The sequence below is a fragment of the Pseudothioclava alba genome, assembly GCF_033100795.1.
In the GTDB taxonomy this organism is placed as follows: domain Bacteria; phylum Pseudomonadota; class Alphaproteobacteria; order Rhodobacterales; family Rhodobacteraceae; genus Pseudothioclava.
Map to the genome: position 1 here is coordinate 1 of NZ_JAWLVI010000003.1, position 53,906 is coordinate 53,906.

General features: G+C 61.7%; 64 protein-coding genes, 1 tRNA gene, 1 other RNA gene and 4 pseudogenes (1 of these 70 running past the window's edge). 20 read left to right on the plus strand and 50 right to left on the minus strand.

Going from position 1 to position 53,906, the window contains the following annotated elements; all coding sequences use genetic code 11:
• The 3 genes and pseudogenes from RYZ20_RS15860 to RYZ20_RS07965 form a co-directional block, all read right to left on the minus strand.
• A pseudogene (locus RYZ20_RS15860) lies at positions 1-119 on the minus strand (ATP-binding protein); the annotation flags it as partial.
• Positions 120-182: 63 nt separating this feature from the next.
• Positions 183-623: pseudogene (locus RYZ20_RS07960) on the minus strand (phage portal protein); the annotation flags it as partial.
• A gap of 5 nt (positions 624-628) precedes the next feature.
• Positions 629-844 (minus strand): phage head-tail joining protein, encoded by a 216-nt coding sequence (locus RYZ20_RS07965; RefSeq protein WP_317672226.1) that lies wholly within the window; start codon positions 842-844, stop codon positions 629-631.
• Positions 845-897: 53 nt separating this feature from the next.
• On the opposite strand from RYZ20_RS07965, the gene RYZ20_RS07970 reads away from it, so the two are divergent.
• The gene (locus tag RYZ20_RS07970) at positions 898-1,512 is read left to right on the plus strand and encodes a plasmid pRiA4b ORF-3 family protein (protein WP_317672228.1); all 615 of its coding nucleotides are present in this window, start codon (positions 898-900) and stop codon (positions 1,510-1,512) included.
• Complete coding sequence (locus tag RYZ20_RS07975; protein WP_317672231.1) at positions 1,509-1,778, plus strand: GIY-YIG nuclease family protein; 270 nt, start codon at positions 1,509-1,511, stop codon at positions 1,776-1,778. Before RYZ20_RS07970 ends, RYZ20_RS07975 begins: the two co-directional genes overlap by 4 nt.
• Here RYZ20_RS07975 and RYZ20_RS07980 read toward each other — a convergent pair.
• Positions 1,766-3,784 (minus strand): phage terminase large subunit family protein, encoded by a 2,019-nt coding sequence (locus RYZ20_RS07980; RefSeq protein WP_317672233.1) that lies wholly within the window; start codon positions 3,782-3,784, stop codon positions 1,766-1,768. The genes RYZ20_RS07975 and RYZ20_RS07980 overlap by 13 nt on opposite strands.
• Positions 3,732-4,292 (minus strand): hypothetical protein, encoded by a 561-nt coding sequence (locus RYZ20_RS07985; RefSeq protein ID WP_317672235.1) that lies wholly within the window; start codon positions 4,290-4,292, stop codon positions 3,732-3,734. Before RYZ20_RS07985 ends, RYZ20_RS07980 begins: the two co-directional genes overlap by 53 nt.
• 113 nt (positions 4,293-4,405) lie before the next feature.
• Between RYZ20_RS07985 and RYZ20_RS07990 the strand changes: the two genes are divergently transcribed.
• From RYZ20_RS07990 to RYZ20_RS08000, 3 genes are all read left to right on the plus strand, one after another.
• Positions 4,406-4,648, plus strand: a complete 243-nt coding sequence (locus RYZ20_RS07990) for a hypothetical protein (protein WP_317672237.1) — start codon at positions 4,406-4,408, stop codon at positions 4,646-4,648.
• Positions 4,649-4,653: 5 nt separating this feature from the next.
• A complete protein-coding gene (locus tag RYZ20_RS07995) occupies positions 4,654-4,872 on the plus strand; it encodes a hypothetical protein (RefSeq protein ID WP_317672239.1) in 219 nt (72 codons plus the stop codon).
• 193 nt (positions 4,873-5,065) lie between these two features.
• Complete coding sequence (locus RYZ20_RS08000) at positions 5,066-5,311, plus strand: hypothetical protein (protein ID WP_317672241.1); 246 nt, start codon at positions 5,066-5,068, stop codon at positions 5,309-5,311.
• A gap of 33 nt (positions 5,312-5,344) precedes the next feature.
• On the opposite strand, the gene RYZ20_RS08005 is transcribed toward RYZ20_RS08000, so the two are convergent.
• The 20 genes from RYZ20_RS08005 to RYZ20_RS08100 all read right to left on the minus strand — a co-directional run bounded on the left by RYZ20_RS08005 (position 5,345) and on the right by RYZ20_RS08100 (position 20,903).
• On the minus strand, positions 5,345-5,518 hold the full coding sequence (locus RYZ20_RS08005) for a DUF7220 family protein (protein WP_317672243.1): 174 nt from the start codon (positions 5,516-5,518) through the stop codon (positions 5,345-5,347).
• 52 nt (positions 5,519-5,570) lie between these two features.
• Positions 5,571-6,347: a hypothetical protein gene (locus RYZ20_RS08010; protein WP_317672245.1), complete on the minus strand. Its 777-nt coding sequence runs from the start codon at positions 6,345-6,347 to the stop codon at positions 5,571-5,573.
• A 103-nt stretch (positions 6,348-6,450) separates the two neighbouring features.
• The gene (locus RYZ20_RS08015) at positions 6,451-6,702 is read right to left on the minus strand and encodes a DUF7220 family protein (RefSeq protein ID WP_317672247.1); all 252 of its coding nucleotides are present in this window, start codon (positions 6,700-6,702) and stop codon (positions 6,451-6,453) included.
• On the minus strand, positions 6,699-7,931 hold the full coding sequence (locus RYZ20_RS08020; protein ID WP_317672249.1) for a DNA modification methylase: 1,233 nt from the start codon (positions 7,929-7,931) through the stop codon (positions 6,699-6,701). Before RYZ20_RS08020 ends, RYZ20_RS08015 begins: the two co-directional genes overlap by 4 nt.
• A 366-nt stretch (positions 7,932-8,297) precedes the next feature.
• Positions 8,298-8,684, minus strand: a complete 387-nt coding sequence (locus RYZ20_RS08025) for a DUF6362 family protein (protein ID WP_317672251.1) — start codon at positions 8,682-8,684, stop codon at positions 8,298-8,300.
• Complete coding sequence (locus tag RYZ20_RS08030) at positions 8,677-8,877, minus strand: hypothetical protein (protein ID WP_317672253.1); 201 nt, start codon at positions 8,875-8,877, stop codon at positions 8,677-8,679. The genes RYZ20_RS08025 and RYZ20_RS08030 overlap by 8 nt, the downstream gene beginning before the upstream one ends.
• A complete protein-coding gene (locus tag RYZ20_RS08035) occupies positions 8,874-9,362 on the minus strand; it encodes a crossover junction endodeoxyribonuclease RuvC (protein WP_317672255.1) in 489 nt (162 codons plus the stop codon). Before RYZ20_RS08035 ends, RYZ20_RS08030 begins: the two co-directional genes overlap by 4 nt.
• Positions 9,363-9,754: 392 nt before the next feature.
• Positions 9,755-12,025 (minus strand): PriCT-2 domain-containing protein, encoded by a 2,271-nt coding sequence (locus RYZ20_RS08040; protein ID WP_317672257.1) that lies wholly within the window; start codon positions 12,023-12,025, stop codon positions 9,755-9,757.
• Positions 12,022-12,249 (minus strand): DUF6511 domain-containing protein, encoded by a 228-nt coding sequence (locus RYZ20_RS08045; protein WP_317672259.1) that lies wholly within the window; start codon positions 12,247-12,249, stop codon positions 12,022-12,024. Before RYZ20_RS08045 ends, RYZ20_RS08040 begins: the two co-directional genes overlap by 4 nt.
• Positions 12,246-13,982 (minus strand): DEAD/DEAH box helicase, encoded by a 1,737-nt coding sequence (locus RYZ20_RS08050; protein WP_317672261.1) that lies wholly within the window; start codon positions 13,980-13,982, stop codon positions 12,246-12,248. Before RYZ20_RS08050 ends, RYZ20_RS08045 begins: the two co-directional genes overlap by 4 nt.
• Positions 13,976-14,920 carry a PDDEXK family nuclease gene (locus RYZ20_RS08055; protein ID WP_317672263.1) on the minus strand — a complete coding sequence of 315 codons (945 nt, stop codon included), beginning with the start codon at positions 14,918-14,920 and terminating at the stop codon, positions 13,976-13,978. Before RYZ20_RS08055 ends, RYZ20_RS08050 begins: the two co-directional genes overlap by 7 nt.
• Positions 14,920-15,282, minus strand: a complete 363-nt coding sequence (locus tag RYZ20_RS08060; protein WP_317672265.1) for a hypothetical protein — start codon at positions 15,280-15,282, stop codon at positions 14,920-14,922. The genes RYZ20_RS08055 and RYZ20_RS08060 overlap by 1 nt, the downstream gene beginning before the upstream one ends.
• Before the next feature lie 64 nt (positions 15,283-15,346).
• The gene (locus tag RYZ20_RS08065) at positions 15,347-15,847 is read right to left on the minus strand and encodes a DUF669 domain-containing protein (RefSeq protein WP_317672267.1); all 501 of its coding nucleotides are present in this window, start codon (positions 15,845-15,847) and stop codon (positions 15,347-15,349) included.
• Positions 15,848-15,868: 21 nt separating this feature from the next.
• On the minus strand, positions 15,869-16,615 hold the full coding sequence (locus RYZ20_RS08070; protein WP_317672269.1) for an ATP-binding protein: 747 nt from the start codon (positions 16,613-16,615) through the stop codon (positions 15,869-15,871).
• Complete coding sequence (locus RYZ20_RS08075) at positions 16,615-17,112, minus strand: hypothetical protein (RefSeq protein ID WP_317672271.1); 498 nt, start codon at positions 17,110-17,112, stop codon at positions 16,615-16,617. Before RYZ20_RS08075 ends, RYZ20_RS08070 begins: the two co-directional genes overlap by 1 nt.
• Entirely contained in the window at positions 17,105-17,881 is a 777-nt protein-coding gene (locus RYZ20_RS08080; RefSeq protein ID WP_317672273.1) for a hypothetical protein, read from the minus strand. The genes RYZ20_RS08075 and RYZ20_RS08080 overlap by 8 nt, the downstream gene beginning before the upstream one ends.
• Entirely contained in the window at positions 17,878-18,363 is a 486-nt protein-coding gene (locus tag RYZ20_RS08085; protein ID WP_317672275.1) for a hypothetical protein, read from the minus strand. Before RYZ20_RS08085 ends, RYZ20_RS08080 begins: the two co-directional genes overlap by 4 nt.
• Positions 18,364-18,374: 11 nt before the next feature.
• Positions 18,375-18,584 carry a helix-turn-helix transcriptional regulator gene (locus tag RYZ20_RS08090; protein ID WP_173507329.1) on the minus strand — a complete coding sequence of 70 codons (210 nt, stop codon included), beginning with the start codon at positions 18,582-18,584 and terminating at the stop codon, positions 18,375-18,377.
• Between the two features lie 173 nt (positions 18,585-18,757).
• Positions 18,758-19,666, minus strand: coding sequence for a hypothetical protein (locus RYZ20_RS08095; protein ID WP_317672280.1), 909 nt, complete (start codon positions 19,664-19,666; stop codon positions 18,758-18,760).
• A 13-nt stretch (positions 19,667-19,679) separates the two neighbouring features.
• Complete coding sequence (locus RYZ20_RS08100) at positions 19,680-20,903, minus strand: hypothetical protein (protein ID WP_317672282.1); 1,224 nt, start codon at positions 20,901-20,903, stop codon at positions 19,680-19,682.
• 159 nt (positions 20,904-21,062) lie between these two features.
• On the opposite strand from RYZ20_RS08100, the gene RYZ20_RS08105 reads away from it, so the two are divergent.
• From RYZ20_RS08105 to RYZ20_RS08135, 7 genes are all read left to right on the plus strand, one after another.
• On the plus strand, positions 21,063-21,383 hold the full coding sequence (locus tag RYZ20_RS08105) for a helix-turn-helix domain-containing protein (RefSeq protein ID WP_317672284.1): 321 nt from the start codon (positions 21,063-21,065) through the stop codon (positions 21,381-21,383).
• A complete protein-coding gene (locus RYZ20_RS08110; protein WP_317672286.1) occupies positions 21,365-22,297 on the plus strand; it encodes an ImmA/IrrE family metallo-endopeptidase in 933 nt (310 codons plus the stop codon). The genes RYZ20_RS08105 and RYZ20_RS08110 overlap by 19 nt, the downstream gene beginning before the upstream one ends.
• Before the next feature lie 222 nt (positions 22,298-22,519).
• Entirely contained in the window at positions 22,520-22,711 is a 192-nt protein-coding gene (locus RYZ20_RS08115) for a hypothetical protein (protein ID WP_317672288.1), read from the plus strand.
• Complete coding sequence (locus RYZ20_RS08120) at positions 22,695-23,195, plus strand: DUF2924 domain-containing protein (protein WP_317672290.1); 501 nt, start codon at positions 22,695-22,697, stop codon at positions 23,193-23,195. Before RYZ20_RS08115 ends, RYZ20_RS08120 begins: the two co-directional genes overlap by 17 nt.
• The gene (locus tag RYZ20_RS08125; protein WP_317672292.1) at positions 23,195-24,520 is read left to right on the plus strand and encodes a recombinase family protein; all 1,326 of its coding nucleotides are present in this window, start codon (positions 23,195-23,197) and stop codon (positions 24,518-24,520) included. The genes RYZ20_RS08120 and RYZ20_RS08125 overlap by 1 nt, the downstream gene beginning before the upstream one ends.
• Complete coding sequence (locus tag RYZ20_RS08130; RefSeq protein WP_317672294.1) at positions 24,517-24,900, plus strand: hypothetical protein; 384 nt, start codon at positions 24,517-24,519, stop codon at positions 24,898-24,900. Before RYZ20_RS08125 ends, RYZ20_RS08130 begins: the two co-directional genes overlap by 4 nt.
• Positions 24,901-24,945: 45 nt before the next feature.
• Entirely contained in the window at positions 24,946-25,668 is a 723-nt protein-coding gene (locus RYZ20_RS08135) for a hypothetical protein (protein ID WP_317672296.1), read from the plus strand.
• A gap of 72 nt (positions 25,669-25,740) precedes the next feature.
• Here RYZ20_RS08135 and RYZ20_RS08140 read toward each other — a convergent pair.
• Positions 25,741-26,705, minus strand: a pseudogene (locus tag RYZ20_RS08140) (IS481 family transposase); the annotation flags it as partial.
• A gap of 235 nt (positions 26,706-26,940) precedes the next feature.
• On the opposite strand from RYZ20_RS08140, the gene RYZ20_RS08145 reads away from it, so the two are divergent.
• From RYZ20_RS08145 to RYZ20_RS08160, 4 genes are all read left to right on the plus strand, one after another.
• A complete protein-coding gene (locus tag RYZ20_RS08145; RefSeq protein ID WP_317672298.1) occupies positions 26,941-27,153 on the plus strand; it encodes a hypothetical protein in 213 nt (70 codons plus the stop codon).
• A gap of 97 nt (positions 27,154-27,250) precedes the next feature.
• A complete protein-coding gene (gene ssb / locus RYZ20_RS08150; RefSeq protein ID WP_317672300.1) occupies positions 27,251-27,682 on the plus strand; it encodes a single-stranded DNA-binding protein in 432 nt (143 codons plus the stop codon).
• 107 nt (positions 27,683-27,789) lie between these two features.
• Positions 27,790-29,889, plus strand: a complete 2,100-nt coding sequence (locus RYZ20_RS08155) for a RecQ family ATP-dependent DNA helicase (protein WP_317672302.1) — start codon at positions 27,790-27,792, stop codon at positions 29,887-29,889.
• Position 29,890: 1 nt separating this feature from the next.
• A complete protein-coding gene (locus tag RYZ20_RS08160; protein WP_317672304.1) occupies positions 29,891-31,216 on the plus strand; it encodes a DNA-processing protein DprA in 1,326 nt (441 codons plus the stop codon).
• Between the two features lie 431 nt (positions 31,217-31,647).
• Here RYZ20_RS08160 and RYZ20_RS08165 read toward each other — a convergent pair.
• Positions 31,648-31,737: transfer RNA gene (locus RYZ20_RS08165), tRNA-Ser, on the minus strand.
• A gap of 151 nt (positions 31,738-31,888) precedes the next feature.
• On the opposite strand from RYZ20_RS08165, the gene RYZ20_RS08170 reads away from it, so the two are divergent.
• On the plus strand, positions 31,889-33,010 hold the full coding sequence (locus tag RYZ20_RS08170) for an AI-2E family transporter (protein ID WP_317672306.1): 1,122 nt from the start codon (positions 31,889-31,891) through the stop codon (positions 33,008-33,010).
• A gap of 43 nt (positions 33,011-33,053) precedes the next feature.
• Positions 33,054-33,407: a transfer-messenger RNA gene (ssrA, locus tag RYZ20_RS08175) on the plus strand.
• A 77-nt stretch (positions 33,408-33,484) separates the two neighbouring features.
• On the opposite strand, the gene RYZ20_RS08180 is transcribed toward ssrA, so the two are convergent.
• Both RYZ20_RS08180 and hpbA read right to left on the minus strand, forming a co-directional pair.
• Positions 33,485-34,156 (minus strand): Na/Pi symporter, encoded by a 672-nt coding sequence (locus RYZ20_RS08180; RefSeq protein WP_317672308.1) that lies wholly within the window; start codon positions 34,154-34,156, stop codon positions 33,485-33,487.
• Between the two features lie 246 nt (positions 34,157-34,402).
• Positions 34,403-36,439, minus strand: a complete 2,037-nt coding sequence (gene hpbA, locus RYZ20_RS08185) for an N-methyl-L-proline N-demethylase HpbA (protein ID WP_317672310.1) — start codon at positions 36,437-36,439, stop codon at positions 34,403-34,405.
• Between the two features lie 116 nt (positions 36,440-36,555).
• Here hpbA and RYZ20_RS08190 point away from each other — a divergent pair, with 116 nt between their 5' ends.
• Entirely contained in the window at positions 36,556-37,173 is a 618-nt protein-coding gene (locus tag RYZ20_RS08190; RefSeq protein WP_317672312.1) for a TetR/AcrR family transcriptional regulator, read from the plus strand.
• Here the strand turns inward: RYZ20_RS08190 and RYZ20_RS08195 are convergent.
• Positions 37,170-38,201 carry a GlxA family transcriptional regulator gene (locus RYZ20_RS08195; protein ID WP_317672314.1) on the minus strand — a complete coding sequence of 344 codons (1,032 nt, stop codon included), beginning with the start codon at positions 38,199-38,201 and terminating at the stop codon, positions 37,170-37,172. The genes RYZ20_RS08190 and RYZ20_RS08195 overlap by 4 nt on opposite strands.
• 122 nt (positions 38,202-38,323) lie before the next feature.
• Between RYZ20_RS08195 and thiD the strand changes: the two genes are divergently transcribed.
• Positions 38,324-39,139, plus strand: coding sequence for a bifunctional hydroxymethylpyrimidine kinase/phosphomethylpyrimidine kinase (thiD, locus tag RYZ20_RS08200; protein WP_317672316.1), 816 nt, complete (start codon positions 38,324-38,326; stop codon positions 39,137-39,139).
• An 11-nt stretch (positions 39,140-39,150) separates the two neighbouring features.
• Here thiD and RYZ20_RS08205 read toward each other — a convergent pair whose 3' ends face one another.
• The 20 genes and pseudogenes from RYZ20_RS08205 to RYZ20_RS08295 form a co-directional block, all read right to left on the minus strand.
• Positions 39,151-39,678, minus strand: a complete 528-nt coding sequence (locus tag RYZ20_RS08205) for a DUF2478 domain-containing protein (protein ID WP_317672318.1) — start codon at positions 39,676-39,678, stop codon at positions 39,151-39,153.
• 56 nt (positions 39,679-39,734) lie between these two features.
• Positions 39,735-40,445: a NapC/NirT family cytochrome c gene (locus RYZ20_RS08210; protein WP_317672320.1), complete on the minus strand. Its 711-nt coding sequence runs from the start codon at positions 40,443-40,445 to the stop codon at positions 39,735-39,737.
• A 24-nt stretch (positions 40,446-40,469) separates the two neighbouring features.
• Positions 40,470-40,907 (minus strand): nitrate reductase cytochrome c-type subunit, encoded by a 438-nt coding sequence (locus RYZ20_RS08215; RefSeq protein ID WP_317672322.1) that lies wholly within the window; start codon positions 40,905-40,907, stop codon positions 40,470-40,472.
• A 20-nt stretch (positions 40,908-40,927) separates the two neighbouring features.
• Positions 40,928-41,845, minus strand: coding sequence for a quinol dehydrogenase ferredoxin subunit NapH (gene napH, locus RYZ20_RS08220; RefSeq protein ID WP_317672324.1), 918 nt, complete (start codon positions 41,843-41,845; stop codon positions 40,928-40,930).
• Positions 41,842-42,666: a ferredoxin-type protein NapG gene (gene napG, locus RYZ20_RS08225; protein ID WP_317672326.1), complete on the minus strand. Its 825-nt coding sequence runs from the start codon at positions 42,664-42,666 to the stop codon at positions 41,842-41,844. The genes napH and napG overlap by 4 nt, the downstream gene beginning before the upstream one ends.
• A 35-nt stretch (positions 42,667-42,701) precedes the next feature.
• Positions 42,702-45,191 carry a nitrate reductase catalytic subunit NapA gene (gene napA, locus RYZ20_RS08230; RefSeq protein WP_317672328.1) on the minus strand — a complete coding sequence of 830 codons (2,490 nt, stop codon included), beginning with the start codon at positions 45,189-45,191 and terminating at the stop codon, positions 42,702-42,704.
• Positions 45,192-45,206: 15 nt separating this feature from the next.
• The gene (locus tag RYZ20_RS08235) at positions 45,207-45,470 is read right to left on the minus strand and encodes a chaperone NapD (protein WP_317672330.1); all 264 of its coding nucleotides are present in this window, start codon (positions 45,468-45,470) and stop codon (positions 45,207-45,209) included.
• Complete coding sequence (locus RYZ20_RS08240; protein ID WP_411572346.1) at positions 45,464-45,706, minus strand: 4Fe-4S binding protein; 243 nt, start codon at positions 45,704-45,706, stop codon at positions 45,464-45,466. The genes RYZ20_RS08235 and RYZ20_RS08240 overlap by 7 nt, the downstream gene beginning before the upstream one ends.
• A 36-nt stretch (positions 45,707-45,742) precedes the next feature.
• Positions 45,743-45,787, minus strand: a pseudogene (locus RYZ20_RS15865) (4Fe-4S binding protein); the annotation flags it as partial.
• Complete coding sequence (locus tag RYZ20_RS08245; RefSeq protein ID WP_317672333.1) at positions 45,788-46,084, minus strand: 4Fe-4S binding protein; 297 nt, start codon at positions 46,082-46,084, stop codon at positions 45,788-45,790.
• Positions 46,085-46,192: 108 nt separating this feature from the next.
• The gene (locus tag RYZ20_RS08250) at positions 46,193-46,462 is read right to left on the minus strand and encodes a hypothetical protein (protein ID WP_317672335.1); all 270 of its coding nucleotides are present in this window, start codon (positions 46,460-46,462) and stop codon (positions 46,193-46,195) included.
• Entirely contained in the window at positions 46,446-48,014 is a 1,569-nt protein-coding gene (locus RYZ20_RS08255) for a cytochrome D1 domain-containing protein (RefSeq protein WP_317672337.1), read from the minus strand. Before RYZ20_RS08255 ends, RYZ20_RS08250 begins: the two co-directional genes overlap by 17 nt.
• On the minus strand, positions 47,989-49,200 hold the full coding sequence (gene nirJ / locus RYZ20_RS08260) for a heme d1 biosynthesis radical SAM protein NirJ (RefSeq protein WP_317672338.1): 1,212 nt from the start codon (positions 49,198-49,200) through the stop codon (positions 47,989-47,991). Before nirJ ends, RYZ20_RS08255 begins: the two co-directional genes overlap by 26 nt.
• A gap of 3 nt (positions 49,201-49,203) precedes the next feature.
• Positions 49,204-49,686, minus strand: a complete 483-nt coding sequence (gene ahbB / locus RYZ20_RS08265) for a siroheme decarboxylase subunit beta (protein WP_317672340.1) — start codon at positions 49,684-49,686, stop codon at positions 49,204-49,206.
• Positions 49,683-50,156 (minus strand): Lrp/AsnC family transcriptional regulator, encoded by a 474-nt coding sequence (locus tag RYZ20_RS08270; RefSeq protein WP_317672342.1) that lies wholly within the window; start codon positions 50,154-50,156, stop codon positions 49,683-49,685. Before RYZ20_RS08270 ends, ahbB (RYZ20_RS08265) begins: the two co-directional genes overlap by 4 nt.
• Positions 50,153-51,145 carry a siroheme decarboxylase subunit beta gene (ahbB, locus tag RYZ20_RS08275; protein WP_317672344.1) on the minus strand — a complete coding sequence of 331 codons (993 nt, stop codon included), beginning with the start codon at positions 51,143-51,145 and terminating at the stop codon, positions 50,153-50,155. Before ahbB (RYZ20_RS08275) ends, RYZ20_RS08270 begins: the two co-directional genes overlap by 4 nt.
• 2 nt (positions 51,146-51,147) lie before the next feature.
• On the minus strand, positions 51,148-52,299 hold the full coding sequence (locus RYZ20_RS08280) for a cytochrome D1 domain-containing protein (protein WP_317672346.1): 1,152 nt from the start codon (positions 52,297-52,299) through the stop codon (positions 51,148-51,150).
• Positions 52,296-52,619 (minus strand): c-type cytochrome, encoded by a 324-nt coding sequence (locus tag RYZ20_RS08285; protein ID WP_317672348.1) that lies wholly within the window; start codon positions 52,617-52,619, stop codon positions 52,296-52,298. Before RYZ20_RS08285 ends, RYZ20_RS08280 begins: the two co-directional genes overlap by 4 nt.
• A complete protein-coding gene (gene cobA / locus RYZ20_RS08290; RefSeq protein ID WP_317672350.1) occupies positions 52,612-53,409 on the minus strand; it encodes a uroporphyrinogen-III C-methyltransferase in 798 nt (265 codons plus the stop codon). The genes RYZ20_RS08285 and cobA overlap by 8 nt, the downstream gene beginning before the upstream one ends.
• A gap of 118 nt (positions 53,410-53,527) precedes the next feature.
• Positions 53,528-53,906 carry the 3' portion of a cupredoxin domain-containing protein gene (locus RYZ20_RS08295; RefSeq protein WP_317672352.1) on the minus strand. The gene runs 38 nt beyond the window's last position, so the window shows 379 of its 417 coding nt (coding positions 39-417); its start codon lies off the right edge, out of view — the gene reads right to left on this strand; its stop codon occupies positions 53,528-53,530.

The window sequence follows — 53,906 nt, forward strand, 5'->3', positions numbered from 1 at the left end:
GGCAAGTACCCCAGTTCGTCGAGGATCACGAGATCGACGCGGAGTAAGCTGTCCGCCAAACGTCCCACGCGGCCTTCTCTCTTTTCGGCCTCAAGTTTGTTGACGAGATCAACGGTGCTGTCGGTTTCGGTTTTCTCAAAGGGCAGCATCTCGGATTGCAGAAGCTGCAACTGCAGCGGCACCAGCAGCCCGTCTTCTGCCCGGCGCGGGCGCAGGCGCACTAAACACTCGCCTGCGACAAACATCTCGCGCGCGACCATGGCCTGCAGTCCGTAGAAATCGGTCAGACCATCGGCATCTGCTTCGTCCGTCCAGGCCAGCCAGAGCTTCTGGACCTGGTCACGCAGTGCCGCATCCGTAATGAGCGAAGACGGTTTGATTCCGTCGCCGACGAGATTGGCTGCGAAGGCCTCGCAGGCATTGGCTGCGTACCCATTCGTCACCACCAGCTCGCGGGAGCGGGCCAGCAGTCGCGGCCCACCCGAGGCAACCAGCGCATTGATGTTTTCCAAGGGCGGGTTCCAGCCCCGCAAGCGGCGCTTGGCCATCGCCCCCTCAAGCCGCGCACGCATGGCTTCAGGGCCGGCCGGCTTGGGGCGGCGGAACATGTCGAACAATGCCATGTTAGTTAGAGGCCCTTGGTCGCTGTCACGCGGACTTGGCGGATGAGTTTCCGCCCCTCGGCCGCGGCAATCTCGCGGTCCAGTACTTCAATGGCACGGTCGATTTCCGCGACGGAGCGATAGTCCACCGTCTTGCCGTCGTAGCTGACGCGGGCCACTCCGGAGGCGCGCTGTGCCGCGAGCGCATCGCGGCGGGCGCGCAGGTCTGTGATTGTCGACATGTGAGGTTTTCCGTTAATGTGCGGCGAATGCAGCAGGACTATTGCCGACGCCCATGATCGAACCCATCGCCCGCATCAGGATCGAAATCGAAGACACAAACCCGCTGGTCTGGCGAGAACTGGATGTGCCACTCTCGACCACCCTGGCCATGATGCATGACATCATTCAGGTCGTGATGCGCTGGTGGGATTACCACCTGTACGAATTCGAGATCGGGGACAGGATTTACGGCGTGCCGTCTTCTGATGACGATCTCTACGAGCGCAAGGTCTACAAGGCGAGCGGGCTCCGTCTTGCAACTGTTCTGGAGCGCGGCATTCGGGAATTCCTCTACGTTTACGACTTCGGCGACAATTGGCGTCACCGGATCACTGTCCTCGATGTCCGGCAGGGGGATGCCGATGTCGAATATCCACGTTTCATCGCTGGTGCGCGCCGCGCGCCACCCGAAGATGTCGGCAGCATCAGCGGTTTCGAGGAGTTTCTTGAAGCGGTCACGGATCCAGAGCACGAGCAGCACGCGCGCATGTTGGAATGGTACGATGGGCCATTCGATCCCGATGACATTGATGAACAGCACCTGCACATGATCATCGGTGATTTCGCAGCCCGGCGACGTGGACCGTTGATGAGCCATCGCGGCACGGGTCGCAAAAAGCCCTCGTGACCGGGTTCGTCTATGTCCTCGGTAGCCAGACCTCCTGTGGCTATCGCACCTATGTCGGATGGACCCTCGATCTTGACCGCCGTCTGGCCGAGCATAATTCGGGCACCGGAGCGAAATCGACGCGCGGCAATGCATGGTCTCTGCTCTATGCCGAACGTCTGCCAACCCGGATCGAAGCCATGCGTCGCGAATGGCATCTCAAGCGGGATCGCCGCCTGCGCCGCCTGTTGGCATCATGGGCAAAGGGATTTGATCACCCCATGTAACTCGACCGCGCGAGGCGGCGGACCTGTGCTTTGCGGGTCGATTGCCGCGCCGCTCCGGTCGCGGAGCCACCTGCATCAGCGACCGCGAACTGCGCGGCCAATTCATCCCATCGTGCATTTGACCAGCGGTCGGCACCAAGGATCCAAGCGGCCGCGCGAGCATAGACCCGGCAATCCAGCGCTTCATTCCGTTCCCGCAGCTTTTGCCATTCGAGCTTCGCGAAGCCGCGTTTCGTGCGGACCGTCACCAGCTGTTCAGCCACGACCTGCTTTAGCCATTCGGTTTCCACCCATTTCGGCAGGTGGATCGTTCCCGGTGGAAACACCGCCCCCTCAGCGCATTCCTCGTCCGTCGGCCGATCCAGCCGCAGGAAGCGGTAGGTTTCGGCCTTGAAGGTCGAAACAGCCACCGTCCAGAGCCGTGCGCCACGCCGGAGCCGTTTGCCGCCCTCGGTCGCATCGACAAAGGTCGGCCCCGAAACAGGGCTCGAGCGGTTGAACCCTTCGACACCCTTTATCGGGGCCACCTGCGCGAAGCCGACCTTTCGTGACCAGGCATAGACCGCCGGGGCCTCATAGCCCGTGTCGATGGCCAGCCGGGCGATCTTCAGATGCGCCCCACATTCGTGGGGCCAGCTGCGATCCAAGAGCGCGGTCAGGTCTGACCACGCATCAGGCCGATCCGGGCCGCCCTCGATAACAACGTGATCGACGAGCCAGGACTCAAAACCGCGTCCCCAAGCCCAGATATCGACCTCGATCCGGTCCTTCTGCACATCGGCACCAGCCGTCAGGAAGAGCCCGCCCGTCGGAACCGTTCCGGGTTTCCAGGTCTCGCGGCGGTCATAAAGCCGCTGCCAGTCGGGCGCTTCGCCCGTTTCGATCCAGGTCTCGCCAAGGGTCGTGTTGCGGAAGGCCTTGATTGCCTCGTCCGAACCCTGTGCTGCCTCCCAAGCCCGGGCGATCTGCATCCAGCTCATCCAGCCGATGGGGGAATAGAGGGCGGAAAGGTGATACCCCACGGTTTTCGGGTCGGCGGATGCGCTGGTCGCACGCCATTCACCGGCTTCCAGCATCGCCGTCTTGTGATGCTCTGCGATGGTCCTGTCGCAGGCCTCGCAGTGATATTCGGCCATCTCGGGCTGGCCCTTTTGCCACTGCAGCCGCTCGAACTTCAGCCATTGCATGGCGTCGCAATGCGGGCATGGCACGAAGAAACGGCGCTGATCAGAGGCTTCGAACTCGCGCTCGATCCGGCTCAGCCCCCGGATCGTCGGGGTCGACACCAGCAGGATTTTGCGCCGATGCGCGAAGGTCAGCGAGCGCGCCTCGGCCAGTGAGACCGGATCGCCTTCCTCGTCAGCCGAGGCCGGATAGGCGTCGACCTCATCAAGGAAGATGTAGCGCGCCGGGGTCGAGCGCAGCCCGACCGCCGAGTTCGCGCCCGTCATGATCAATATGCCGCCCGCGAATTCTTTGGACAGCATCGTATTGCCCGCGTCGCGGGATCGGGCCGGTTTGACCTTCTCTCGGAGCTCGGGACTTTCCTCGATCAGCGGATCGACCCGCTGGCGCGAGTTTCGCTTGGCGAGTTCCACCGTCGGCTGGACCGCCAACATTGGCCCTGGTGCCTGATGGATCGCAAAGCCGATCCAGTTATTGCCTGCCTCGGTCGCTCCGACCTGTGCGGCCTTCATGAACACGACGCGTTGCGTGGGGTCACCCGGCGACAGCCGGTCCATGATCTCGCGCATATAGGGCGTGCGCATGGTGCGGTATCGCCCGGGTTCTGCGGCCGACCGCCCCGACAGCATGCGGTGCCGGTCTGCCCATTCAGAGACGGTCAGATCGGAATCTGGCGTAAGGCCAGCGCCCCAGGCGCGCAGGATCTCGGCCGCGCCGTCGAAATCGTCGAGTTGTTCGCCTACCGCTTCGCTACTTGAGGCGTGCGCATCACCGAAGGTCGGGTTTGACCTCGGCGAGATCGTCGAGCTGGGCACGGACATGTTTTTCCAAAACCTTCTGCATGGCAGCTGGCTCTACGCCGAGGTCGGCGGCCATGAGGGCCGCCGCACGAGCTGGCCAGTTGACCCAGACATCGCGTTCCTGTCGGGCGAGCCGAAAAACCAGCGACAATGCGCGCGCCCGGTCGATCAGCTCCCCCTTGAGTTTTTGCAGCCGGATCCGCCGCTCTTGTGCTTTCAGCACCTCGTTTGCGGTTTTCGCCTGCAGAAATGTCGTCCCACCACCCACCTGCGGTGCGCTCAGCCCCTGTTCGCGGAGCGTTTCGCCGACAGCGGAGACCGCCGCCTCGGAAACGGGCTTCAGGTTCGGCTGCGGGGTTTTGCGGGTTTTTGACGGGTCTGTCGCCTGAGTGCGTAGCGCGTCGCTGGCAACCGCATCAATGCTGCCATCGTCATGCAGGACCAGCCGCCCGGATGCCTTGGCCTTCTGGACCGCGCCGCGCGAAAGGCCGACACGGGTCGCGTATTGGCGCTCGCTCATGCCCTCCATGTCGCGCTCCGATTATCATTCGAAATCATGCTCTTATATCGTTGATAAGCCTCCGCATCAGAGCGAACCTGGGTTCAGAAACGGATGAAATTCCAGCCTGAGGAGCCACCGCCATGACCCGCCTGAACCGAACCCGAGAACCGCGCCAGAGCCAGACCGCAGCCTTGACCGCGTTCATCGAGAAAAAGGCAGAGATCGACACCATGCTCGCGCGTCTACAGGCGCTGAGCGCAGAGCATTTCAACATCCACCCCGACGAGGTCCATTGGGGCCATGTCGGCAACCTCGACTATTACGCCGAACTCCTGAAGCGCATCACCGACAGCGCCTTCAAGGAGGGCGAACACGCGGAGTGAACCCCATGGAAACCACCAGCATTCGGCTCCCCATCCGGAAACTGCCCGAGCATTTTGATCGCAGCCGTATCACCGTCGTCCTTGAGGAGATCGAAATGGCCCTGATGGACGATGGGGGCGTCTACGGCAAAACCTTCGCCGACAGCTTCACGATCACGGTCGAGGTTCCGACCCATCAGCTGATGGATACGGCAAGCTGCCTGAAAGACCTCGGCCTGATCTAGCCCTCGGGAATACGCACGAACTGCGCGGGAAAATACCCATGACCACGCTTTACGACACCTAGACAATCGTTCTGTTATGCGGAGCGCCATGGCCGGGCTACCTAGAAGTACCGCAAACGGTTCGAGCTGCACAGTTGCTTAACATTTGGCTGAAGCGTAACCATTTATGATAAATAGCTGACGGAGCCCAACAATGGCCGAGTTCGAACGTAAAGGGCACTGGAGAACCCTGCTGGATGGAACCCGAACTTGGGTCGCTCCTCATGTCGTTTCACGCGATAGCCAGCCCGCCTCGGAAGTTTTCCCCACACACGTATTGGAAAGACGATTAGAAGAGATCAAAGCAAAGGTAGAGAAGAGGAAGGCCAAGAAAGCGCGGCGCAAGGCCCAACTCCGTTCAAAGAGAGAAGCTCGGAAAGCAAGAATAAAGTCAAATTAACCCCGGACTTGCTCTGGTTTGTGCGGTGGTGTTTCAACGTACACCGCGCACCCGAATGGCCTCGAAGAGCCGCCGTAGCAGAAACGAGCGAGCCAAGCTGACGCAGGTGAACAGCAAGCCCATTTGCAGATTTTGCGCGAGCGTCGTGTGCAGCCCGAAGATCGGGATCGAGGGCGAGTCTATAGCTTGCCGCGAGGCTAGCGCCACGCACCACGCCCATCGAAATGCCGTCGTCCCTCGTGGCGGCGGCTTCTTTGTATCACAGCGAAATGTTCCAGTAGTCGAGCACCTTCCGGACATCATCCCGAGGATAGTGCGGCCCAGCAGATGCGAGGTCCTTGCGAATAGCGGTCTTCCTTCGATCTGCCGCGTCCTTAATCCGCGCCGAAAACTTGGCTGTGCCGAGAGGAAGCGAGGACCGATCTGGTTTCGGCCAGCTTTCCGGGTAAGCGTCCCAATCCGACCATTCCGCGACCTGCCGGGCGGTGTCTGCCACCTCCTCATGGTCACAAGACCAGCCGTAGAGCTGCAACGCGCATACCCGCAGCATCATCTTTACTTCGGTCATGACGTCCGTAAATGCCTTCAGCGGTGTGGGGAGAAGGACCATGTTCGCCACGCAAGAAAAGAAGCGCCGATCCTGAACCACAGCATTGCTGATCTGATAAGCGGCATCATCCACACCCCATATATGGCAGCACGACCAATTCGGTCGTTCCGCCGCACGGAGGCCCAGTGCGAGCGTAAGAGCCTTGTTAGCGTGGATGTTTCCTTCGAACTTGTGAATAGTCGCGCCCGTTTGACGATTGCGGTTCATCTGTGGCTCAGACCAGTTTGCCTTATAGAACAAGCTCCGCCGGGCGTGTTCTGGATACCAGACTGGAAGGTACTGGAATGTCTGTGGATCGACCCACTGCGCAGTCCGCTCAATCAAACCCATCACATCGTTGAGGCCGAGCTCACGCCGCAACGCTTCGAGACCGTCTGGCAGCAAATCGGAGTCTCTATTTTCCTCGTTTTCGTTGTGCAGCAACACAAGCCCGATCCTAAATCTCCGCACCAAAATTATGGCCCGGCAATGTTTTCCAACTCAGAGAGATCATAGGTTCTGAGTGCGTTGGCGGCAACGTTGGAACCGTTTAGGCGAGATCGCCTCGACGGAGGTAGTCCTTGTCGCCAGCAAGTCGGATCGACTCGAACACCCTCCGCAGGGCGAAGGAACGCGCTATCGACACGATGGTAAACACCGCGCCCATCTTCAGATTTTGCGCGAGCGTCGTGTGCAAGCCGAAGATCGGGAAGATCAGAATCTGCGTCACGACCGCAACGCTGTACCCGACGATCACGTTGGTGATAGCCTCGACCAGAGACATGAGGCGAGACTGTTTCATGCGGCCTCACGTTCCGCCGTCAGCGCATCGAAAGTGGTGTCACTGCCCTCAAGCAACGCCTGCTTGCCCGTAAACTTCTGCCAACGCTGGACAGCCACATCGATGTAGGCCGGGTTCAGCTCGATGCCGTAACAGACCCGGCCCGTGGTCTCGGCCGCGATCAGCGTGGTGCCCGATCCCATGAAAGGCTCGTAGACCGCCTGACCCGGGCTCGAGTTGTTTAGGATCGGCCGGCGCATGCATTCCACCGGCTTCTGCGTCCCGTGGACGGTCTTTTCGTCCTGATCCTTGTTGGCAATTTGCCAAAGCGTGGTCTGCTTGCGGTCACCTGCCCAATGGCCCTTGCCGGATTTCCGAACAGCATACCAAGCGGGTTCGTGCTGCCAGTGATAATCGCCCCGGCTCAGAACCAGTCTGTCCTTGGCCCAGATAATCTGGGAGCGGATGGTGAAGCCAGCGACTTCGAGGCTTTCCGCCACGGTCGCCGCATGCAGCGCGCCGTGCCAGACATAGGCGACATCGCCGGGGAACAGGGCCCAGGCCTCACGCCAGTCCGCTCGATCATCATTCAGCACCTTGCCCGTGCGTTTGGTCTTCGCCGCGCCCGCCTGGTTGCGCCAGCTGGGATCGTATTCCACACCGTACGGTGGATCGCTGACAAGCAAGAGCGGCATTACGCCGTTCAGCACTCTCTCGACATCCGTGGCAACCGTGCTGTCGCCGCAGAGCAGCCGGTGGTTACCGAGGATCCAGAGATCGCCCGGGCGGCTGATCGGATCCTCGGGGGTTTCCGGAACATCGTCCTCACCCTCCTGCGGACCGGTGCCTTCCTCAAGACTCGACATGAGTGCGTTGAGCTCGTCATCGGTGAAGCCGGTCAGCCCAAGGTCAAAATCCGCCTCCAGCAGGTCCGCCAGTTCGAGGTTCAAGAGGTCCTTGTCCCATTCCGCGTTCTCGCTCGAGCGGTTGTCCATGATCCGGAACGCGCGCGCCTGGGACGCGGTAAGTCCCTTGGCGACATGCACCGGCGCGGTCTTGAGGCCGAGCTTGCGCGCAGCCTCCAGCCGGGTGTGCCCAGCCAGCACGACCATCGCCTCGTCCACAACGATGGGCTGTCGCCAGCCGAACTCCTGGATCGAGGCCGCGACCGTGGCGATCGCCTGCTCGTTGCGCCGCGGGTTGCGCGCATAGGGAATGATCTGCTCAAGCGGCAGGTCGACGACGTCCATGGTGATGTCCTTGGGGATGCCCGAAAGCGCAATGGGGTCAGTCCCCCGTTTCGGTTCAGGCGTAGGTTTCGAGGCCGTCAGGCCTTTGTTTTGTTGGGGTTCGCGTCAAAGCGAAACGAAATGGGTATTTTCAGGGATGTCACTGGGAAACCCTCGGGCCTCGCCCCCCCGAATACAGTCACGAACAGGAGGGACCCGTTCAATTTCAATGGGTTAGCGGCTTGGATTCTGGCTGGACCCCGGAGGCCACGGGGGCATCCACCAACGAAAACGGGGAGAGACGTCTCCGCGACGTACTCTCCCCATCATATGCTTCACATAGCATGAATTTGTTGCAGCTGTCGAAAACAAAAGTGTTGCAACACTTTATGCAGCTGCAGCATTGAGCCGGGTCGCGATCTTGGTCAGCGCGAGCTTGTGCTGCCGCCATGCGGTGCTGCGATCGACGCCCAGTTCGTAAGTGATCTCCTTCCAGGGACGCCGAGATGCCCGCCACCAGATCAGACGACGTTCGTCCTCGCCGATCCACAGCACCCAGTCGAAGGTCTGCTCGAGCCGGGTGATCGCAGAGGTCGACGGCCAGACCCGCATCGGCATGGGCTCCATCGCGAGGATTTCACGATCGGTCCGCACGATCTGAGGCCAGGCGTTGAAATAGCCCTGCACCTTTACCGGAGGCAACTTGCGCAGGGTGCGGAACGCCTCCTCGAAATGATCGGCGACGTCGTCGGCGGTCCAGTTGCGTTCAGCCATGACGCACCTCCCTCGTGGCCGGATGTTTGCCATAGAGTTTTTCGCCAAGCTGACGGACGAGTTCGCGTTCTGGCCAGGTCAGGCGTGGGTCATTGAGCGACACGGCGAGCATGCGCTGCTCGTGCCAGCCGTCCCGTTTGACCTGTTCGGGATCGCGGCGCAGGCCGCCGTAGCCCTTGGGGTAGAGCCTCATACTGCACCTCCCTGGTTCTCCAGAGCCCAGTGCAGGATGGCGATCGCGTCAGCCTCGTTGTCGTCCGCAGGGCTGTAACCGCGCGCGCGGGCGGCGGCGATCATAGCCTCTTTAGGTGCGTTTCCGTGGCCCGTGGCGTGACGTTTGATGGTGCCCACCGGCACGCCCTCGTATGGAATGCCGCGCAATTCCCCCCACGAGGTCAGTGAGGCCATAAGGCCCCCATAAACGTGGGCGGCGTCAGTGCCCGCATGGCGGCGCACCTCCTCGAACCAGATCGCCGAAATTGGACCCGACAACCGGTCGAGTTCCGTCAGCCAGTTGGTGAAACGCAGGTAGCGCATACCGCCGCCGTCATAGCGTCCGGGCCGGAAACTGGCGGTGCCGGTCGTGATCAGACCGTCATAGCCACGGATGGCCCAGCCGGTGGTGGTGCCGAGATCGAGCGCCAGAATGCAGCGCAGGTGTTCGTTGGATTGGGTCATCTAGACCTCCTCTTCGCTTTGGCGAGCGTGGCGAGAGGGCTGGCCGGTGAAGGCTGCGGTCTCGCCAGGCCCCGAAGGGTGGTCTGGTCATGTCAGGCGCGGGGCGAGCGGGCCGCCCGGGACTTCTTTCAATTCCTTCAAAGGGGCATCTTGAAAGAAGTCAGCCCCTAAGGTGTTGATCTCTATATATAATATAACTTCTTTCAATATTTCAATTATTTCATGAGGTACCTCATCCTTATTTTAACCGCGCGCGCGAGGATACACATACACAGGTATCCCCTTGAAAGATTGAAAGAAGTGAAGGAAGTCAAAATACCAATTTCTTACAGGCACTTGGACCCAAACTTCTTTCAATTGAAGAAACCCCCAGTTTGAAGGAAGTCCCCGGATTACGCCACAAGCCGGTAAACCATGGCCCGCCGCCCGCCGGTATCCCGCATGCCAGTTGTGATGTCCCCACTCTCGATCAGGGTGAGCAGGATCTCGTCGCGGTCGCGGGATTTCAGCCATTGCGAGGCCCGAGTGATCTCGGACTTGGTGATGCCCTTGGCACCCGAGCCTCGGATGATTTCCTTGAGCCGCTTTAGATGTGCCTCGGTCTCGGTGTCAGCGACATGCCGCTCGACCGCTTCCATGGTGCGCTGCGCATAGTGCCGCACGAAACTGATCGCCCAGTCTGCCGCCGTGATCTCGATCTCGGGCCTGATCGGATCACGGCCCACCGCCACGATGAGCGCAAGCTTTAGGGCGTTCTCTCCAATGCGGGCGAGGATGGCCGTGAAGGCCGTGCCAGCGGCAGCGCGCAATTCCTCGGTCAGCTCGATACTGAGCTGGCGGAACCGGTCGCGCGCCTCCTCGGTCATGGATACGATCATCGGGTTCACGGCGGTGTTTTGATCTGCCGTCTTGCCCGCAAGATTGCCCTTTTGTGTGCCCCCACCCGATGCAATGAGCTGCAGCCCGTTGATCAGTGCCGGAGGGGCCTGTCGGATGCCGACGGCGATGTTTTCATCGGGGTAGTCCTCGTCGCTGGGCAGGATCAGGAAACGGGCGAGCGAGCCGTCGACCACGTTCGCCCCCTGCAGCGCGCCCCAGAAGTGCAGCGGTGTCGTGGTGCCGTAGACGCAGAGGCAGGGCTGGTTGATGTCGCGCCGCTCGTTCGTACCATCCCGGTTGGCGTATTCCGCGCCGAGGAAGATCCCGCCCGCCGAGGTGTAAAGCTCGGTCATGTTGTCGAGGATCTCGGTGATATGTCGCGGGCTGCGCTTGCGGTCGGCCGCCGCCGACAAGAACATGCCAAACTCGTCGATCTGGAACAGAATCGCAGGCTGGCGGTGCAGTGCCGTCAGCAGCCCCGCACCAGAGGCAATCTTGTTGCCGCCCAGATGATGGGCCAGCCCCGCTTCGAAGAAGGTCTCGTTGATGATTTCGCGGGCGTGGTTCTTGCCCGATCCGCTGTCGGCGATGCCCACGACATAGAGGTTCGAGCGCAGATTGCTTTCGGTGCGGTAATTCCGACCCATCAGCGCACCGATGGCGCAGAGGCTGGCTCCCAATGACAGGAGCGGCTGCGGGCGTCGAGCGGTGGTCAGCATGTAACCCGTGAGATCACCCACTAAACCGTCAGGGATGGTCAGCGAGAACGGAGGCTTGGCCGGGGTCGGAGCAGCCGTGCTTGTTGTCACATCCAGCCTCGCGAGAAGCCCCGCCGCTGGGTGGTTTTCGACCTCGGACAGGCTGCCATCAAGCCGCAGTTCTGCATCTGGCTGCCAGCCGCGTTCCATTGCCAGATGGTAGATCGTGCCAGCGCCGATCCGGTCGGGCTTGAAGCTGGCCCAAGCCTTCAGCGTGGTGGCCGGCACATCCTTTGCCGCCTGCGCTGACCAATCCGCAAAGAGATCGGCCCCGGCCTCGCCGAGTGCCCCTTTCAGGGCCATGCCGACGCGCATCCAGCTGTCGTAATCCAGCTCGGCATTGGGCAACCAGGCGAGGGCGGCGTCTATCGCGGGCAAAGTACCGATCTGGCTGTGGATGCGCTCGACATCACCCACAGGTGCAACGGCAGCCAGCCCCCGCTGACGCAGCGTTTCCGGCAGCAACGCATAGGCCTCGTCGAGAAACGCCAGCGCAACTTCGGCCGTGATTTCGGGCAATTCGGTGATGTCGAGGTCCGCCAGCCCTTCCTCGGGCCAGGCATAGGGTGCGCCAGTGTCGGGGTGGATGGCATAGGCCACAAACTGTTGCCCAAGGCAGAGCACCTCCAGCGGATGGCGCTTGATGCCCCGGAACGGCGCAGCCGTGCGATAGACCAGCATGCGCTTCGGGGCCCGGCCAATGCGCAGGGCGGGTGTGTCACCGAGGCGCTCGCGTGCCAAGCGCTCAATTTTCAATGCCAACTCTGCGTCGTCTTTGATGTCGATATCGACCGCAGCAACTGCGCCGCCCACGATCCCAATGCCGCAGTCGGGCCAGGACGACCATGTGGCCACCTCGACCTCGGTAGTGCCACGCTCGGCATGGCGGTTCCATTCCGGATAATCCGCCCATATCCCACGCTGGAAGCGGCCGGGTTTTTTCGTGCCGGGGCCGATGGGCAGGATGGCATAGCCATTGGTCACAAGCCGCGCGCCGAAGCGCGCCATGAAGGATATGCTGGTCATAAGAAGGGCACCTCAGGGGTCATGGCGTCGAGCCGCGTGCGGTCCTGGCCCGCCAGCTCGCGCAAGTGATCGCAATATCCGGTGACAACCGCATCGATGAAGCGGTCCCACTCGGTCTCTGTGAGGGTGGCAAGATCGGACTTACCGATGCTTTCGAGATACGCGCCGCCCATCTGGCCGCCGACAGTCATCGCCTGCATCTCATTCGGGGTGGGATCGATCATGCCCGTCCTCCTGTGACAGATGTCTTGGCAGGTCCGGCTGCAGAGGTGCTTGCGGCTGGCATCGCGGCGTGGGTCCGAGACCCGGAAATTCCGGTCGAACCAGCCAAACCCACGAGGTTGCCGGTGGCAGACGGCGCAGAGGCCGGGGGAACTTTGGCGCATGGGTCAAACCTGTAGCCGGAGACTTCGACATAGCGGCCCGCGGGACGGACCGAGATCGCACTGGGGCGCATCAGCTCTTGGGCCTGCAAAATGGCCTCATCCACGCTGAGCGGCACCGGACAGCCGGGCGCGCGCTTCCGCCACCACTCGGCCGCCTTCTGGCGGGCATAGCCCTGATGCTCGATGCAGACCCATTCGCTGTAGGATTTGATCCCGCAGCTATAGGTCACCTTCAGCGAGGGCTGCCCCCCGAGCTTGTCATGGCGGCTGTAGGAGACGCCGTGAACCGGCAGCCATTGGACCTTCGGCGACAGGACGGGAAGTGTGGCCGCCGTCGGCGCGATTTTGACCTCCCGGGGCGGGAAGACGTGGCCGCAGTCCGGGCATTCCGTCGCCGAGAGCGCGACGATGCTGTCGCATTCGGGGCAGAGCTTGGTCGGGGCCTCACCGCCACCACCTTCGCCCGGGCGTTTCGGGCGCACCAGATCGATCGGCCCGTGGCGGCGGACATTGCCGGCAAAATCGAGTACGAGGCAGTTTTCTTTGCACGGCGCGAGGCGCGTGCCGCGGCCGACCATCTGCACATAGAGGCCTGCGGACTTGGTGGGGCGCAGGAGCGCAATCAGATCGACACCCGGCGCATTGAAGCCGGTGGTCAGCACGCCCATCGAGGCCAGCGCCCGGATTTCGCCGCGCTTGAAAGCGGCAATGATGGTATCCCGCTCGTCCTTCGGCGTGTCGCCGAAGATGGTGCTGCAGATGATGCCTTGGCGGGCGAATTCTTCGGCGACATGACGCGCGTGCTCGACGCCGGAGCAGAAAGCCAGCCAGGATTTCCGGTCACGACCGTGCGCGATGATTTCGCTGACCGCTGCCCGGGTGATGGCCTCCTTGTCGACCGCCGCTGCCAGATCGCGCTGGATGAAATCGCCCGCCCGGGTGCCGACCTTCGATACATCGAGCCGCGTAGCAGGCTGTTTCGACACGAGCGGGCTGAGATATCCAGCATCGATCAGATCGCGCACCGGTGCCTCGTAGGTGATGTCGGTAAAGAGCGCGTTCTTGCCCTCGTGCAACATGCCGCTGTCCACCCGGAACGGCGTAGCCGTCAGCCCGATCACTTTGAGCGCCGGGTTGATGCGGGTGAGGCCATCAAGGAAACGCCGATACATGGTACTAGAATTGCCGGGTATGAGATGTGCCTCGTCGATCAGCACGAGATCCGTGTGGCCGATTTCTTGCGCGCGGCGGTGGATCGACTGGATGCCTGCGAAGAGGATCTGCGCCTGCGCCTCGCGCTTGCCGAGGCCCGCCGAATAGATACCGGCAGGCGCCTCGGGCCAGAGCCCGATCATCTCGGCATGGTTCTGGGCGATCAGCTCGCGGACATGGGTCACGATCAGGATGCGCTGGTCGGGCCATGCCTTCAGCACGCCCTCGATGAAGGCGGCCATCACCAAGCTCTTGCCCCCGGCGGTCGGGATGACCACCAGCGGGTTGCCTTTATGGTTCTGGAAATAGCCGTAGATCGAGGTGATCGCGGCCTGTTGATAGGGGCGCAGGGTCAGCATGGCGCGGCCTCCGTCGTGCGGGCGTCGTTTGCCCAGGTCGAGCCATCGGCCATGCGGTAGGTGAGGATATCGTCGCCCGCGTCGATGACATCGCCCGGAACGAGATCGGGGATGAAGAGATGGCGGATGCAGGCCGCACGCTGCTCGGCGGGTGCCAGCATTCGGTCGTGGCGGGCGCAGTGCCAGCCGCCGTCAACGGGCGTCGCATGCAGACAGGACCGGCAGGTCACGGCCGCCCCACCACCCTCGTGGCAGACGGCATGGTGGTCGCAGAACCGGCATTCGAACCAGGCCGGGTCCTCACTGATCCGCGTGGGCGGATGCTGGGCGAAGATGATGCGCCCGGCCTTTTCCAGCAGGCGCTCGGCCATGGCGCTGTCGGCCTTGATCCGCTCGATGTGCAGTGCGTCAGTGTCCTTGCAGACCGCCACATACATCGCGCGGGTGATCCCCGTCAGATGCATGTAGATCTGCATCTGCGCGGCATGCTGGGGCTTGGCCAGCACCACGCCCTTGGCGGTCAACTCGTTGAAGCTCTTGACGCCGTGGGTCTTGAACTCCAGCACATGCCATGTCTTTGGCGCCTCTAGGAGCCCAAGGGCAACGCCATCGAGCGACCCGCCAAAATGACCGTCATGGGCCTCAACACGGAACTGGCGGCCGGTTTCGGGGTCGACCTCAAGCACGGTCGCGCCGGTGGCGCGAAGGTTGCGCACGAGGCGGTCCTCTTCCAACTGGCCGGTCTCAAAAAGACGCAGCAGGCGGCCAGAATGACGCGCAGGTGTGACCCAGCGGAAATCATACCAGAGCGCGCGTGCGCAGGACTTGCCGATGATTGAGGCCCCGAGGTGATCGCGGAAACCATCGCCCTGGCGGGCCTCATAATCGGCATAGATCGCCGCCAGCGTCGGCGTGGGGGCTTCGGGAAGCTCGGCCATCACAGACCCTCCCGTGCGCTGCGGGCCTGCGCCTCGGCCAGAATCCTATCCCAGGTCTCGGGGTCATGGCGTTCGCGCAGGATGCCGATCAGCGCGTCCTTGAGTTTTTCGCGGCGACGGCGGCCGGTGCCTTGGGCCAAGAGTTCCGCGCGCTCGCGGCTGAGATGCCGGAGTGCCGTGCGGGCCCGGTGGAACCAGTCCGGATCGATCGGCCTCGCCCCGCGTTGGCGGGCCAGATCGGCCGTCGCGATCTGCGTGCGGATCTTGGCGATGGCATCGTCGAGTTCGATCAGCCGCCGCTGGTCTTCAGGCAAGCCGGGGCTGTTCACGGCCACAGGGGCCGCGTTGGTCATGTCAGTCATGGAAATGTCCTCAGATGGGGTTGCGCGCTGCCCCGTCAGTCAGGGCGCAGGGCAGCGCGAAGGCTCAGCCTTTCTTGTTCCAGGGCGCGGAGGCCATTTTCGGCGGCACCGAAGAACCGGCCGGGTCAGACACGGGCTTCGCCGGACGGGCAGCAGCGGCCGTGCCCTTGTCGGGCGGCAGGTAGGCAATCGCGTTGCTCTCGCCGTAGCCGTTCTTCGGCGGCTTGATTTTCACCTGGATCGTCATCGGGATCAGGTGCAGTTCCTCGCTGTCGCTGACATGCATCCGGCCCGTGGCATGGCAGATCGCCGAAAGCGTGCGCTGCGCAATTTCCACCGTAGTCGGGTTCGGGTTCACGAGGTTCAGCTGGTCGAAGATCTTCCGGCCCTTCTGCTCACCCTCGAGAATGTCGATCATCAGCCACAGAAACTGGCCCATGCCATTCTTGGTGACGCGCATCTCGCTTTCCACGATCTGGGCGCGGTATTTGCCTGCGGGCAGCAGCTCATAGGCGGTGGTGGGTTCGACGCTGGTCGCGTCAAAAGAGGTGTCGAAACGTGCCATGGTCTTATCCTTTCAAGGCAATCATTCAGGTTGGGGCATGGCTGCGAGGAGCTCCGACCACTCAAGCGGCAGGGTGTCCGGCAGGCCGTAACGGTTCTTGGCAAGGAAGGCGGGGCGCTCTTCGGTGTGCATGACGCGCGCACCGGACCCGAGCGCCCGGGTCACCTTCTTGTTGAAGCCGACATCGGATTTCGCGACCGAGATCTGATAGTTGGCGAAGAGCACGACGTCGGAATGCTCCTGCAGCAGCGCCGAGGCGCGGGCCTGCAACTTGATCACATACCGGTCGTAGGGTTCGTGCTCGGGGCTGTCGAAGCGTTTGATGTCGGTGTGGGCGATCTGGATGACCACCATGCCTTTCTGGTCCCGAAGCGCATTCAGCTTGTCGAGATATTCCCGCCAGACATTCAGCGCTTCGGCATAGCCTTTCCCAAAGCCCGGTGCCTCGATCGAGACCCAGTTGTTGCGCTTGCAGGTCTCGGCCCAGATCAAGGGCTCGAGCCAATCGATGCTGTCGATCACAACGGTGCCGAAATCGTGGTCCTCGTTCAGCAGCGCATCCAGCGCCTCGGCAACCTCCGTGTAGCTCGTTGCCAGCGGGAAATGCGGCACCTGCAGTTTGCCCAGACCATCCTCGGTCATGATGAACACCGGCCGATCCGCAGCGGCGGCAAAGGTGGATTTGCCCACCCCGGCCACACCGTGGATCAGAATGCGCGGTGGCGTCAGCGCAGAGGTCGTGCGCAGGGATGCGAGAGAAATCGCCATCAGAACTCTCCCATGTCAGGTTTGGGGTTGGAAATCGTCGCCACGGCGGTCGTCTTTTCGCCGGTGACAGCCGCGTAGAGCGCATCGAGCCGGTCGGCTTCCGCGAGGCATTCAAGTCCCTTGCGCCGCATGAAACGCCGCGCATCGTCGAGGAGATCAGGTTCAGCGATCAGGTCCGGGACCACGACGTATTCCTCGGCGCTTTCGACGAAGTAGGACTTCGAGCGCAGATCACTGACGAGCGGCGCAAACGCATCGCACCGGTCGGCGAAATCCGTCTGGGTCAGCACGTCATGACGGTTGCGCAGGATGCGCTTAACTTCCGAAATGATCCCGATGCGCAGCATGCGCATCGCGCCTTCCGCCCGTGCCTGCGAGCAGGTCAACGGGAAGGCTTCGCCCATGATGTCATCGGCGATTTTCGGAGCATTGTTGCCAAGCTGGGAGGCCACCTCCCAGACGCGTTCGGCGAAGGCAGCTGACTGACTGTCAAGCATCGAACCACTCCTTGATTTTGGTAAAAGCTTCCGCCCCGGCCGCGATGGCGGCGATGTCGAGATGGTGAAACTGGCTGCCCTGAGCCTCGTTCATGCCCTCGCGGGCCAAGGCGAGCGTGTCATCCGAAGCCCATTCGGCGAAGGCGCGGAACGTGCCGGTGACATGCTGCCAGGCGGCCTGTTGCGGCGTCGGCGGGACATAGAGCGGGTTCCGGCGACTGGGTTTGCGCTCAGGGCGCATTCCCCGCATGGCGGCATCGACCACCATCTTGCGCAGTGCCGCCCGGTTCGGTTCCTCACCACGCTCGAGTTTCTCGTCGAGGGTGCGGCGTACGATGCCCGGTTCAGCCTCTTCCGCGTCGCGGATCAGGCGCGCATCGTGAATGGCTTTGCGTGAAAGACCGATGTCTGCGGCGGAAGGAACAACCTCGTTCCCCTGCGAAACGAGGTCCGTCCGTACCCCGCTCTTGCCGACCTCACCTTGGGCTTGTGCCATGTCATATTCATCGGCGAGGCGGCGTTTGGCAGCGGCTTCGATTTCCAACGCATCAGCCTGGGCGCGATGGGCCGCCGCAATTAGATCATCATGCGCGGACTTGGCCCGGCTGAGGCGCGCGGCACGCTTTGCGACATCGTAGGCAAGCCCTGCGGCCTCACGGGCTTCGAGAACTTCCGCCGAGGTCTTCGCATTCGAAAGCATGGTCGCGGCACGATCAATCAAGCCGGGAAGGCTCGGATCGCCCTGGGGGATGGGAAGAAGTGCCGTCACGACGCACCTCCGTTTAAAACGAAACGGAACTTCGGCTTGCCAGTGCGGACGGTCCGGGCGGGTTCGAACCCTTTGCGCCAGCTTTCCGGCAGGGCACCGTATTTGCGCTCGGAGACCGATAGCTTGGTATCGATGAACTCTGCAGGGTCTTCGCCGGCCGAGGCGATGTTCTCGGCGATCCGGGCGAGCTTGACCTGATCCCAGTCGATACGTTTGGCCAGTTCGGCGATCACGGTGACACCGTCATCCTCGAACCGGATGGTGCCCGTATCCTTGCCTTCCCCATGGCGCGTTGTCTGAGCGCGGTCCGCATATTTCAGGGAAATGGCGCCATCGAGCCAATCCGCGAGAGACTTGGCTTGCGCCAGTTGCTGATCGGCTACGTCTTTCAGCATCGCCAACTGATCAGCAGGCAGCGCGGCAATCTCGCCCACAGGCATGTGGGGAAGGTCGGCCAGGGTGATGTGGTTTGAAATTGTCATGTCGTCCCCCTTCACGCCGACATCGGGCGATGGGGTTCGTGATCCGCGCCGCGGATCTGTTCGGCCTCGAAGGCCTCGACATCCTCGAGCCGGTAGATCACCCGGCCGCCGAGTTTGATGAATTTCGGGCCTTCGCCCGTCCACCGCCAGCGCTCCAGCGTGCGGTGCGATATATTCCAGCGAGCCGCCAGCTCGATCTGGGAAAGGTGCCTGATCGCCATGTGAACCTCCTTGGGATTTGCGCGAACACTTGCGGGATCACCATGGCGGAGGGGCTGGGAGGCACCGTGGAGGCAGCCGGGAGGCAAAACGGGAGGCAGCGCATATTGATGCCCGAAAAAGAAAAAAGGCCGCCCCGAAGGACGGCCTTTTCATGGAAACGCGCAGGGCAAGATCAGGGTTCGATCCAACAATTTCCATCGTCGAATTTGATGAACCGCTGCCAATCGGTGCGACGGCCAAAAGCCTTCTTCAGAGTATTCACCTGACCGCCATACCCGGCCTCTTCAAGGACATGCGCAACGCGCAGGACCGGCGACTTGACCTCATAGGCTGCGAAAAGCAGTTGCAAGAGCAGACGCTGCTTGTCCCCGCCAAAAGTCAGCATTTCACCCCTATGCCAGACGATGCCGCAACCATCCGAATGGTCGATCGGGAACTTGCGCTGGACATGACCCGGAAAAACCCGCGCACCAAGCGCAGCTGGTGAAATCGCAAGCTTACCGGGGGCGATTGCAACATCGGCCACGTTGATGACGACATTTCGCTTGTTCACGGTGATCGGGATGCGATCGCCCAGTGTAGACGTCAGGATGACGCGCACCTCGTCTGGTTGTTGGCGCGAGAACCGGGCATCGACAGGCTGCCAGACGGCAGGGTCAGCCAAGCGCCGGGCAAACCAGATTGGCACCGGCGACTTGGCCCCAGCGAGCCGAATGGTGCCTATGTCCCACGCAAAGCCATCGATCAGAGAGACGGGGCGCGCGGGGGCAACGCGTTCGAAGCCGACCAGCATCTTGGCGAAGACCCTCTGATAATCGACTGCCAGGGCAGCGATCTCAGCGGCATCGACAGCGACCCACCGGCCCACGCTGTTAGTGTAGCCGTACTGCCTGCGCTCGGCGCACCATTCCGCCGGGATGGGCTCATCTTCGAAGTGGTCCATCGCCGTGACGACCGGGATATGCCCGGACGCCACCAGAAGTTCGGCCTCAACCAACTGATCCGTTGCCCGAGGTGACACTTGCCGCAAGGTCGTTGCCTGCACCTTGGCTGCGCGGGTTTCCATCACCTGAAGCAGCATATCGACGGCCCGCTTACTCAATGAGATCACCGAGATCAGCGGTGTCGGTCAGGATGCCCCAGCGGCGCAGATACTTCTCACCGATCAACCGCTCATGCGGGGTCATGTCCTTGAGGTTGCAGCCATGTGGCATGGTCACGGTCAGCGTAAGGGATTTGCCACGCCCACCACCGGGGCCGGGTTGGAACTTGATCGTGAACCGGGCGCGGGTAACAATCCATTCCGGCATCTCCGACGCGATCGACAGGACATGCCCGGTGCCGCCGATGTCGAGCCCGATGCGCTCTTCGGCCATTTCCCAGACAGTGCGGTCGGCACCTGACATGGATTCGAGAATGATCCGCTCGTTGGGCTGACCGACCTCCATCAAGCGCAGTTCTTTCACGGTAACGCCAATGATTCCGTCTTTGACGTCCGTCGGGAAGTCGAAGGGCTTCAGCAACATGCTGAGATCGTATTCCCGAAGCGGGATCGGCTTTTCCTTGAAATCGATGCCAAGCAGGTCCCGCGCCATATAGGCCGTCAGATCCCTCCGGTCTTCCAGCGTATTGGCCACAACCTCGATGACGCCGGTATCCGCCTCATAGGTCAGCGACGCTTCGAAGACCGGCTTCACGATCCGACGCGACAGCGTGCTGTTCGCGTCGAACCCCAGCATGTCTTCGGGGCGGCCTTCCCGGTAAACGGCAACCTGAACCAGGTCGCATTCCTGGTCTTCGAGGATAACGCGGTGCCGGTCGAAAATATCGACATGCACATGCGGGGTGTCGAAGCGGTCGCGGATCGCCTTGGTAAAGGCGGCAACAGACATCGGATCGCGGCGAACGGCGCAGTCCTTCTCGACCTCAAAGCCATTCCACGACCGCGTCCGACGGCGCTCGTCGTTGTAGCGCACCTCTTCCGCAAGGCGGAAACGGTCGTTCTCGTTCAGAAAGACCCAGAGCGACCGATTGTTGGCCCCCTCGAGCGTGTCAAAGACGGAGCGGTTCTGGACGACGTTGTGCAGGGCATTTTGCCCGGGCTCATCCGCCAGCGCCGCAACGCGGCCAGCATCAAGGACAACGCGCTGCTTTTCATCATCGGTCATGCCGTCCACCGCTTTGATGAGCGGTTCGACGATCTCGGCCTCGGGCTTTGTCCAATCGACGGGAGCGAGCGACGTGAACCCGCCAGCCGTGAAGTAATCCCTCAGGCGGACAACAGGGGTTTTGCGGAGGAAGGCGGAAATAGCAGTCATGGGCAGACCTTTCGAGACCGGGAGCAGGGAGAATCGGCGCATCGCGATACGCAGGCGTTCGATATATACCGAACAAATCGCCGAGTCTACTTGCACAGCACGTTTTTGTTCGGCATATCGAACAAATGTCCTGAACCCAAGGAAAACAAGGATGAAACGATGACCACGTCCCTCGGCGCGAAGATCAAGCGCCACCGCCAGGAGAAGGGATATTCCCTCGACAAGCTCGCCGAGCTGACCGACTCGAGCAAGAGCTATATTTGGGAACTCGAGAACCGCGACACCCGAAAACCCTCCGGCGAAAAGTTGACCCGCATCGCACAGGCCCTCGAGGTCACGACCGATTACCTGCTCGATGAAAGTGAAGAACCCAGCGATCAAGTTCTGAAGGAGGCGTTCTTCCGCAAATTCAGCAAGCTCAAACCGGAAGATCAGGAAAAGATCACCGACATGATCGACCTGTGGAGCAAAAAGAGTTGAGTCTGCGCTTGTCGCCCAAAAGCTGGGCAATCCGTCTGACACAGATTCTCTCGGCCGTTCAGGGCACGCACGGGCTGCCGCGGTTTCCCATCGATGTGGCAGCATTGGCGCAGGATATCTCGCGCAACCTCTTTCCGGATGCGCCCATCACGATGGTCAGGGGCCTCGATCTGTCAGATGGCATCGAGGGCATGCTGATGCCGCACCCCAACGGCTCGGGTGAATGGGGTATCATTTACAACGATAACATCCCGTCCGAGGGACGGCGCAATTTTACGCTGGCCCACGAACTCGGGCATTACCTGCTGCATCGGCATTTGCACCCCGCTGGCCTCGAGTGCACCAATCGCAACATGGCGGACTGGGACGAACGCCGGAACAAGATCGAAGGCGAGGCCAACACCTTTGCCTCCTACCTCCTGATGCCGCTTGATGATTTCCGCGCGCAGATCGACGGCCGCGTGATCGACATCGACCTGATGACTGAATTGGCCGACCGCTATGCTGTTTCGTTGACGGCGGCGATCCTGAAATGGATGACCATCACCCACAAGCGGGCGATGATCGTCGTCGGCAAAGATGGCTTCATCGACTGGGCTTGGTCCAGCGAACCGCTTCTGAAATCCGGCGTGTTCTACCGTGCCCGGCAGATTGTGACTGAGTTGCCAGCGGCATCTCTGGCCGCGCAGGAAGTGGACTGGGATACTGGCCGTCACGGCCATCACCACCCGGCCGGTGTCTGGCTCGGCAGCGAACCCGTGCGCGAAATGACCGTGTTCTCACCTGGGAACGAGATGTCGATTTCGCTGCTCCTATATCCCGACCGCGGACCGTCGCGGTGGGAGATGGCCGAGCTCGAAGAAGAGCCCGAACTCGACACGTTCGACAAATTCATGGGCGGCGACGCGCGCTGATTCGCGGCCCATTGCGCCTGACGAGGTCACCAAGGCCGGGGATTGCGTGCGCAGATTTTCGCGGCATTACGCATAGCGCGATGATGTCCTCAAATTATTGAAAAACTTGTAATTTCCTGATTTCGCGATACCTTTTGACCATCATCCCAATCGCGAAAAGTCGCCATGTCTTATGTACCAGAAACCCCGATTTCGGGGCCCAATCCCCTATGCCCTGACCGCATGTCGGCCGACGCGCGCCTCTCCGAGATCGGACGCATCCTGGCCGCAGCCGTCGTTCGGCTGAAGGCTGCACAGTCCAGCGGTTTATCTGCCGAGAACGGAGACAGTTTCGTGGACTTCTCGCACCGAAAGAGCGGTGGTCGTCGTGCAAAACGTATCCGCATCGGAGGAACTCATGAAGCATCACAATAAGATAACCCCTGCGCAGCCGGGGGATGATCCAAGCCTGGATCAGACGGTGCTGTCGCGCCTGGCCGCCCTGAAGGCGATGTCAGTCAAGGAGTTGAAAGCCGAATGGGAAAAGCTCATCGGCACCTCGGCACCGAACAACAGCCGCGCGTTTCTCGAACTTCGGATCGCCTATCGGCTTCAGGAGCTGACCTACAGCGGCCCCGACCGCGAGACCCGGCGCATGCTGGATCTCTTGGCCGATGAGGTCGAAGGGCATGCCCGGCGCAAGCATCAGATCGCCGACCCCCGGAATCCCGTGACGGGCACAAAGCTGCTGCGCGAATGGGATGGCGTCGAGCATACCGTCATCGTGCTGAAAGACGGCTTCGATTGGCGGGGACGCAAATTCAAATCCCTCTCCGCCGTCGCCCGCGAAATCACCGGCACCCGCTGGAACGGGTATCGCTTCTTTGGCCTGCGGGAACGCCAGCGGGAGGACGTGTGATGGACTTCAACACCCGCCCCAACCGCCGCCTGCGCTGCGCCATCTACACCCGCAAGTCGAGCGAGGAAGGGCTCGACATGGAATTCAACAGCCTCGACGCCCAGCGGGAGGCCTGCGAGGCCTATATCGCCAGCCAGAAATCCGAGGGCTGGGTCGCTACGCGCGAACGCTATGACGATGGCGGTTTTTCGGGGGGTAATCTGGACCGACCCGGCTTAAAGCAGCTGCTGGCCGACATCGACGACGGGCTGATCGACGTCGTCGTGGTCTACAAGATCGACCGTCTGTCGCGCTCGTTGATGGATTTCTCCAAGCTGGTCGAGGTGTTCGACCGCAACGGCGTGACCTTCGTCTCGGTGACCCAGTCCTTCAACACGACCACATCCATGGGGCGGCTGACACTGAACATCCTGTTGTCCTTCGCCCAGTTCGAACGCGAGGTCATCGGCGAACGCATTCGCGATAAAGTGGCCGCATCCCGCAAGCGCGGCATCTGGATGGGGGGCTATGTACCCCTCGGATACGATGTGCAGGATCGCAAGTTGGTAGTGAACGAGGCCGAGGCAGCCGCAGTGCGGGGGATTTTCCAGCGGTTCATTGATCTGGGCTCGGCGACCGTGCTGGCGCGGGAGCTGCGTGGTGAGGGCTTCCGCAACAAGCAGGGCACGCTGATCGATAAGGGCTATCTTTACCGGCTGCTGAACAACCGCGTGTATCGGGGCGAAGCTCTGCACAAGGGCAAGGCCTATCCCGGTGAACATGATGCCATCATCGACGCAGACCTCTGGGATCGCGTGCATGCCATCCTGCAGGAAAGCCCTCGCAAGCGGGCCAACAACAGCCGGACGCAAACGCCTGCACTGCTGAAGGGGCTGATCTTCGGCGAATCTGGTGCCGCCATGACGCCGACCAGCACGAAAAAGGGGGCCAAGCTCTACCGCTACTATGTGTCCATGGACGTGATCCGGAACCGCGAGACCGGCGAGGAAACCGCACCGATGCGGCTCGCCGCCGGAATGGTCGAAAATGCGGTCGTGACCGAAGTGCGGCGCATTCTGCAAACGCCAGAGGTCGTCACGCTGGTCTTGGCTGCGCTGAAACGCGACAGCGGTGGGGCATCGGAAAAGGATGCCATCGCGGCCCTTCGCGAGTTCAAGGCCCTCTGGTCGCAACTCTTCCCGGCTGAGCAGGCCCGCATCATCCAGCTCTTGGTGCGGCGGGTCACGGTCACCGCCGCCGGGCTAGAGGTCGACATTCGCCGCGAGGGAATCGCCGGGGTCATCCGCGAGATGGTGGCGCCCAGCAGGCTGGAGGCTGCGGAATGACCAAGCCTGACGACACCATCCGCGTTCTCATTCCCCTGACAGTTCGCAAGAAGAACGGGCGGCCGAAAATCGTGCCGCCCGCCGACTACCGCGCCAGTGAGGATCAGGCCCAAGATCCGCACATCCTGCGGGCCATCGGCCGGGCATGGGGGTGGCGGCGGCGCATGGATGCCGGTGAGTTCGTGACCATCCAGGAACTGGCCGAGGCCGTTGGATTGGCGGAACGACATGTCAGCCGACAGCTGCGGTTGGCCTATCTGGCACCGCATGTGCTGAAGCGGCTGACTTGCGGGCGCGAGGCGTCGGCGGTCAGTCTTTACGACCTATGTTTTCTGGCGGGTGAAAGCTGGCCGGAGCAGGTGGGGCGGACGGTCGACTGACAAAATTTTAATACTTTGCTGAATGGTAAGTTGATCGTCGCTGTAGTGCGTGGCAACCTGATGCAGCGTATTGCCGCAAAAGGCTACGTGGCCATGCCCGAACCGCACGCCCTTTGGAAGGAAAGAAAAATGCACATCAGTAACACACTGAGAGTCGCTTTCATCACGGGATTTATGGCTATTGCCGCGCCGGTCCAGGCTGACACATGCGATTATCGGCCTTCGCGCATACTTGGTGACAGTGGAAGTACAGCAGTCATCGGTGGTGGTATAGCGGTTACCTCGACCACAGGCGCAGCCACTGCATTGGGCGTTTACACGCTGGTCAATGCTGGAAGCGGTTTGACGATGCTCGGTTCGACTATGGCGGGAGCATCGGGTGCTGGAACAATTGGGATTATTGCTGGCACAGGTGGCGCAATTGGAACCGCAGGTGCCATTATCCTAAATCCGTTTGTCTGGGTGCCAGCAGCAATTGTAGGCGTGGGCGGTGGGGGCTTCGAGGCGGCGTGTGCATTTCTCGTAGATGAGAGAATAACTGAATACGACGAAGTTCTAGCAGTAATGCAATCCTTTGCCACACACGCCGATCCAGAGTATTTTCGCCTTGTAACGAACGCTATCCCAGCGTTCATCAGTCTATACGACGGAGCGGGAACTTGGACACGCTACGATATTGATAACCTTTATATCGCTGATGGCGTTTTGAAACACAGAGACTGGGGACGCAATACAGTTATTGGACGAGTGGTGCTTCTCAGCGACTAGGATGCCGAGTTAACCGAAAGTGAATAAAAATATATAAAGGTCATATAAACTGATATGACAACGCTGATAGCTGTCAGATCCCACGTGATTGTATACGCGCTTCCTGAACAGCTCGGGCTTTTGGCGCTGCCAGTCCTTGAGGGCGTTGATGGGCGTTCGGCCCTTCAGGGCTGATTGCGGGAGCTGGCTGTTGTAGAGGTGGACCTAGCGCAGGAGGGTCTGTTGCAGGTCCTCGCCGCTCTGGAAGCGATGGCTCTGCAAGACGTCCTCGATCCGGCCGTTGAACCTCTCGACCATGCCGTTCGTCTGTGGCCGCATCGGCGGGGTCAGGCGGTGCTCGATGCCAAGCTCGGCGCAGAGCAGGTCGAACTCGTGCTGTCCGGTGGCTGCGCGTTTGCGCAGGCCAAACAGGCGGTCGGTGAAGGCCTTGCCGCTGTCGGTGAGAACGCGGGTGATCTTCATCGGGGCCGCGCGCTCCAGGTCGCGGAGGAACCTCCGCGCGTTGGCGGCGGTCTGTGCCGGATAGATGCGCACGAAGACCCAGCGCGTCGCCCGGTCGATGGCCACGAAGAGGTAGCGGCGGCGGTCCTCGTCGGCCATCTGGGGCAGGTATTTCACGTCGATGTGCAGGTAGCCGGGTTCGTAAGCCTTGAAGGTGCCGTGCGCGGGCTTGGGCTCCTTCGGCTTCAGCGCCTGCAAGTTGCCCACCCCATGGCGCCGCAGGCAGCGGTCGAGGCCCGAGCGGGAAACATGCGAATTGAGGAACTCGCGCGCCACGGCGAGCAGGTCGTCGAGCGGCAGGAGAGCGCCTTGCGCAGCGCCACCACGACGGCCTCCTCCGCCGGTGTCAACGTCGTCTGCAAACGATGCGGCGTGTGGCTCCGGTCGTGGACGTTTTCGCGGCCTCGCCATTTCCAGACCGTCTGCTCGGAGATCCCTTAGCGCTCGGCCACCATCCACGCCGGTTCGCTGCTCGCCTGGATTGCGGCCCGGATCTTCGGCGTCGTCGTCGCCTGCTTATGCAGAGAGATCAGCATGCTCCCATCCCCTCCCGCACCTCGCGCAGAACCGATCTTGCCATGAACAGAGCGGAGCGGCGAGGGTCTATGTGATCATCCGGGATGGAACAGATAGCCAAGGTAGACGTCGTGATCATCGAAACGTTGTTGACCAATAAGGCTGCTGCATGCCGACGACCGGCCTAGCGAGGACCAGACGCAGGATCCGCGTATTCTCCTCTCCATTGGGCGGGAGTAGCGTTGGCGTTGGCGAATGGATGCTGGCTATTTGAGAACAATTCAAGAACTGGCGGAAGCCGTCGGGTTGGCCGAGCGCCATGTCAGCCGCCAACTACGGTTGGCCTATCTGGCACCGAATGTGCTGAAGCGGCTGACCTGCGGGCGAGAGGCGTCGGCGGTCAGCCTGTACGATTTGTGTTTTGTGGCAGGGGAGGTTTGGGGCGAACAGGTGGGGCGGGTGTTATGAATTCAGCGGCCGCGATTCCCTCCGTTGCTTCGGCAAGCATCGCCTACTAACTTCAACCAAATGATCGGTGGCGGGCTTCAACGAAGGGGAACAGTCTATGGCTGGCAGCGTGAATAAGGTGATCATCGTCGGCAACCTGGGCGCGGACCCAGATGTTCGAGACCTGCCAAGCGGCCAAAAAGTGGCCAACCTGCGAGTAGCTACCAGTGAACAGTGGACAGATCGTGCTTCAGGTGAAAAACGCGAGCGAACGGAATGGCATACCGTCAGCGTCTTTGACCAGAATGCCGCACAATACGCTCAAAATTACCTGAAAAAGGGAAATAAGGTCTATATCGAAGGCCGAGTAGAAACGCGAAAATGGCAGGCACAATCAGGTGAAGATCGCTACAGCACAGAAATTATTGTGAACCAAATCGGTGGAAAGCTGATTGGCCTATCTGATAGACAAGAAGCACGGGGGAACGAAGAATACGACCGTAACCATTCTACATTGCCGCCTGCAATCGATGACGTGATACCATTCTAGAAGGCAGTTGCAACACTCGGCGCGTCTGAAGATTTCCATCCCAATCTAGCTAAGGGAGGTCCAGCCCTTCCGGAAGCTATTGAACATGACAAAAACAGGATGAACGCGTGACTGATCAGGCAGCCGCTCTCGAACTTCTCAGGCTTGCACTTTGCAATGGAGCCGCCGAGTTCCGCGATGGGCAGTGGGATGCGATTGATGCACTTGTGAACCGGCGAGAGCGGTTGCTCGTGGTCCAGCGGACCGGGTGGGGCAAGAGCTCCGTCTACTTCATCTCGACACGCATCCTTCGCGACCGCGGACGCGGACCAACTCTCATCGTGTCCCCGCTCTTAGCTTTGATGCGCAACCAGATCGAAGCCGCAGAGCGGCTAGGGGTCCGCGCGCGCACCGTCAACTCGACCAACCGAGACGATTGGCCTGACGTCGAGCGTGCCGTCAGGAGGAACGAAGTAGATGCGCTGCTGGTGTCGCCTGAGCGCCTCGCAAATGAGGAATTCGTGGAGAAGGTTTTGCTGCCTATAGCTGAGCGGATCGGTCTGCTCGTGGTAGATGAGGCGCATTGCATTTCCGACTGGGGTCACGATTTTCGTCCGGACTATCGCCGACTCGTCAACATCTTGCAGCGCATGCCCGCCAACGTCCCGATCCTCGGCACCACCGCCACCGCGAACAACCGCGTGATCGAGGATGTTCACAACCAGCTTGGTGACATCGGCATTCAGCGTGGAAGCCTGATGCGCAGCACCCTCGCCCTGCAGACTGTTCAACTGCCAACCCAAGCCGCACGGTTGGCATGGATGGCAGAGCACGTCAGTGCTTTACCCGGAACCGGGATCGTCTACACGCTCACGAAGCGAGACGCGAAGCAGGTTGCCGACTGGCTACAATTGCATGGGATCGATGCCCGAGCGTATTTCAGCGGCGTGGTTGGCGATGGCTTTCAGGACTCGGATGCGTATCGTCAGCACCTCGAACGCAAACTGTTCAACAACGAAATAAAGGCTCTGGTCGCAACAACTGCGCTCGGAATGGGCTATGACAAACCCGATCTTGGATTCGTCGTACATTACCAAGCGCCGGGCTCAATCGTCGCATACTACCAGCAGGTCGGTCGTGCCGGTCGCGCCATAGACCATGCCGTCGGTGTGCTGATGTCGGGCGAGGAAGACTCGCAAATCCATGATTACTTCAGGAAAAGCGCATTCCCCAAGGAGAGGTGGGTCCTCGCCATTCTGGAGGCGCTTGAGGAAAGTGATGGTCTGAGCGTCCTGCAACTTGAAGAGGCCGTCAACCTACGGCGTGGCCAGATTGAGCAGGTGCTCAAGTTCCTTTCGGTGGAGAACCCGGCGCCGGTCCTCAAGTCAGGCTCAACATGGCAGCGGACACCCGTGCCCTATCGAATGGACCACGAAAAGATCGAGCGCTTGACCGGACAACGCGAGACAGAATGGGAAGAAGTCAAGAGCTACGTCGCAGCGCAGAGCTGCTTGATGGAGTTCCTGGCAAAAGCGCTCGATGATGCCGATCCTCAACCATGCGGAAAATGTGCCAAGTGTCTGGGGCGACCGATTGTAGACCCGGACTTCACCCGTGAGATAGCTATCTCAGCCGCGCGATACCTCCGTCACGCGGAACTAGAGCTGGAGTGCAACAAACAGGTCGCCAGGAACGCACTGCGCAAATACGGGCTCAGCGGGAACATCCCCGCAGCACTCCGCGCCGAAACCGGTCGGATCCTGTCGCGATGGGGCGACGCCGGCTGGGGACAGTTGGTCGCCGCCGACAAGCACGCTGGCTACTTCCGAGACGAACTGGTCCATGCAGTCACGGAGATGCTGAACGATCGCTGGCGGCCCACGCCAAGACCGGCATGGGTGACCTGTGTGCCCTCGTTGAACAATCCCACTCTCGTTCCCGACTTCGCCCACCGTCTTGCCGACGCACTGGGACTGCCGTTCAAACCGGTGGTAAAGAAGGTAAAGGGAAACGAGCCACAGAAAGTGCAGCAGAACAGATTTCATCAGTGCAGGAACCTGGACGGCGTCTTTGAGATCGACGGACCGGTGCCAGCTGGCCCCGTGTTGCTGGTGGATGATGTAGTCGACTCTGCTTGGACGCTAACGATTGCCTCTGCCCTTCTTCGAAACGCCGGCAGTGGCCCCGTTTGGCCTTGCGCTCTCACAACCTCGAGCATTGGGGCCTAGAATGAACCTGAGTTCCCAAGCACAAGCGATCATCCTCCTCACAGTCCCCTTTGGCAAGACAGACGCCAAGCCACTATCGGTCAGGGAATGGGGACGGTTCGCTCTCTGGCTCAAGGACCATGAACTGGAGCCATCGCGACTCCTCAAGGGTGACCCGCAATCCCTTCTTTCCGGCTGGATGGACCGTACCGTCACCCTGCAAAGGATCGAAGGCCTGCTGGATCGTGGCGCAGCACTCGGCCTGGCGTTGGAAAAATGGCAGCGGGCTGGGCTATGGTTCGTTACCCGATCTGAGCCCGACTATCCGGAAAGACTTAAGCGCAGGCTGCGCCTTGACTCTCCTCCGGTACTCTTTGGTTGCGGCAACAAAACGCTTCTCAACAAAGGCGGCGTCGCGGTGGTGGGATCCCGTGATGCCGACGAAGCAGACCTCAACTTCTCAGCGAGTTTGGCTCGAGCCGCCGCCAACCAAGGTCTGTCGGTGATTTCCGGCGGTGCTCGTGGCGTGGACGAGAGCGCGATGCTCAGCGCCCTCGAAAGTGAGGGCACATCAGTCGGAGTGCTGGCAGATAGCCTTCTTCGCGCAGCGACATCTGCGAAATATCGCAAGCACCTGCTCGCCGGCGACTTGGTTTTGGTCTCGCCGTTCAACCCGGAGGCCGGCTTCAACGTCGGCAATGCCATGGCAAGGAACAAGCATATCTACTGTCTGTCCGATGCTGCCGTGGTCGTGAACAGCACGCCCGACAAGGGAGGCACCTGGAACGGCGCGATTGAAGACCTGAAAAGCGAATGGGTACCACTCTGGGTGCAGCCGAAGGACGACCCTGCATCCGGCAACGCGGCGTTGGTCCAGAAGGGTGCGCGCTGGTTTCCGCGAGATGTGCCGGTGCTGTCAACCTTGTGGGAAATGGTTGCCGGCGGGGATGCGGCACCCGAAGAAGCGGGATTACCGCTACTGCAATCCGAGACGGTGAACGCTGCTGCTGAAACAGCCACTACACCCACGAAGGCCACTTCTGCAGAGAGTGATGATGGGGCTGCCGATGCGCCGCCCCCAGGCAATCCCATCGCGAAGACCGACGCAGACTACAGCTCTTCAGAACCTGCGAGCGACTTCTACAGCTTGTTTCTCCTGCGCTTGCGGGAGTTAACCGATGGCGACCCAATGAATGTCGAGGATATCGCTGCGCGTCTAGAGTTGGAGAAAGCGCAAGTAAACGCCTGGCTGAAGCGGGGAACTGCGGACGGGCAGATAAGGAAGATAAGCAAACCTGTTCGCTATCAGTCAGCATCGTCTGAGGAGCGACAAGCATCCCTTTTTTGACAGCGGTAAATTGGCATAAAGCTAAGGCGATTTTGAGGTGCCATGTAACGATTTTAGGCTGATATGATCACTGTCGGCTTGTTTCTGCTTTCGGACCTCGGTTCAAGTATCAAATTGGGCAGCATGCCCTGCAAATTGCGCTCCAACCCGCACGACCACGCCGCCTTCTGGTGTCTCTGTTCGCACCGAGAGCAGACGAACCCGCTGCAACTGCGGCGCAATTCGATTTCGCCAACTTACTGAAAGTGCGTTACTTTTTGAATCCGCCTCGATTTGGGTGAAGGGCGGATGGAAAGAGACGCGGGGCGTTCAGAGACCGATTTCTGCCCAATCGCCAGTCTCCGAAAGTCGGACGGCCTCACTAAACTCCTTTGAAACAAAAAGAAAAAAGGCCCCGTCAGGGACCTCATATCGGTTTTGCAATGTGCAAGTGGCGGACGGGAAGGGATTCGAACCCTCGAGACGGTTCCCCGCCTACACACTTTCCAGGCGTGCGCCTTCGACCACTCGGCCACCCGTCCGCCGGCGGGTCTATCCGAAACCATGTGCAGGATGCAAGGGGCTGGTGCGCTTAATTTCGATCAATCGCGCCAGCATATATGGGCGTCGCTTGTCATGGGCTTTGCCCCCCTCTAGCATGGGGTTCGCGGGCGAAGGGCTGGCAGAGGAACGATGGATCGCAAAGCAATGAAAGACCACTCTTCGGGACACGAGACAGCCCCTGCCCTTACGCACGAGCGGCGGCGTGAGCCGCGGCAACTTACAAATGTGCTACTGGGCATTATCGCCTTTGCGCTGGTGCTGTTCTTGCTGGTGCAGGCGCGGTTTATCCTGATCTCTCTGGCAATCGCGATTATCCTGTTCTCGCTGACCTCCGAGGCGATCAACACTATGCGCAAGGTCCATGTCGGGCCGGTTCGCATTCCGAACTGGCTGGCCTCGCTTGTTGCTCTGGCGATGATCGCCTCGGGGCTATTGTCGCTCTCGGCAATTCTGATCTCGCAGGCGAACGAGGTCGTTACGATGATCCTGGCCTATGCCGAGCCCGCGCAGCGAGCATTCGCCCAGATGTTCCGCTGGATGGGAACCGATGTCGAGGCAGCCGTGCTGGATTCGATGCGCAATTTTCAGGTCGCGGGATACCTCAGCTCACTGGCCGGACAGGCCTCGAACCTCTTGTCCGCAACCGTCCTTATCACGCTGTTTGTCGGCTTCCTCTTTGCCGAGCGCATCTGGTTTCACGCAAAACTTGTAAGCCTGATGGGTGACGAGACATCGGCGCGGCATGTAGCGCGAATGGGTGCCTCGATCATGCATAGGGTCAACCGCTATCTGCTGGTGAAAGCGATGGTTTCAGTGATCACCGCCGCAGCCGTTTACGGCGTATTTGTCGTGGGCGGCTTCGGCCTGGCGATGCCTGTCGCGATTCTGACATTCGCGCTGAATTTCATCCCCTCGATTGGCTCGATCATCTCGACAGTAGTGGCCGCGCTGGCGGTCTATGTGCTGACGCAGAACGTCTCGAGCGCCTTCGGGGTGTTTCTTGTGACCGGCTCGATCCAGTTCGTGATCGGCAATATCATCGACCCGATGCTGATGGGGCACGCGCTGCGGCTCTCGTCCTTCGGGATCATCATCTCGCTGGCCTTCTGGGGCGCGGTCTGGGGGCTGCCGGGGATGTTTCTGGCAGTGCCGATCATGGTGGCGCTGATGATCGTCTGCGCGCAGTCCCCGACGCTGCGCCCGCTGGCGGTGATCCTGTCGCGCGAAGGCCTGCCTGAACAAGAGGATTAATCCGGCGCGCGGGCGCCGCCAGCCCCGGCTTTATTTGAGGCGCCGCCTTGAAGCCTCGCGCAGGGGGCCGTATATTGGTCACGTCCTTTCGGGGACTATGGACATAAACGCGCATGTAATAAACGGATCGGACCCGGGGGCGGTACCCGGCGGCTCCACCAGACATCCCTCATTGGGGGCGAATGGGGCCGAAACAGGATCGACGAACGTCTAAAGATGTTAGCTTTGTCTCGGTGAGCTACCACCGTTATCGGTGCAAAACGTACAGTTGCCAATGACAACCGTGCTCCGGCAATGGCTCTGGCTGCGTAAGCAGTTCGGGTCGCCGAAACTTAAGTCCTAGCGCTTAGCAGCCCTAGGCGGGGTTCGCAGGTACCTGGCAACAGAAACCTGCACTTCCCTCCCCCGTTCATGCAAAGAAAATCTACAATCGCGCCCTTGGCATCGCGCGAAGACTTGCTGTCTGACGTGGGCCTAGCCCGAGTCGTTCAGGAACGAGGTCGCATCCGCCGCGCTCAGATGGCGCGCGCGGATCAGCACATCAACCTTTTGCGTCGTGTGGCGCGCGCGATCCTCGACGGTGGCGCGCTCCTGATCAAGGTCGATCTCGTCCTTGAAGCTGTCAAAGCCGACCTTCATGTAATGGATGCCAAGGAACAGAAAGCCCATCCCCGCCAGCGCATACCCGATCCCGCGCAGGGGTTTGGCCTTTTGAAACACCAGCACGATAGAGAGCGCGATCATCGGCATTGCAAAGGCGGCGATATTCACCTTCAGCCCCAGCCCCGCCACCAGCCATGCGCCCGTTGTCGTGCCTATATTCGCGCCGAAAATCACCCCGACCCCGCCGATCAGCGAGATCAGCCCGGTGCTGAGGAAGGAGATCGTGATCACCGACACAAGCGAGCTGGATTGCAGCAGCGCGGTCGAGACCGTGCCGAACAGCACCGCGCGGGGTGTCGAGCGGGTCGAGGCTTGCAAAATCCGCTCCAGCAGGCCGCCGCTAAGCAGCCGGAACCCGTCTTCAAGCATCAGCATCCCGAACAGGAAAATCGCAACCCCCGCCGCGATGTCCTGCACGCTCGGGTTCAGCCAGAAGGCAAAGATCAGCGCCCCAAGCGCGACCGGCAGGAAAAAACGTCTCACTCGGATCTCCGTTTGCACCACCCCGCGCAGGATGGCGCAGATCGGCGCAAAGCGGTAGCCCCGTCGGTCAGACCCCGAAATATCCGCTCATATCAGGCTACAGCGCATGATCCCAATGGCGCACACGATCCGATGTCCTCCCCCGAAGGCAGGCACTACTTTTTGGGGCATCCTGTCTGCAGGGGGCGCATAGGGGAAAACCAAGGCCCCCTCTCCGCCCGAAAGCGGAGAAGGTTCAGGCAGATCTCAGAGGTCTTTGACCAGACGCAGTGCGTCGTAAATGGCGGCGTGGGTGTTGCGCGCGGCCACCGCATCCCCGATGCGGAACAGGCGGAATGTTCCTGCAGGGTTGCGCGCGACAGCCTGCGCACGGCCATTGGTCAGCGCCTTGTAGTCTACCTCGCCAAGGTTCGACGATTGCGGCTTCAGCTCGAAGTAAAGCTCATCAAGCGGGCGGGTGCCGTGGTTCACCACCACCTGATCCACCACGCGCTCGCGGGTGAAATCGCCGTAGTCGCTGCCAAGGCGCGCGCGCAGCTGGTTGCCCTCGCGCGCCACATCCATCAGCCGCCACGTCACGGTAAAGGTGGTATCGCGATGTTGCAGGTTGCGCATGTAGGGCACGAGGTTCATTGCCATCACCTCGGGCGCAAAGCTGCGGTCCGGCGTGACGATTTCCACCCTGGCGCCGGTGGCCGAGATTTTATCGGCGGCTTGCAGGCCCGCATGGTCGCCCGCGTCGTCAAACACCAGAACATTCTGCCCCGGCTTCACATCGCCCGAGAGAATATCCCAGGTGGACACGACCAAGTCGTTGCCCTGCCCCAGCACCTCGGTATGCGGCATCCCGCCGGTGGCAATGATCACCTCGTCGGGGTTGGTGGCCAGAATGTCCGCCGCCTCGGCGAATGTGTTGAAGCGGAAGTCCACGCCCTTCGCCTCGCATTGCGCCATGCGCCAGGCGATGATCGAGATCATCTCGCGGCGGCGCTCGTCTTGCGCGGTCAGGCGGATTTGCCCGCCGGGCTGGTCGGCAGCTTCGAACACGGTCACCGCATGGCCACGCTCGGCCGCCACGCGGGCAGCCTCCATGCCAGCCGGGCCGGCGCCCACGATGGTGACGCGCTTCTTCGTTACCGCCGCCGGAATGTCGTGCGGCATCGTTTCTTCGCGGCCCGTTGCGGCGTTATGCAGGCAGAACGCCAGACCGCCCTGATAGATCCGGTCGAGGCAGTAGTTCGCGCCGACGCAAGGCCGGATGTCATCTTCGCGCTTTTCAATGATTTTGCGCACCAGATGCGGGTCGGCCATATGCGCGCGGGTCATGCCCACCATATCAAGCTTGCCGCTCGCAATGGCGTGGCGCGCGGTAGCAACGTCCGGAATTTTCGCCGCGTGGAAGGTGGGGAAGCCCGTCGCCGCACGAATTTCACCCGCAAAATCAAGGTGCGGCGCGTTGCGCATACCTTGGATCGGGATCAGGTCGGTCAGGCCGGGGTCAGTGTCGATATGGCCCTTCACCACGTTCAAAAAGTCTACCAACCCGCTGTCTTTCAGGCGCTGGCTGACCGTCATACCCTCGGCTTTGGTCATGCCGCCGGGCAGGTCTTGATCGCCCGTGTAGCGCAGGCCCACGATGAAATCTGGCCCACAGCGTTTGCGGATTGCACCGAGCACATCAAAGGTAAACTTGAGCCGGTTTTCAAGGCTGCCGCCATAGGGCGCCTCAAGGTCGTTCGTGAGCGGCGACCAGAATTGCTCAAGCAGGTGGCCATAAGCCTCAAGCTCGATGCCATCGACGCCCGCCATCTTCATCCGCTCCGCCGCATCGGCGAAATCCCCGATGATGCGGGTCATATCCCAGTCTTCCATCCGCTTGGGGAAGGCGCGGTGCGAGGCTTCGCGCTCGTGGCTCGGGGCCACCACGGGCAGCCAGTCGGCCTTGTCCCACCGGGTGCGGCGGCCAAGGTGGGTGAGCTGGATCATCACCGCCGCGCCGTGATCGTGTACCTCGTCCACAAGCTGCTTCATGTGGCCCACAACCTCATCCTTCCACGCAAGGATGTTATTGAACACGGGCGGGCTATCCTGCGCGACCGAGGCGGACCCTGCGGTCATCGTCAGCGCCACACCGGCCTTGGCGCGCTCCACGTGATAGGCGCGGTAGCGGCCCTTGGGCATGCCGTCCTCGGGGTAGGCCGGCTCGTGGCTGGTGATCATGATGCGGTTGCGCAGGGTGAGATGCTTGAGCTTGTAGGGCTGCAAAAGCGGGTCGTTGGACATGGGGCGGTCTCCTCTCGAGTCTGCGCTATTTCACCCGTAATGTTCACAACTGTCAAGTTTTCAGTCACCACAGAACATTTCTTGTGAAAACCTCAATACTCGCTTAGGGTAAGCGCATGGACGAGACCGAAAAAAACGAAACCGGCTGGCGTGGATCGCGCGAGGGATGGCTGGACGCCGCCTATGGCGCGCTGATTCGCGAAGGCGTGGATGCGGTGAAGATCATGCCGCTAGCCGAGAGCCTCAAACTCTCGCGCACCTCGTTTTACTGGTTCTTCAAGGATCGCGCGGCGCTGCTGAGCGCGCTGGCCGATATGTGGGAGGCGCGCACGACCGCCCCCCTTACCGCCGCCACGCGCGAGTTTGCCGAGACCGAGACCGAGGCGATGCTCAACCTGCTCGCCTGCTTTTTGCAGGCGGACACCTTTGACGCAAAGCTTGAATTCGCGATGCGTGGCTGGGCGCTGAAAGATGCGGCTATCCTTGCACGCATCACCGAGGCCGACGCGCACCGCCTGGCGGCACTGACCGGGATGCTGATCCGTTGGGGGCACGATCCGCGCGACGCCGACGTGCGGGCGCGCACGATCTATCTGGTGCAGATCGGCTATATCTCGATGCAATCCGAAGAGCCGCTGGAAACCCGCCTCGACCGTATCCCGCATTACGTCGAAATCTACACCGGCCGCCCGCCCGAGCCGCGCGAGATGGCGCGATTCCGCGCGCGGTTCTAGCGCGAGGCCGTGGGCCGCCCGCCCTTGATCGGGCGATTGAACTTGGTCGGTGTCACCCCGAAGCGCGATTTGAAGCTTTTGGAGAAATGCGCGACCGAGCCAAAGCCGCAGGCCAGCGCCACATCCAGAAGCCCCAGATCGGTCGTGGACAGCAGATTGCGCCCGCGATCTAGCCGGATGCCGCGATAATAATCACCGGGGGACTCGCCCAGAACCGACAGGAACATCCGCTCGATATGGCGGCGCGAAAACCCTGCCGCCTCGGCCAGATCATCCAGCGACAGCGGGTCTTCAATATGCGCATTCATCAGGTTGACGATGTTCAACAGCCCCGGATTGCGCGACCGGATCAGCACCGCCATCGACGAGCGCTGCTCTTTCTCGATCCCCACCATCACCTTGCGCAAACACATCTCGGAGACCATCGCGGCGAACTCGGTGCCGTAATCCTCGGCGATGAGCGAGAGCATCATATCCGTCGCCGCAGCCCCGCCGCCACAGGTCATCACCCCGTCTGAGACCTCGAAACGGTTCACGGTCGGGCAAAGCGCGGGATAATCTTCGGTAAAGGCAGGCTGGTTTTCCCAGTGCAGGGTAAACGCCCGATCGGCCAGCAGCCCCGCCGCCGCCAGCGCCACCGCGCCGGTGCAAATCCCGCCCACGGCGCCCCCGAACCGCGCATGGCGCTGGATCGCGGCAACCACTTTGGGAGCCGCCGCCGCCGAGGCCGGATTACCCGCGCAGACAAAAGTCCGTGTCGCGCGGTCCATCGGCGCGAGCGCCGCATCGACACAGACCGAAATGCCCGACGAGCTGGCCACCGGCGCGCCGGTCTCTGACAAAAGCTGCCACTTATAGAGCGGCTGCTGCGACAACTGGTTGGCAATGCGCAAAGGCTCGACCGCCGAACTAAAGGCCAAAAGCGTGAACCCCGGCACCAGAATAAAGGCATAGCGCCGCGTGGCGCTGCCGGCTGGCACCGGAAAATAGGCCGCCCCAAGGGGCACAATGGTTTCGTCGGCTGGCATCTTCGCGTTGGCCCTGTCATGCAGTTTCGACCACCCTATACCGCATGTGCGGGGCGGAACAAACGGTCCTGTCAACCGCGGGCTTAGCGGGCTATGTTGGGTCAAGCCGCAGAGAGCCGCCAATGACACAGCCCCACCTTCCGCACATCCCGAATGTTCTGGCGATAGCTGGCTCTGACCCCTCGGGCGGGGCGGGAATTCAGGCCGACATAAAGGCGATCTGCGCAAATGGCGGCTACGCGATGGCGGCGATCACCGCGCTGACAGCGCAGAGCACGCGCGGCGTGTCCGACATCCGGCTTTTGCCGCCAGCGTTTGTCGCCGCACAGATAGCGGCGGTGCTTGCGGATATTCGCGTGGATGCGATCAAGATCGGGATGCTGGGAACTGCGGAGATCACCGAAGCGATTGCCAAGGCGCTGCGCGACCACCCTGCCCCCGTGATTCTGGATACGGTAATGCGGCCCAAGGGTGGCAATACGCTGCTTGCCACGGACGCCCTTCCCCCGCTACGCGACCTGCTCTTGCCGATCTGCGACATCGTCACACCCAACCTGCCCGAGGCGGCCGTGCTTCTGGGGTGTGCCGAGGCGACATCGCGCGCCGAAATGGAGGCGCAGGCCCGCGCCCTGCGCGATCTGGGCGCGCGGGCGGTCTATCTGAAAGGCGGGCATCTGGCGGCAGAGGACTGCCCCGATCTGTTTTTCACCGATGCGCCCCTCTGGATCGAGGCACCGCGCATTGCGACCAAGAACACACATGGCACAGGCTGCACGCTGGCCTCGGCGCTGGCGACGCAGCGCGCGCACGGCCTGCCCCCGGCCGAGGCGGCAAAAGCCGCCAAAGCCTATACCCTTGGCGCGATCCGCGCGGCGGATGGGCTATCGGTCGGTCAGGGCCACGGGCCGACCGATCATTTCTTTGCTATGCGAAAATAACGGGCGAGGGTTCACCCCGCGCTGCAGGCCTTTGCCTCGGGCGCGACCTTTGCGGCCCATGCGTCCAAAGCCGCCGGATCGGCGGGCAGAACGGTGGCGAAATCGCCCGCGAACTCGGCGAATGCCGCCTCGTTCAGCCCGTTCAGGCCCACAATCACCGGAATGCCCTGCGCCAGAGCCTCGGCAATGACCTCGCGAAAGCCCCGGCCCTCGGCCTCGTGCTTGCCGAATTTATTGACGATCATCAGATCAACACCGCGGGCGAGCTGTTCCTGCGTATGCCGCACCGCCGTTTCCAGAACATGCGGGTTCAGCCGACAGCCGCGCGCCTCTGGCCCCAGCGATTGCGAGATGCGCAAGACCGGCCCCGCGGGCAGCACCGTCACATCCATATCGCAGTGATGCGTGCCCTCAAGCGGCGTATTCACCTGCACCGTCCCGCACAGCCGCAAGCCCCGCGCCGCAGCGCGTTCCGCCAGATCGGCCAGAAGGCGGTTGGTATCCCCCCGCTCGGGGGCATTGAGGCAAGCCAGTTCCATCGCGCGCTTTCCGTAAAAAACGGGCGCAGCCGGATAGCCGCGCCCGAATAAGGTTCTTAGTTCGAGCTGGTGTTGTCCAGATAGGATTTCACCTGCGCGGCCTTGACCTTCGGCGGGTCGATCACGCCGTCGGCCTCAAGCTCGCTGACCACTTCCTTGTAGCGATCCAGATAACCGGCGGGCAGATCGTGGGCGATCCCCTGGTGGCAATCGATGCAGGTCTTGCCCTCGTCCAGCGCCTTCTGGTGGTTAGAGGCGGCACGGTTTTCCTGAAGCGTGAAGTCCATGAACTCGAAGTTGTGGCAGTTGCGGCACTCGCGCGAGTCGGTTTTCTTCATCCGCGCCCATTCATGCGAGGCAAGTTCGATACGCTTTTCCTCGAACTTTTCGCGGGTCCAGATCGACTTTGAAATGAAGTGACCATAAAGCTCTTTCGATGCCTGGATCTTGCGAATGATCTTGGGGCCCCAGTCTTTTGGAACGTGGCAATCGGGGCAGGTTGCGCGCACGCCAGAGCTGTTATTCTGGTGCACTGAACCTTGGTATTCGGCGTAGACGTTATCCTCCATCTCGTGGCACGAGGTGCAGAACTGCTCGTTGTTGGTCATCTCCAGCGCGGTGTGGAAACCACCCCAGAACAGAATACCCGCGACAAAGCCCACGACCAGCAGGAAGCCGAGCGAAAAGACCCCCGAGGGGCTAGCGAGGAAGCGCCAGATCCGGCTGATCAGGCCAGGGCGCGGTTCATTATTTGGTTTATCGGACATCGGATTGATCCTCGAACGCGGGCCTTACTGGCCGAACGGCTTGAAGGTGTTTTCAACAAGATCAGGCGCGTTGACCTGCGGAACGTGGCACTGGTTGCAGAACCAGCGGCGCGCCGAAACGGTCTCGCTTTGCACGCCGTTGCGATCGACGTAGTGGGTCATCGACAGAACCGGCGCGCCACGATCCGGGGCGTTTGCCCATTCGTGACAGCCAAGGCACTCGTTGGCCTTCATGTCGATCTGGTATTTGTCGATCGTGTGCGGGATCAGCGGCGGCTGCTGGCGATAGGCGCGGTCAAAGCGCTGTTCTTCCTGATGGAAGACAGGTTCGACGCCGACCTCCTGGTCGACTTGCGCCCCACGCAGGGATTGCACGGCGTCTGCCGATTGCGACAATGCGCTGCCAGCGGCAAGCGCGAAGGCCGCAGCGGCCAGAACACTGAGAAGAGCGGGCTGTTTCATGGCATAGTCTCCATCTGAACTCAGGCGGCACGCGTATCGGGTGCCGGGGAACGGGTTGCATCATCCCGACCCGCCGCAGGGCTGGTATCGAAACGATGGGTGAAACGGAACACATCGACGGCGCAGACATCGATGCAGCGACCGCAATTGGTGCAGTCGGGTGACAGGATCAGCGGCGTCTCCTCGCCTTTTCCGCGCAGCGCTGGCGAGATGACGTGCATTTCGGGGCAGACGGCAAAGCAATCCATGCAGTCGTCACAGGCCGCGCGGTTGCTGGCCGAGACGCGCAGCACCGATTTCATGCCGAGCAGATCATAGAAGGCGCCGACGGGGCAGATATGGCCACACCAGCCACGGCGCGAAACGAACAGGTCGAACAGGAAGACCGCGATCACGAAGGTCCAGGCGAAACCCGCGCCAAAGACAAGACCGCGGTGCAGCATGGTCACGGGGTTCACGAACTCCCACGCGATTGTGCCGGTCAGCGCCGAAACCGCAAAGACCATCGCGAGCATCCAGTAGCGGGTATTGCGCTTGGGTTGCCAGCCTTTTTGCAGGCCGAGCTTGTCATGCAGCCAGTGCGCACCATCCGTCACCGGGTTGATCGGGCAGACCCAGGAACAATAGACCCGCCCGCCGATCAGCGCGTAAGTCACGCCAACGATCAGCGCGCCGGTAATGGCGGTCAGCTCCGGCCAGTGCCCGGCCGCGATACCTTGCAACAGAACCAGCGGATCGGTCAGCGGCAGCACATCCAGGGTCAGCGACCCAGCCAGATTGCCCTTCACCCACCAGATGCCGAACCACGGCCCGATCAGGAAAATCGCAAGGAAGGCGATCTGCGACAGGCGCCGCAGCAGCAGGTATTTATGCGCGCCGAGCCAGCCTTTGACGCGGATCGCCTCGGCGGCGGTGGGGAGTTTGGTCTTGGCGCTCATTGTGCACCTCCGACCGGCAGCTTGAAGGCAGGTTCGAACCCGCCCGGCGCCGCAAGGTTATCGGTTCCGGGGCCGGGCAGACGGTCAGGCAGGTCGATCAGACCATCCACCAGCGCGCCGCCGTTTTCTTCCATCTGCTCCCAGCCAAGGCGGTAATGCTCGCCCAGTTTGCCGCGTGCCAGTCGCTCGGGCAGAACCTTGATCGCGGCTTCTGGCAGCACGCAGGATTTCTCGCATTTGCCGCAGCCGGTGCAGAACTCGGCATGGACGACAGGCATGAAAATCGCGTGGTGGCCCGAGCGTTCGTTATGCTGGCGCTCAAGGGTGATCGCCTCGTCAATCACGGGGCAGACGCGGTAGCAAACATCGCAGCGCAGCCCCAGCGAATTGAGGCAGTTCTCCTGATCGACCAGCACCGCGACACCCATTTTCGCGTCGTCGATCACGGTCAGCGCCGGATCAAGCGCGCCCGTCGGGCAGGCCTGAACACAGGGGATGTCGTCACACATTTCGCACGGAATATCGCGCGCGGTGAAGAAGGGCGTTCCGGTTGCCGCGCCATCGACGCCAAGTTCAGCCAGCGCCAGCGTGTCATAAGGACAATCGCGCACGCACAGGCCACAGCGGATGCAGGCGGCAAGAAAATCGTTTTCAGCCAAAGCACCCGGCGGGCGCAAGGCTTCGGCGGGCAGCGCGCGGGCATCGCGCGCATAGACCCCAAGCAGCGTGCCCGCCACCGCACAGCCCGCTGCCGCGCGCGCCGCATCCATCAGGAAGCGCCGGCGATCGACAGGTTTGGCTTTTGCTTTGGCGGCGGACATCGCCTTTTCTCCTTAGCTACTGGTTGGTGGGGCGGTTATGCCCGCTCCACCTTGCAGGCGCATTTCTTGAAGTCGGTCTCTTTCGAGATCGGGCAGGTTGCGTCGAGCGTCAGCATGTTGGTCAGCTGGCCTTCGTCGAACCACGGCATGAACACAAGCCCACGCGGCGGCTTGTTCCGGCCACGGGTCTCGACGCGCGACGAGATCGAGCCGCGACGGGTGGAGATGCGGATCTCCTGACCACGCTTGAGGCCGCGCTCTTTCGCGTCTTCGGGGTGCATGAAGACCACAGCCGCCGGGAAGGCGCGGTGAAGTTCAGGCACGCGGCGCGTCATCGACCCCGAGTGCCAGTGCTCAAGCACACGGCCCGTGCAGAGCCAGAGGTTGAACTCTTCATCCGGGCTTTCTGCCGCAGGCTCGTAGGGCGCGAAGATGATCGCGGCCTTGCCATCGGGTTTGCCGTAGAAGCGCACGCCCTCGCCCGCAGGCACATAGGGGTCATAGCCTTCGCGGAAGCGATACAGCGTTTCCTTGCCGTCAACCACCGGCCAGCGCAGGCCGCGCGCCTGGTGATAGGTGTCGAACGGAGCAAGGTCATGCGCATGGCCGCGCCCGAAGGCTGCGTATTCCTCGAACAGACCCTTCTGGATGTAGAAGCCGAAGTCGCGGCTGTCGTCGTTTTCGAACCCTTCAGCCGTTTCCGACAGCGGGTATTTGTTGACGACACCGTTCTCGAACAGGACCTCATACAGCGTTTTGCCGCGAAGCTCGGGCTTGAGGGCGAGCAGTTCTTCGCCCCATGCCTCTTCGACGGTGAAGCGCTTGGAGAATTCCATCACCTGCCAGACGTCCGACTTCGCCTCGCCCGGAGCCTGCACCTGCTGGCGCCAGAACTGGGTGCGGCGTTCCGCGTTACCGTAGGCGCCTTCCTTTTCGACCCACATCGCGGTGGGCAGGATCAGGTCAGCGGCCAGCGCCGTCACGGTCGGATAGGGGTCCGACACGGCGATGAAGTTCTCGGGGTTGCGATAGCCCGGGAAGCCTTCTTCGTTCATGTTGGGGGCGGCTTGCATGTTGTTGTTGCACTGCACCCAATAGGCGTTCAGCACACCGTCTTTGAGCATCCGGTTTTGCAACACGGCGTGGAAGCCCGGTTTCGCCGGAATGGTGCCCGGCGGGATGTTCCACGCGGTTTCGCAGATCTCGCGGTGCTTGTCGTTCGCGACCACCATGTCGGCGGGCAGACGGTGGGCGAAGGTGCCAACCTCACGCGCGGTGCCGCACGCCGAGGGCTGACCCGTCAGTGAGAAGGGCGAGTTACCCGGCTCTGCGATTTTGCCAACCAGAAGGTGGACGTTATACATCAGCGAGTTGACCCACGAGCCGCGGGTGTGCTGGTTGAAGCCCATCGTCCAGAGCGACATGACCTTCTTGTTCGGGTCGGCATAAAGCTTGGCCAGACGCAGCAGCTTATCGGCCGGAACGCCCGACAGCTTGGCGGTTTTTTCAAGCGTGTATTCCGCGACCATCGCCTTATAGGCTTCAAAGTCGATCGGTTCCATCTTGCCCGCGCCTGCGTTGGCAGCGGCTTTTTCAAGCTCGTGCTCGGGGCGCAGACCATAGCCGATGTCGGTCGCGGTTTTCGTGAAGTTGACGTGCTTGTTCACGAAGTCCCAGTTCACCGCATCGTTTTCGATGATGTAATTCGCGATGTAGTTCAGGATCGCGAGGTCGGTTTGCGGCGTGAACACCATACCGTTGTCGGCCAGTTCGAACGAGCGGTGTTCGAAGGTCGAGAGAACGTGCACTTCGCAGCCCGGCTTGGTCAGGCGGGTGTCGGTGAGGCGCGACCACAGGATCGGGTGCATCTCGGCCATGTTCGAGCCCCAAAGCACGAAGGCATCCGCGTGCTCAAGGTCGTCATAGCAGCCCATCGGCTCGTCGATACCAAAGGTGCGGATGAAGCCCGCCACGGCCGAGGCCATGCAGTGACGTGCGTTCGGGTCGATGTTGTTCGAGCGCAAACCGGCCTTCATGAACTTGGCGGCGGCATAGCCTTCCCACAGCGTCCATTGGCCCGAGCCGAACATGCCGACCGAGGTCGGGCCTTTCTTCTTGAGGGCTTCTTTCCATTTCTGCGCCATCACGTCGAAGGCTTCATCCCAGCTGACGGGGGTGAATTCGCCTTCCTTGTCGTAAACGCCGTTGGTTTTACGCAAGAGCGGCTGGGTCAGGCGGTCCTTGCCATACATGATCTTGGACAGGAAGTAGCCCTTGATGCAGTTGAGGCCGCGGTTCACCGGCGCCTCGGGGTCGCCCTGGGTTGCGACCACGCGACCATCTTTGACCCCCACGAGAACCGAACAACCGGTTCCGCAGAAGCGGCATGCGGCCTTGTCCCAGCGGATATCCGTGCTGGGGGTAGCGGCCTGCGCCCCTTCGGGCAAGGTAATCCCGGCAGCCGAGGCCGTCGCAGCAGCGGCGGTGGCTTTCAGGAAGGAGCGGCGAGAAGTATCGAGCGTCATGTGTCAGTCTCCCGGTCAGGAAAGGGTCTGGGGCGCCGGCTCGTCGTCGAGCGCCTCGAAATGGTGGTAGGTAAGCGTCACGCCCAGAACTCCGGGGATCTGGTGGATCTCCATGATCTGGTCAGAGGCACGCATGTCAGGCGTATCCTCGACGGTGATAACGATCCGCCCGCCCTCATGGGCGTGGACTTCTCCGCCCTGGGTCAGATTGATCGCATTGATGACGGCCTCGGTCAGGTCCGGTTGGGTCTGCACGAGACAGCCGCAGATATTCAGCATGGGCGGGTCTCCATCGGTTCGGATGCAGGAAGGGATTGGCTGGCGGGGACAAGCCCGAGAGCACCGTTCGGGCAGGACGAGGCGCAAGCCCCGCAGCCCGTGCAGGCCTCGGTGTCGATTTCAGGAGTGGCGCGACCGCCGGTTTGCAGCCGGAAGCGCAGGGCGCCCGCTTCACACTGGTCTTCGCAGGTGCGGCAGGAAACGGCATTGACCGACAGGCAGCTATCGGCGCTCAGCCCCGCGACCCAGCCCCAGGGCGTGCCTGCGACAAGCGCGCCGGTCTGGCAGGCCTCGATGCAATCACCGCAGAAGGTGCATTAGCCCTCGCGCACATCGACAACGGGAAGCCCGTCGGCGTCGCGCAGGATGATACCTTCGGGACAAACGCGGGCGCAATCGCCACAGCTGTTGCAAGCCTCTTCAAAGGCCATCGCCTCGATCGCGCCAAAGGGGCGCGGCACCGACGGGCGCGCGGCACGACCACGCAGGAACGCGCGGCGCGAGGCGGAGGGACGGTCGGATTGGGAACGGGAAGAGGCACCGGAATCGGAAACCGAGTCAGTCACGACATCCCCTGCGCCTGTCTTGGCGGGTCGTGACAAAATGGAACGCATGGCTTGCCCCTAGCACTCGGCTTGCTTGTTGCGTTCGGGCTATCACGCCTCTGTGAGTCTGGATTTGACTAAAGTCATATCGGGGGCGTTTTGCGCGCTATGCGTGCATTACCAGCCCTCAGCCTCGTCTATAAGAGAGCGCGCCCACCGGCCCGTCGCCCATGTCGCCGGAACCCCCAGCAGAACCGAGGCGATAACCGCGTTGACCGGCGCGATCGCGGGCCATCCGATCCACTGCCACAAGAGCGACAGCATGAACAGGTTGATCGCCACAGCCCCCGCCGAGAACGGATACAGCAGAACCCCCAGCTTCCAGACCGGCCAGCGCGCATCATAGCGGGCCTGATCCTCGGGGGTCCGCTCAGTGGCTGGTTCCATTTTCGAAGGTGATCTTGTTCCAGACATTATACTTCCCGACCGGCTTGCGCATCGGCAGCCGCTTGATCTCTTGCAAGGTCTTGGCGTCGTAGATGATCACTGCGCCGTCATCCTCCCAGATCGACACAAGCGCTTCCTCGCCATCCTTGGTGAATTCGACATGGGCGACCGTCTTGCCCGGCTCGGGGTCAAGCGTCTGCACGATCTCGAGCGTTTCCTTGTCGATGATATGCATCTTGTCCTTGTTCGGGCCAAAGAACACATCCGCCCAGGCATAGGGCGAGGTATCGTGCGAGCGCATGAAGAACCCCGGTCCCATCGTCGGGATCTGCTTGACCGTCTTCCACGTTGTCATGTCGATCACCGAAATGACCGAGCCTTTGAGATGCGGCGTCGCCAGAACCGTGGTGCCATGCCACGGCCATGTGATCCCCGAGCCAAGGTGCGGCATACCGGGCAGGTCCACCGATGCGACCTCTTTGCCGATCTCCATATCAAGCACCAGCCCGCGCGCGCCATCACGCGAGGCGCCGATCAGGTGGACATAGTCGGGGTCGAAAAAGAAATCGTCCATGATGTCGGACACGGCAATCTTGCGAACGGGGAACGGCTCGTCCGATGTAACAGGCGGCTCCATCCGGTAATCATGCTGGAAGCCCTGGACAGGCGGGTTCTCGCCGTAGAATACCTCCCAGACCTGCGGAATATCCTTGAGCGCCAGCACAAAGCTTTCGCGCGGCGGTGCCTGATAGACGGCCGACACGCGCGAGGGCTTGCCCCCCGGTCCGGTCACGTCGATCACCTTTTGCACGCTCAGGTCTTCGGTCGACAAAAGCGTCAGCGTCTGCGGCAGGTAATTCGCCACCGCTAGCCATTTACCATCCCCCGACATGGCGACATTGCGGCTATTCAGACCCGCGCGCACCTGACCCACGACCTGCAAGGACCAGATGTCATATTTCTGCACCCAGCCGTCGCGCGACACCACAAAGACAAAGCGCCCGTCGGGCGAGAACTTCGGCCCCCCATGCACTGCGAAGGGCGTGGCAAATCGGTCGAGCACCTCGAAACTGTCGCCATCCAGCACCGAGATATGGTGATCGCCGCTTTCGACAACCAGCGTGATATTCATCGGATCGCCCGAGAAAACCGGCTTGTCAGAGGGCGTATACTCGGCGTTCAGGTCCAGACTGGCGGCAACGTCCTCGATGCTCCAGCGTGGAACCTCGGCCAGAGGCGTGCTGATATAGGCCGCCAGCGCCGCGATTTCTTCGGCGCTCAGATCATCCTTGAAGGCGGCCATCTGCGTGGCCGCGCGGCCTTCGGCGATGACCTTCTCCAGCTTGGGACCGCCAAGGCGCCCCAGCGTTTCGGGGATCAGCGCAGGACCGGTGCCCCCCAGGCGGCTTTCGGCATGGCAGGACGCACAATGCGTATCGAAAAGCGCTTTCGCGTCAGGCTCGGCCAACGCAGGCGCCCCCTGCCCCATCAGCGCGACAAGGGCAACAGCGCCCCAAAGGCGGCGCTTAGAAGAAACGATGTTCCGGATCATGGCTCTTTCCACGGAAAGGAGTAACGGTGACGCGCGCGCCCTCTTCATCAAGGCCGATCTCTTCGGCGCGCATGTAGCAGGCCGGATCTTCGGCCCACGGATCACCCGTCAATTGCAGCGCCCGAATGCGGGTATTGCCGCCACAAACGGATTTATAGGCACAAGCCCCACAGCGGCCCTTAAGCGGGCGCGGGCGCTGGCGCAGCGTCGCAAGCATCTGGTCGTCGCCGGTCCATAGCGTCGAGAACGGGGTCTCTTTGACCGAACCGATCTTATAGTCCGACCAGTAGGTATCGGGGTGAACGCGGCCAAGCGTGTCGATATTGGCAACACCCAGCCCAGAGCTATTGCCGCCCCAAGCCTCCAGATGCGCGCGGATATGTGCGGCTTTGTCGGGGAAGTTCTTTTCGACCCACCGCAGGAAATAGACCGCATCGGCATCGTTATTGCCGGTGACGATCTCTAGCGGCATATCCTCGGCCACGGCGACCCAGGCGCGGTCCAGAAGATCGTCCATCGCCTCGCGGGTGCGTTTGTGTTCGGTGTCGTCGCCGCGGTGCTTGTCACCACGGCCCGCGTAGACCAGATGCGAGAGGTAGAACTTGTCCACACCCTCGCGGTCGCACAGGTCCATCATATCGCCAAGCTGGTGGGCGTTGTCGTCCGTGATGGTAAAGCGCAGGCCAACCTTCACATCGCGCTTCAACAGCTCGCGCACGCCGGTCAGCGCCGCATCATAGGCGCCATCCAGACCGCGGAACCAGTCGTTCATCTGGCCGATCCCGTCCAGCGAGATGCCGACATAATCGAACCCCAGATCGGCAATGCGCTGCGCGTTCTCGGCGTTGATCAGCGTGCCGTTCGTCGACAGCGACAGATGCCGGAACTGCAATTCCTTCGCGCGCTCGGCCAGTTCGAAAAAGTCGAACCTTGACAGCGGCTCGCCGCCCGACAGGATCAGCGCGGGGATACCAAAGCCCTTAAGGTCGTCCAGCACGCCCATCGCCTGTTCATGGGTCAACTCCCCCGGAAAATGCACATCCGCCGAGGTCGTATAGCAGTGGCGGCACCGCAGGTTGCACCGCCGCGTCAGGTTCCAGATCACCACCGGCTTCACCGGCCCTTTGCGTTCGCGCACCGGCGTCGGTTCGACCAGTTCGCGCATATATTGAGTCAGACGGAACATCGCTCAGCTCTCCGGTTTGAGACGCATCCCCGTCTTTTTCAGGATACGCGTGGAATACAGAATATCGCTTTCGCGGCAGGCGGGTCCAAGGATCGCGGCTATCTCGCGGCGTTTCTCCTCGACCTCGTCACGCGAAGCGCCGTGGATCATGGCAAACAGGTTGTAGGGCCAGCCCTCGGCGCGCGGGCGCAGATAGCAATGCGAAACGAATTCAAGCGCACCGATCTGCGCGCCCAGTTCGGTCGCGCGGGCATCCTCGACATCCCAGACGGACATGCCGTTCGCCACCATGCCAAGGGCGTAATGGTTGGGCGCAAGTGCAACGCGACGGATCACGCCACGCGCCAGCATCGCGCGCAGCCGCTCGATTACCTCGGCCTCACTGACGCCGGTCTGGGCAGCAATCGCGGCATAGGGTTCGTCCGTCAGCGGAAGCCCCGCTTGCGTCGCCCCGATCAGCCGTTTGTCGATTGCGTCGATTGTCATGCCGTGACCTTGAAGCCGATGAAAAACTCTTCGAGTTTGGGGAAGCGGAGCACCCTGAGCCCCGTTTCCCCCTCGATCAGATCCGCCACCCGGTCGATGCCTTCCGGAGCCATATCGGCAAGCACAAACCACATATTCAAGCGGTGATCGCGTTCATAATTATGCGCAACCTCGGTGTGGGCATTGACCAAAGTCATGACGTCTTCGAAACGCGCGGCGGGAACCTCCATCGCGCAGAGGCAAAACGCGCCGCCCATCGCGGCCGCGTCGAAAAACGGGCCAAAACGGGTGATCGCGCCGATCTCGCGCAGGTTCAAAATCCGCTCGATCAGCTCCGCCCCCGAAAGCCCCAATTCCGCGCCCGCCTTCTCGAACGGCGCGGGTTCGATCGGGAACCCCTCTTGCAGCACATTCAGGATCTTGCGGTCGGTCGCGTCCAGCGCGTCGTCGGGAAGGGGTTTGCGTCTCATGCGGCATGCACCTCGCGCGGGCGGTCCAGCATCGCGCCGGTCTGCTTGAAGCAACGGATCGAGAACAGAACCTGTTTTTCGGCACCCGCCATCTCGGGCAGGGCGGCGGCGGTTTCAAGCACCTGCATCGCCTCGGAGCGCGATTTCGCATGGATCATGCAAAACAGCGGGTAATCCCATTTTCCGGCAACGCGGGTGCGCTCGTAGCACAGCGTGACACCGGGCACACGCAACAGCGCCTGCCCCGCCGCGCCGATTTTCTCATCGGGCAGGTTCCAGACAACCATCGCATTCGAGCGCCAGCCAAGCGCGCGGTGCCGCACGATCACGCCCATGCGGGTAATGATCCGCGCCTCGGTCAGAATGCGGACGCGGGCGATCACCTCTTGCGTGGACATCCCCAGACGCGCCCCCAAGGCAGCGTAGGGTTGTTCCAAAAGCGGCAGGCCGTTGGTCAGCGCCTGCATCAGGGCGCGGTCCTTTTCGGTGATGACGCTGAGATCGGGGGGCGTGTCGGGCTGCAGCGCGTGGCGCGGCCCTTCCAGCGCAAAGCCCAGATCAATGTTGAACGCGCGCTTCAAGGGCAGCGCCAGAACCTCCAGCCCCGAGCGCTCCTCGATCCGGCGCAGCGTCGCGGCCAGATCAGCGGCATCGGGGGCCGTGGCCACAAACCAGAGGTTCCATTCGTTTTCGCGCAGATAGGAATGGTTGACACCGCGTTCAGAGCCAACGATTCCAGCCACTTCCTCGACCCGCCATTCCGGCACAGCCAGCGCCGCAAGCGTCGAGGCGCCCATCGTATTGGGGCGGCACGTCGCGCCCACCCGCGCCACAGTCCCGTTTGCCTGAAGGTTGCGCAATTGCGCCAGCACTTCGTCCAGCGGCACCTCAAGCTTTTGCGCCATCACGTCAAAGGGGCGCGGCTCCATCGGGAAATCGCGCTGCCAGTCATCCAGAATTCGGGTCTCAAGCGGGGTCAAAACAGACATGATTACAATCCAAGCCTATGGGCGCGCGCGGTAAAGAAAATCCCCGAAGGGCTTTCAGCCGCGATCTCGCCGATGGGTTCAAGCGTTGTGGTGTCATAAATCACCACCTTGTTTTCATCGCGCACCGAGACCCAGGCTTCCGTCCCGCGCGAGGTAAATTCCATATGCAGGACCGCTGGCCCTGGTTTCATTTCACCGATGATTTCATGGCTCATCGTGTCGATGACCTGCACCGTGTCGTTATCAGGGTGGGCGAAATTCACCCAGACCTGACGGCCGCCCGGGCGCGCCATCGCAAAGACCGGCTGGCTGTGAACCTCGGTCCGGCCGGTTTCCTCAAGCGTGCGGGCATCGACCCAAAGCACTTCGTGGTGGTGGATCGCGGGCAGCACGATCTGGTCGCCCGCCTTCGCCCAGCCTTCAAGGTGGGGCATCTTGTAGACCGGCATTTCCTCGGCGCCGCGCCCGTAATGGGGCAGGATGCGCCTGGCTTCGGGGGTGTCGGCCCACAGGTCGATCGCGGTCAGCCCGTCCTCGCCAAAAAGACCCGCAATATAGGTGCGCCCGTCGTCGGTAACGAGCGCGTCATAGGGGTTCTCGCCAATGTCACTAAGGGTCGTGATAACCGGATCATTACTGCCCGAAAAATCGACGATCTTGGTTTCGTTCGTGTCCCAGACCGAAAAGACGAACTTGCGGCCCGCCGCATCCTCAAGCCCAAGCGCCTTGCCGCCCGCAGGGATCGAGGCCACCTGCTCCAGCGTATCGGCGTCAAACACATTCACGCCGCCCGGTTCGTAATTCGCAACCGCCACCAGCTTGCCATCGTCCGAGATCGCGCCGCCGATGGAATTGCCGCTTTGCACGACGCGGCCCACGATTTTCTGCGTCAGAATATCGACCTTGGTCAGCCCGCCATCGCGCCCGAAGACAAAGGCAAAGCGTTCGTCGGGCGAAAACACCAGCGAGGCGTGGGACAGATCTCCCAGCCCCTCGACACGGCCAATTGCGGCGTGCTCGGACTGGTCGACGATCAGCACCGATCCGGTCGCACGCTCAACCACGACCCCCAGATCGCCCGTGGCCCGCAGCTCTTGCGCCAGCGCGGGCGATGCGAGGGCCGAACACAAAAGCAGCACAGCAAGACGGGTCATTTCGAAGGATCCTTCAGAAGAAAATCGGCAATCCAGTAGGCCTCGGCCTCGGTCATCAGCGGGCGCCACGGCGGCATCGCCGTGCCCGGCATCCCATCCAGAATGACCAGCGCCAGCGAGTCGCGGTCGCGCCCCTCAAGCGCCTCATAGGTCAGCGGGCTACCCAGCCCACCCTTGCGCGTCAGACCGTGGCACGAGCCGCAATCCTGCTCGACCAGATGCGCCAGCGCCTCGGCGCGCTTGGGGCTGATCTCCTCGGCCAGGGCCGGAAGGGTCAGCACCGAAACGGCAAGGGCCAGGGCAAAGGCGCGCTCAGGCATGGCAGCAGCCCCCGCCAGCGCAGCACCCCTGCGCCTCGGTCAAAACAGCCGCCTGCATCAGACGATCCGACAGGCCAGCCACCTTGCCGATGATAAAGATCACGGGGCTTTCAAGACCCGCGCCCGCCATATCCTCTTCGATCCGGTCCAGCCGGGTCGAGAGGCGCTGCTCTTCGGTGGTAGTGGCCGAAGCAACCGCCATCACAGGCGTATCGGCAGGCAGGCCATGTTCTTGCAGCTTGTCCGAAATCAGCCGGATCGTCGCCTTGCCCATATAGAACACCAGCGTCGTCTCGGGATCGGCAAGACCGGCCCAGTCGAGGTCCAGCATCTCGTCGGCTTTGCAGTGGCCCGTGATATAGCGCACCGAGCGCGCCAGCCCGCGATGGGTCAGCGGCACGCCGGTCGAGGCGGATGCCCCTTGCGCGGCGGTAATCCCCGGCACGACGGCAAAGGGCACGCCGGCCTCGGCCAGACGCGCGGTTTCCTCGCAGCCACGGCCAAAGATGAACGGATCTCCGCCCTTCAGGCGGACCACATCGCGGCCCTCAAGCGCGTAACGCACCAGAATTTCGTTGATCTCGTCTTGCGGCACGGGGTGATGGTGGGTGCGCTTACCCACATTCACGCGCTCGGCCGCAACCGGAATCATCGCCAGAATTTCCGGCGCGACAAGGCGGTCGAACACCACCACATCCGCCGAGGAAATCAGGCGCGCAGCCTTGAGAGTCAGGAGTTCCGGATCTCCGGGGCCAGCGCCAACCAGCGTGACTGTTCCTACGCGTCCCATAGGATACTCCTTCATCTTCTCGGGTGCACTGTCCGGACCATGCCAAAGCAAGCCCCGCAGACCCTTGACAGAAGTCAAAGCTGCGCGGGTTATTTGGCAAACCAGCCGCGAAACAGGATTATTTCGGGATCACAATAACCTTGCCGACCATATCGTGACTTTCCCAATGCGGTCCGCACAGATAGCCCCATTCGCCAGGAATGTCGAAGGTCTGCTCGGCGGTTTCATCGGGGAACAGGCGCTGGCTTTCGGCCTCGCCCGCATCCTTGAACCAAGTCGAGTGCGAGGTGCGCTTGTCGACATTCACCCAGCGAACCGTCGTGCCGACAGGCACCTCCAGCGTCACGGGGCAGAAGGTGTATTTATACATCAAGGCGACGGTCACGCCCTCTGCATCAGAGGGGGCATGGCCGTAAATCTCGGTATAACGCGCATCCGCCTCGGCACAGATTTTCGCGATTTTGTCGGGGTCGGTCTCGGCCAGCGCGGGCTGCACC

Bases quoted from the DNA above. Each gene is read 5' to 3' on its own strand.
- RYZ20_RS08105 (WP_317672284.1), top strand. From the start codon at position 21,063: ATGACCACGTCCCTCGGCGCGAAGATCAAGCGCCACCGCCAGGAGAAG.
- RYZ20_RS07990 (WP_317672237.1), top strand. From the start codon at position 4,406: ATGACCCGCCTGAACCGAACCCGAGAACCGCGCCAGAGCCAGACCGCA.
- cobA (WP_317672350.1), bottom strand. From the start codon at position 53,409: ATGGGACGCGTAGGAACAGTCACGCTGGTTGGCGCTGGCCCCGGAGAT.
- RYZ20_RS07985 (WP_317672235.1), bottom strand. From the start codon at position 4,292: ATGGAGGGCATGAGCGAGCGCCAATACGCGACCCGTGTCGGCCTTTCG.
- RYZ20_RS08040 (WP_317672257.1), bottom strand. From the start codon at position 12,025: ATGACCAGCATATCCTTCATGGCGCGCTTCGGCGCGCGGCTTGTGACC.
- napA (WP_317672328.1), bottom strand. From the start codon at position 45,191: ATGACGCTCGATACTTCTCGCCGCTCCTTCCTGAAAGCCACCGCCGCT.
- RYZ20_RS08190 (WP_317672312.1), top strand. From the start codon at position 36,556: ATGGACGAGACCGAAAAAAACGAAACCGGCTGGCGTGGATCGCGCGAG.
- RYZ20_RS08085 (WP_317672275.1), bottom strand. From the start codon at position 18,363: ATGACAATTTCAAACCACATCACCCTGGCCGACCTTCCCCACATGCCT.
- RYZ20_RS08215 (WP_317672322.1), bottom strand. From the start codon at position 40,907: ATGAAACAGCCCGCTCTTCTCAGTGTTCTGGCCGCTGCGGCCTTCGCG.
- RYZ20_RS08145 (WP_317672298.1), top strand. From the start codon at position 26,941: ATGGATGCTGGCTATTTGAGAACAATTCAAGAACTGGCGGAAGCCGTC.
- thiD (WP_317672316.1), top strand. From the start codon at position 38,324: ATGACACAGCCCCACCTTCCGCACATCCCGAATGTTCTGGCGATAGCT.
- RYZ20_RS08170 (WP_317672306.1), top strand. From the start codon at position 31,889: ATGGATCGCAAAGCAATGAAAGACCACTCTTCGGGACACGAGACAGCC.
- RYZ20_RS08035 (WP_317672255.1), bottom strand. From the start codon at position 9,362: ATGACCCAATCCAACGAACACCTGCGCTGCATTCTGGCGCTCGATCTC.
- RYZ20_RS08015 (WP_317672247.1), bottom strand. From the start codon at position 6,702: ATGAAACAGTCTCGCCTCATGTCTCTGGTCGAGGCTATCACCAACGTG.
- napH (WP_317672324.1), bottom strand. From the start codon at position 41,845: ATGAGCGCCAAGACCAAACTCCCCACCGCCGCCGAGGCGATCCGCGTC.
- RYZ20_RS08210 (WP_317672320.1), bottom strand. From the start codon at position 40,445: ATGTCCGATAAACCAAATAATGAACCGCGCCCTGGCCTGATCAGCCGG.
- RYZ20_RS08250 (WP_317672335.1), bottom strand. From the start codon at position 46,462: ATGGAACCAGCCACTGAGCGGACCCCCGAGGATCAGGCCCGCTATGAT.
- RYZ20_RS08160 (WP_317672304.1), top strand. From the start codon at position 29,891: ATGAACCTGAGTTCCCAAGCACAAGCGATCATCCTCCTCACAGTCCCC.
- RYZ20_RS08195 (WP_317672314.1), bottom strand. From the start codon at position 38,201: ATGCCAGCCGACGAAACCATTGTGCCCCTTGGGGCGGCCTATTTTCCG.
- RYZ20_RS08045 (WP_317672259.1), bottom strand. From the start codon at position 12,249: ATGATCGATCCCACCCCGAATGAGATGCAGGCGATGACTGTCGGCGGC.
- RYZ20_RS08070 (WP_317672269.1), bottom strand. From the start codon at position 16,615: ATGGCGATTTCTCTCGCATCCCTGCGCACGACCTCTGCGCTGACGCCA.
- RYZ20_RS08245 (WP_317672333.1), bottom strand. From the start codon at position 46,084: ATGCGTTCCATTTTGTCACGACCCGCCAAGACAGGCGCAGGGGATGTC.
- RYZ20_RS07980 (WP_317672233.1), bottom strand. From the start codon at position 3,784: ATGTCCGTGCCCAGCTCGACGATCTCGCCGAGGTCAAACCCGACCTTC.
- RYZ20_RS08115 (WP_317672288.1), top strand. From the start codon at position 22,520: ATGTCGGCCGACGCGCGCCTCTCCGAGATCGGACGCATCCTGGCCGCA.
- ahbB (WP_317672344.1), bottom strand. From the start codon at position 51,145: ATGTCTGTTTTGACCCCGCTTGAGACCCGAATTCTGGATGACTGGCAG.
- RYZ20_RS08090 (WP_173507329.1), bottom strand. From the start codon at position 18,584: ATGGCGATCAGGCACCTTTCCCAGATCGAGCTGGCGGCTCGCTGGAAT.
- RYZ20_RS08030 (WP_317672253.1), bottom strand. From the start codon at position 8,877: ATGAGGCTCTACCCCAAGGGCTACGGCGGCCTGCGCCGCGATCCCGAA.
- RYZ20_RS08025 (WP_317672251.1), bottom strand. From the start codon at position 8,684: ATGGCTGAACGCAACTGGACCGCCGACGACGTCGCCGATCATTTCGAG.
- RYZ20_RS08120 (WP_317672290.1), top strand. From the start codon at position 22,695: ATGAAGCATCACAATAAGATAACCCCTGCGCAGCCGGGGGATGATCCA.
- RYZ20_RS08020 (WP_317672249.1), bottom strand. From the start codon at position 7,931: ATGGACGTCGTCGACCTGCCGCTTGAGCAGATCATTCCCTATGCGCGC.
- RYZ20_RS08235 (WP_317672330.1), bottom strand. From the start codon at position 45,470: ATGCTGAATATCTGCGGCTGTCTCGTGCAGACCCAACCGGACCTGACC.
- RYZ20_RS08130 (WP_317672294.1), top strand. From the start codon at position 24,517: ATGACCAAGCCTGACGACACCATCCGCGTTCTCATTCCCCTGACAGTT.
- RYZ20_RS08205 (WP_317672318.1), bottom strand. From the start codon at position 39,678: ATGGAACTGGCTTGCCTCAATGCCCCCGAGCGGGGGGATACCAACCGC.
- RYZ20_RS08000 (WP_317672241.1), top strand. From the start codon at position 5,066: ATGGCCGAGTTCGAACGTAAAGGGCACTGGAGAACCCTGCTGGATGGA.
- RYZ20_RS08075 (WP_317672271.1), bottom strand. From the start codon at position 17,112: ATGCTTGACAGTCAGTCAGCTGCCTTCGCCGAACGCGTCTGGGAGGTG.
- nirJ (WP_317672338.1), bottom strand. From the start codon at position 49,200: ATGTTCCGTCTGACTCAATATATGCGCGAACTGGTCGAACCGACGCCG.
- hpbA (WP_317672310.1), bottom strand. From the start codon at position 36,439: ATGTCCAACGACCCGCTTTTGCAGCCCTACAAGCTCAAGCATCTCACC.
- RYZ20_RS08050 (WP_317672261.1), bottom strand. From the start codon at position 13,982: ATGCTGACCCTGCGCCCCTATCAACAGGCCGCGATCACCTCGATCTAC.
- ahbB (WP_317672340.1), bottom strand. From the start codon at position 49,686: ATGACAATCGACGCAATCGACAAACGGCTGATCGGGGCGACGCAAGCG.
- RYZ20_RS08280 (WP_317672346.1), bottom strand. From the start codon at position 52,299: ATGACCCGTCTTGCTGTGCTGCTTTTGTGTTCGGCCCTCGCATCGCCC.
- RYZ20_RS08285 (WP_317672348.1), bottom strand. From the start codon at position 52,619: ATGCCTGAGCGCGCCTTTGCCCTGGCCCTTGCCGTTTCGGTGCTGACC.
- RYZ20_RS08270 (WP_317672342.1), bottom strand. From the start codon at position 50,156: ATGAGACGCAAACCCCTTCCCGACGACGCGCTGGACGCGACCGACCGC.
- RYZ20_RS08095 (WP_317672280.1), bottom strand. From the start codon at position 19,666: ATGCTGCTTCAGGTGATGGAAACCCGCGCAGCCAAGGTGCAGGCAACG.
- RYZ20_RS08255 (WP_317672337.1), bottom strand. From the start codon at position 48,014: ATGATCCGGAACATCGTTTCTTCTAAGCGCCGCCTTTGGGGCGCTGTT.
- ssb (WP_317672300.1), top strand. From the start codon at position 27,251: ATGGCTGGCAGCGTGAATAAGGTGATCATCGTCGGCAACCTGGGCGCG.
- RYZ20_RS08060 (WP_317672265.1), bottom strand. From the start codon at position 15,282: ATGACTGACATGACCAACGCGGCCCCTGTGGCCGTGAACAGCCCCGGC.
- RYZ20_RS08125 (WP_317672292.1), top strand. From the start codon at position 23,195: ATGGACTTCAACACCCGCCCCAACCGCCGCCTGCGCTGCGCCATCTAC.
- RYZ20_RS08055 (WP_317672263.1), bottom strand. From the start codon at position 14,920: ATGGCCGAGCTTCCCGAAGCCCCCACGCCGACGCTGGCGGCGATCTAT.
- RYZ20_RS07995 (WP_317672239.1), top strand. From the start codon at position 4,654: ATGGAAACCACCAGCATTCGGCTCCCCATCCGGAAACTGCCCGAGCAT.
- napG (WP_317672326.1), bottom strand. From the start codon at position 42,666: ATGTCCGCCGCCAAAGCAAAAGCCAAACCTGTCGATCGCCGGCGCTTC.
- RYZ20_RS07965 (WP_317672226.1), bottom strand. From the start codon at position 844: ATGTCGACAATCACAGACCTGCGCGCCCGCCGCGATGCGCTCGCGGCA.
- RYZ20_RS08065 (WP_317672267.1), bottom strand. From the start codon at position 15,847: ATGGCACGTTTCGACACCTCTTTTGACGCGACCAGCGTCGAACCCACC.
- RYZ20_RS08100 (WP_317672282.1), bottom strand. From the start codon at position 20,903: ATGACTGCTATTTCCGCCTTCCTCCGCAAAACCCCTGTTGTCCGCCTG.
- RYZ20_RS07970 (WP_317672228.1), top strand. From the start codon at position 898: ATGATCGAACCCATCGCCCGCATCAGGATCGAAATCGAAGACACAAAC.